General features: G+C 42.3%; 62 protein-coding genes and 1 riboswitch (1 of these 63 only partly in view). Of the genes, 30 read left to right on the plus strand and 32 right to left on the minus strand.

Annotated features, from left to right (window positions below; genetic code table 11):
* The 6 genes from AC0SAP_RS01840 to AC0SAP_RS01865 form a co-directional block, all read left to right on the plus strand.
* Window positions 1–133, plus strand: partial view of a methyltransferase domain-containing protein gene (locus AC0SAP_RS01840; protein ID WP_473382616.1) — the end only. The gene continues 716 nt to the left of window position 1, outside the view; the window shows 133 of its 849 coding nt (coding positions 717–849); its start codon lies beyond the left edge, outside the window; it ends in the stop codon at window positions 131–133.
* 263 nt (window positions 134–396) lie between these two features.
* Complete coding sequence (locus AC0SAP_RS01845) at window positions 397–1473, plus strand: DUF481 domain-containing protein (RefSeq protein ID WP_473382618.1); 1077 nt, start codon at window positions 397–399, stop codon at window positions 1471–1473.
* A 346-nt stretch (window positions 1474–1819) separates the two neighbouring features.
* Window positions 1820–2677: a metal ABC transporter substrate-binding protein gene (locus AC0SAP_RS01850; RefSeq protein ID WP_473382983.1), complete on the plus strand. Its 858-nt coding sequence runs from the start codon at window positions 1820–1822 to the stop codon at window positions 2675–2677.
* Window positions 2674–3570 (plus strand): ATP-binding cassette domain-containing protein, encoded by an 897-nt coding sequence (locus AC0SAP_RS01855; protein ID WP_286479550.1) that lies wholly within the window; start codon window positions 2674–2676, stop codon window positions 3568–3570. Before AC0SAP_RS01850 ends, AC0SAP_RS01855 begins: the two co-directional genes overlap by 4 nt.
* Window positions 3571–3573: 3 nt before the next feature.
* Window positions 3574–4515 (plus strand): metal ABC transporter permease, encoded by a 942-nt coding sequence (locus AC0SAP_RS01860; protein ID WP_109201490.1) that lies wholly within the window; start codon window positions 3574–3576, stop codon window positions 4513–4515.
* The gene (locus tag AC0SAP_RS01865) at window positions 4506–5381 is read left to right on the plus strand and encodes a metal ABC transporter permease (protein WP_473382985.1); all 876 of its coding nucleotides are present in this window, start codon (window positions 4506–4508) and stop codon (window positions 5379–5381) included. The genes AC0SAP_RS01860 and AC0SAP_RS01865 overlap by 10 nt, the downstream gene beginning before the upstream one ends.
* A 93-nt stretch (window positions 5382–5474) precedes the next feature.
* Here AC0SAP_RS01865 and AC0SAP_RS01870 read toward each other — a convergent pair whose 3' ends face one another.
* A complete protein-coding gene (locus tag AC0SAP_RS01870; protein ID WP_473382620.1) occupies window positions 5475–5624 on the minus strand; it encodes a hypothetical protein in 150 nt (49 codons plus the stop codon).
* A 163-nt stretch (window positions 5625–5787) separates the two neighbouring features.
* Here AC0SAP_RS01870 and AC0SAP_RS01875 point away from each other — a divergent pair, with 163 nt between their 5' ends.
* The gene (locus AC0SAP_RS01875; protein WP_473382622.1) at window positions 5788–5991 is read left to right on the plus strand and encodes a hypothetical protein; all 204 of its coding nucleotides are present in this window, start codon (window positions 5788–5790) and stop codon (window positions 5989–5991) included.
* A complete protein-coding gene (locus AC0SAP_RS01880; protein ID WP_473382624.1) occupies window positions 5988–6179 on the plus strand; it encodes a helix-turn-helix domain-containing protein in 192 nt (63 codons plus the stop codon). Before AC0SAP_RS01875 ends, AC0SAP_RS01880 begins: the two co-directional genes overlap by 4 nt.
* 108 nt (window positions 6180–6287) lie before the next feature.
* Here the strand turns inward: AC0SAP_RS01880 and nhaC are convergent, their stop codons facing one another.
* Window positions 6288–7745: a Na+/H+ antiporter NhaC gene (gene nhaC, locus AC0SAP_RS01885; protein WP_473382625.1), complete on the minus strand. Its 1458-nt coding sequence runs from the start codon at window positions 7743–7745 to the stop codon at window positions 6288–6290.
* Between the two features lie 598 nt (window positions 7746–8343).
* On the opposite strand from nhaC, the gene AC0SAP_RS01890 reads away from it, so the two are divergent.
* Together AC0SAP_RS01890 and AC0SAP_RS01895 are read left to right on the plus strand one after the other, a co-directional pair.
* A complete protein-coding gene (locus AC0SAP_RS01890; RefSeq protein ID WP_473382627.1) occupies window positions 8344–9588 on the plus strand; it encodes an aromatic amino acid transporter in 1245 nt (414 codons plus the stop codon).
* A 303-nt stretch (window positions 9589–9891) separates the two neighbouring features.
* Window positions 9892–10014 (plus strand): hypothetical protein, encoded by a 123-nt coding sequence (locus AC0SAP_RS01895; RefSeq protein ID WP_473382628.1) that lies wholly within the window; start codon window positions 9892–9894, stop codon window positions 10012–10014.
* 107 nt (window positions 10015–10121) lie between these two features.
* Here AC0SAP_RS01895 and AC0SAP_RS01900 read toward each other — a convergent pair whose 3' ends face one another.
* From AC0SAP_RS01900 to pssA, 7 genes are all read right to left on the minus strand, one after another.
* Window positions 10122–10580 carry an outer membrane lipoprotein gene (locus AC0SAP_RS01900; protein WP_094567288.1) on the minus strand — a complete coding sequence of 153 codons (459 nt, stop codon included), beginning with the start codon at window positions 10578–10580 and terminating at the stop codon, window positions 10122–10124.
* A 223-nt stretch (window positions 10581–10803) separates the two neighbouring features.
* On the minus strand, window positions 10804–11829 hold the full coding sequence (locus tag AC0SAP_RS01905) for a DNA ligase (RefSeq protein ID WP_473382629.1): 1026 nt from the start codon (window positions 11827–11829) through the stop codon (window positions 10804–10806).
* 215 nt (window positions 11830–12044) lie between these two features.
* Complete coding sequence (gene recJ, locus AC0SAP_RS01910; RefSeq protein WP_473382631.1) at window positions 12045–13772, minus strand: single-stranded-DNA-specific exonuclease RecJ; 1728 nt, start codon at window positions 13770–13772, stop codon at window positions 12045–12047.
* Between the two features lie 111 nt (window positions 13773–13883).
* Window positions 13884–14126 (minus strand): sulfurtransferase TusA family protein, encoded by a 243-nt coding sequence (locus AC0SAP_RS01915; protein WP_109201481.1) that lies wholly within the window; start codon window positions 14124–14126, stop codon window positions 13884–13886.
* A 188-nt stretch (window positions 14127–14314) separates the two neighbouring features.
* Window positions 14315–14836 carry a ribosomal protein S18-alanine N-acetyltransferase gene (gene rimI / locus AC0SAP_RS01920; protein ID WP_473382632.1) on the minus strand — a complete coding sequence of 174 codons (522 nt, stop codon included), beginning with the start codon at window positions 14834–14836 and terminating at the stop codon, window positions 14315–14317.
* A gap of 188 nt (window positions 14837–15024) precedes the next feature.
* Window positions 15025–16134, minus strand: a complete 1110-nt coding sequence (locus tag AC0SAP_RS01925) for a uracil-DNA glycosylase (protein WP_473382634.1) — start codon at window positions 16132–16134, stop codon at window positions 15025–15027.
* A 223-nt stretch (window positions 16135–16357) separates the two neighbouring features.
* The gene (pssA, locus tag AC0SAP_RS01930) at window positions 16358–17194 is read right to left on the minus strand and encodes a CDP-diacylglycerol--serine O-phosphatidyltransferase (protein ID WP_094567282.1); all 837 of its coding nucleotides are present in this window, start codon (window positions 17192–17194) and stop codon (window positions 16358–16360) included.
* A gap of 380 nt (window positions 17195–17574) precedes the next feature.
* Between pssA and dfrI the strand changes: the two genes are divergently transcribed.
* The 4 genes from dfrI (at window position 17575) to AC0SAP_RS01950 (ending at window position 20860) form a co-directional block, all read left to right on the plus strand.
* Window positions 17575–18150 (plus strand): trimethoprim-resistant dihydrofolate reductase DfrI, encoded by a 576-nt coding sequence (gene dfrI, locus AC0SAP_RS01935; RefSeq protein ID WP_286479579.1) that lies wholly within the window; start codon window positions 17575–17577, stop codon window positions 18148–18150.
* Between the two features lie 56 nt (window positions 18151–18206).
* Entirely contained in the window at window positions 18207–18974 is a 768-nt protein-coding gene (gene cysZ / locus AC0SAP_RS01940) for a sulfate transporter CysZ (protein ID WP_473382636.1), read from the plus strand.
* Between the two features lie 43 nt (window positions 18975–19017).
* Window positions 19018–20265 (plus strand): DUF726 domain-containing protein, encoded by a 1248-nt coding sequence (locus AC0SAP_RS01945; protein WP_473382638.1) that lies wholly within the window; start codon window positions 19018–19020, stop codon window positions 20263–20265.
* A gap of 79 nt (window positions 20266–20344) precedes the next feature.
* Window positions 20345–20860 (plus strand): flavin reductase, encoded by a 516-nt coding sequence (locus tag AC0SAP_RS01950; RefSeq protein WP_109201477.1) that lies wholly within the window; start codon window positions 20345–20347, stop codon window positions 20858–20860.
* Window positions 20861–20896: 36 nt separating this feature from the next.
* On the opposite strand, the gene AC0SAP_RS01955 is transcribed toward AC0SAP_RS01950, so the two are convergent.
* Together AC0SAP_RS01955 and uvrD are read right to left on the minus strand one after the other, a co-directional pair.
* Entirely contained in the window at window positions 20897–21877 is a 981-nt protein-coding gene (locus tag AC0SAP_RS01955) for an MDR family oxidoreductase (RefSeq protein WP_286479588.1), read from the minus strand.
* Between the two features lie 531 nt (window positions 21878–22408).
* A complete protein-coding gene (uvrD, locus tag AC0SAP_RS01960; protein ID WP_473382640.1) occupies window positions 22409–24610 on the minus strand; it encodes a DNA helicase II in 2202 nt (733 codons plus the stop codon).
* Window positions 24611–24999: 389 nt separating this feature from the next.
* Between uvrD and AC0SAP_RS01965 the strand changes: the two genes are divergently transcribed.
* The 3 genes from AC0SAP_RS01965 to AC0SAP_RS01975 all read left to right on the plus strand — a co-directional run bounded on the left by AC0SAP_RS01965 (window position 25000) and on the right by AC0SAP_RS01975 (window position 26522).
* Window positions 25000–25491, plus strand: a complete 492-nt coding sequence (locus AC0SAP_RS01965) for an acyl-CoA thioesterase (protein ID WP_109217767.1) — start codon at window positions 25000–25002, stop codon at window positions 25489–25491.
* Between the two features lie 192 nt (window positions 25492–25683).
* Window positions 25684–26031: an IS630 transposase-related protein gene (locus AC0SAP_RS01970; protein ID WP_473382642.1), complete on the plus strand. Its 348-nt coding sequence runs from the start codon at window positions 25684–25686 to the stop codon at window positions 26029–26031.
* Window positions 26032–26072: 41 nt separating this feature from the next.
* Window positions 26073–26522 (plus strand): IS630 family transposase, encoded by a 450-nt coding sequence (locus tag AC0SAP_RS01975; protein WP_473382986.1) that lies wholly within the window; start codon window positions 26073–26075, stop codon window positions 26520–26522.
* A 32-nt stretch (window positions 26523–26554) separates the two neighbouring features.
* Here AC0SAP_RS01975 and AC0SAP_RS01980 read toward each other — a convergent pair whose 3' ends face one another.
* Window positions 26555–27526: a hypothetical protein gene (locus AC0SAP_RS01980; RefSeq protein ID WP_473382644.1), complete on the minus strand. Its 972-nt coding sequence runs from the start codon at window positions 27524–27526 to the stop codon at window positions 26555–26557.
* Between the two features lie 591 nt (window positions 27527–28117).
* Window positions 28118–29086, minus strand: a complete 969-nt coding sequence (epmA, locus tag AC0SAP_RS01985) for an EF-P lysine aminoacylase EpmA (protein ID WP_473382645.1) — start codon at window positions 29084–29086, stop codon at window positions 28118–28120.
* A gap of 499 nt (window positions 29087–29585) precedes the next feature.
* Between epmA and AC0SAP_RS01990 the strand changes: the two genes are divergently transcribed.
* Complete coding sequence (locus tag AC0SAP_RS01990; protein WP_275665404.1) at window positions 29586–29798, plus strand: bacterioferritin-associated ferredoxin; 213 nt, start codon at window positions 29586–29588, stop codon at window positions 29796–29798.
* A gap of 524 nt (window positions 29799–30322) precedes the next feature.
* Here the strand turns inward: AC0SAP_RS01990 and bfr (AC0SAP_RS01995) are convergent.
* Both bfr (AC0SAP_RS01995) and bfr (AC0SAP_RS02000) read right to left on the minus strand, forming a co-directional pair.
* Window positions 30323–30796: a bacterioferritin gene (gene bfr / locus AC0SAP_RS01995; protein ID WP_473382647.1), complete on the minus strand. Its 474-nt coding sequence runs from the start codon at window positions 30794–30796 to the stop codon at window positions 30323–30325.
* An 80-nt stretch (window positions 30797–30876) separates the two neighbouring features.
* Window positions 30877–31344 (minus strand): bacterioferritin, encoded by a 468-nt coding sequence (gene bfr, locus AC0SAP_RS02000; RefSeq protein WP_109201473.1) that lies wholly within the window; start codon window positions 31342–31344, stop codon window positions 30877–30879.
* Between the two features lie 617 nt (window positions 31345–31961).
* Between bfr (AC0SAP_RS02000) and AC0SAP_RS02005 the strand changes: the two genes are divergently transcribed.
* Window positions 31962–33998, plus strand: coding sequence for a YgiQ family radical SAM protein (locus tag AC0SAP_RS02005; protein ID WP_473382988.1), 2037 nt, complete (start codon window positions 31962–31964; stop codon window positions 33996–33998).
* A 208-nt stretch (window positions 33999–34206) separates the two neighbouring features.
* Here AC0SAP_RS02005 and asd read toward each other — a convergent pair whose 3' ends face one another.
* The 5 genes from asd to AC0SAP_RS02030 all read right to left on the minus strand — a co-directional run bounded on the left by asd (window position 34207) and on the right by AC0SAP_RS02030 (window position 39747).
* Window positions 34207–35334 (minus strand): aspartate-semialdehyde dehydrogenase, encoded by a 1128-nt coding sequence (asd, locus tag AC0SAP_RS02010; RefSeq protein WP_473382648.1) that lies wholly within the window; start codon window positions 35332–35334, stop codon window positions 34207–34209.
* Window positions 35335–35526: 192 nt separating this feature from the next.
* Entirely contained in the window at window positions 35527–36597 is a 1071-nt protein-coding gene (gene leuB, locus AC0SAP_RS02015; RefSeq protein WP_286479608.1) for a 3-isopropylmalate dehydrogenase, read from the minus strand.
* Window positions 36598–36883: 286 nt separating this feature from the next.
* A complete protein-coding gene (locus AC0SAP_RS02020; protein WP_473382650.1) occupies window positions 36884–38080 on the minus strand; it encodes an MFS transporter in 1197 nt (398 codons plus the stop codon).
* Window positions 38081–38083: 3 nt separating this feature from the next.
* On the minus strand, window positions 38084–38539 hold the full coding sequence (dut, locus tag AC0SAP_RS02025; protein WP_094567263.1) for a dUTP diphosphatase: 456 nt from the start codon (window positions 38537–38539) through the stop codon (window positions 38084–38086).
* A gap of 248 nt (window positions 38540–38787) precedes the next feature.
* On the minus strand, window positions 38788–39747 hold the full coding sequence (locus AC0SAP_RS02030; RefSeq protein ID WP_473382651.1) for an NAD-dependent epimerase/dehydratase family protein: 960 nt from the start codon (window positions 39745–39747) through the stop codon (window positions 38788–38790).
* Window positions 39748–40002: 255 nt separating this feature from the next.
* On the opposite strand from AC0SAP_RS02030, the gene glmM reads away from it, so the two are divergent.
* The 9 genes from glmM (at window position 40003) to AC0SAP_RS02075 (ending at window position 45591) form a co-directional block, all read left to right on the plus strand.
* Window positions 40003–41316 carry a phosphoglucosamine mutase gene (gene glmM / locus AC0SAP_RS02035; protein WP_473382653.1) on the plus strand — a complete coding sequence of 438 codons (1314 nt, stop codon included), beginning with the start codon at window positions 40003–40005 and terminating at the stop codon, window positions 41314–41316.
* A gap of 182 nt (window positions 41317–41498) precedes the next feature.
* Entirely contained in the window at window positions 41499–41738 is a 240-nt protein-coding gene (locus tag AC0SAP_RS02040) for a hypothetical protein (protein WP_473382654.1), read from the plus strand.
* Window positions 41739–41760: 22 nt separating this feature from the next.
* Window positions 41761–42000 carry a hypothetical protein gene (locus tag AC0SAP_RS02045; protein WP_473382655.1) on the plus strand — a complete coding sequence of 80 codons (240 nt, stop codon included), beginning with the start codon at window positions 41761–41763 and terminating at the stop codon, window positions 41998–42000.
* Window positions 42001–42022: 22 nt separating this feature from the next.
* Window positions 42023–42166 carry a hypothetical protein gene (locus AC0SAP_RS02050; RefSeq protein ID WP_473382657.1) on the plus strand — a complete coding sequence of 48 codons (144 nt, stop codon included), beginning with the start codon at window positions 42023–42025 and terminating at the stop codon, window positions 42164–42166.
* A 22-nt stretch (window positions 42167–42188) separates the two neighbouring features.
* Window positions 42189–42428, plus strand: coding sequence for a hypothetical protein (locus AC0SAP_RS02055; RefSeq protein WP_473382658.1), 240 nt, complete (start codon window positions 42189–42191; stop codon window positions 42426–42428).
* Window positions 42429–42674: 246 nt separating this feature from the next.
* On the plus strand, window positions 42675–43370 hold the full coding sequence (locus tag AC0SAP_RS02060; protein WP_473382659.1) for a response regulator: 696 nt from the start codon (window positions 42675–42677) through the stop codon (window positions 43368–43370).
* A gap of 239 nt (window positions 43371–43609) precedes the next feature.
* Window positions 43610–44926, plus strand: a complete 1317-nt coding sequence (gene phoR, locus AC0SAP_RS02065) for a phosphate regulon sensor histidine kinase PhoR (protein ID WP_473382661.1) — start codon at window positions 43610–43612, stop codon at window positions 44924–44926.
* A 234-nt stretch (window positions 44927–45160) separates the two neighbouring features.
* Entirely contained in the window at window positions 45161–45328 is a 168-nt protein-coding gene (locus tag AC0SAP_RS02070) for a hypothetical protein (RefSeq protein WP_473382663.1), read from the plus strand.
* 107 nt (window positions 45329–45435) lie between these two features.
* Entirely contained in the window at window positions 45436–45591 is a 156-nt protein-coding gene (locus AC0SAP_RS02075) for a hypothetical protein (RefSeq protein WP_473382665.1), read from the plus strand.
* A 124-nt stretch (window positions 45592–45715) separates the two neighbouring features.
* Here AC0SAP_RS02075 and AC0SAP_RS02080 read toward each other — a convergent pair whose 3' ends face one another.
* The 12 genes from AC0SAP_RS02080 to panB all read right to left on the minus strand — a co-directional run bounded on the left by AC0SAP_RS02080 (window position 45716) and on the right by panB (window position 55154).
* On the minus strand, window positions 45716–46369 hold the full coding sequence (locus tag AC0SAP_RS02080) for a 7-cyano-7-deazaguanine/7-aminomethyl-7-deazaguanine transporter (protein ID WP_286479623.1): 654 nt from the start codon (window positions 46367–46369) through the stop codon (window positions 45716–45718).
* 5 nt (window positions 46370–46374) lie between these two features.
* Window positions 46375–46419, minus strand: a riboswitch (PreQ1 riboswitch).
* A 155-nt stretch (window positions 46420–46574) separates the two neighbouring features.
* The gene (locus tag AC0SAP_RS02085; protein ID WP_473382666.1) at window positions 46575–47102 is read right to left on the minus strand and encodes a hypothetical protein; all 528 of its coding nucleotides are present in this window, start codon (window positions 47100–47102) and stop codon (window positions 46575–46577) included.
* A gap of 344 nt (window positions 47103–47446) precedes the next feature.
* Complete coding sequence (phoU, locus tag AC0SAP_RS02090) at window positions 47447–48178, minus strand: phosphate signaling complex protein PhoU (protein ID WP_109235599.1); 732 nt, start codon at window positions 48176–48178, stop codon at window positions 47447–47449.
* 137 nt (window positions 48179–48315) lie between these two features.
* Window positions 48316–49152 carry a phosphate ABC transporter ATP-binding protein PstB gene (gene pstB / locus AC0SAP_RS02095; RefSeq protein WP_286479632.1) on the minus strand — a complete coding sequence of 279 codons (837 nt, stop codon included), beginning with the start codon at window positions 49150–49152 and terminating at the stop codon, window positions 48316–48318.
* 202 nt (window positions 49153–49354) lie between these two features.
* On the minus strand, window positions 49355–50260 hold the full coding sequence (gene pstA / locus AC0SAP_RS02100; protein WP_473382989.1) for a phosphate ABC transporter permease PstA: 906 nt from the start codon (window positions 50258–50260) through the stop codon (window positions 49355–49357).
* A gap of 61 nt (window positions 50261–50321) precedes the next feature.
* On the minus strand, window positions 50322–51257 hold the full coding sequence (gene pstC, locus AC0SAP_RS02105; RefSeq protein ID WP_473382668.1) for a phosphate ABC transporter permease PstC: 936 nt from the start codon (window positions 51255–51257) through the stop codon (window positions 50322–50324).
* Window positions 51258–51463: 206 nt separating this feature from the next.
* Window positions 51464–52504, minus strand: coding sequence for a phosphate ABC transporter substrate-binding protein PstS (gene pstS, locus AC0SAP_RS02110; RefSeq protein ID WP_473382670.1), 1041 nt, complete (start codon window positions 52502–52504; stop codon window positions 51464–51466).
* A gap of 145 nt (window positions 52505–52649) precedes the next feature.
* Entirely contained in the window at window positions 52650–52787 is a 138-nt protein-coding gene (locus tag AC0SAP_RS02115; RefSeq protein WP_473382671.1) for a hypothetical protein, read from the minus strand.
* Between the two features lie 22 nt (window positions 52788–52809).
* A complete protein-coding gene (locus AC0SAP_RS02120) occupies window positions 52810–52968 on the minus strand; it encodes a hypothetical protein (protein WP_473382673.1) in 159 nt (52 codons plus the stop codon).
* A gap of 38 nt (window positions 52969–53006) precedes the next feature.
* Window positions 53007–53171, minus strand: a complete 165-nt coding sequence (locus AC0SAP_RS02125) for a hypothetical protein (protein ID WP_473382674.1) — start codon at window positions 53169–53171, stop codon at window positions 53007–53009.
* Window positions 53172–53440: 269 nt separating this feature from the next.
* On the minus strand, window positions 53441–54289 hold the full coding sequence (gene panC, locus AC0SAP_RS02130) for a pantoate--beta-alanine ligase (protein WP_473382675.1): 849 nt from the start codon (window positions 54287–54289) through the stop codon (window positions 53441–53443).
* A gap of 55 nt (window positions 54290–54344) precedes the next feature.
* The gene (panB, locus tag AC0SAP_RS02135; protein ID WP_473382677.1) at window positions 54345–55154 is read right to left on the minus strand and encodes a 3-methyl-2-oxobutanoate hydroxymethyltransferase; all 810 of its coding nucleotides are present in this window, start codon (window positions 55152–55154) and stop codon (window positions 54345–54347) included.
* Between the two features lie 334 nt (window positions 55155–55488).
* Between panB and mnmM the strand changes: the two genes are divergently transcribed.
* Together mnmM and AC0SAP_RS02145 are read left to right on the plus strand one after the other, a co-directional pair.
* Window positions 55489–56094, plus strand: a complete 606-nt coding sequence (gene mnmM, locus AC0SAP_RS02140; protein WP_473382678.1) for a tRNA 5-(aminomethyl)-2-thiouridylate-methyltransferase MnmM — start codon at window positions 55489–55491, stop codon at window positions 56092–56094.
* Window positions 56095–56105: 11 nt separating this feature from the next.
* Entirely contained in the window at window positions 56106–57317 is a 1212-nt protein-coding gene (locus AC0SAP_RS02145; RefSeq protein WP_473382680.1) for a hypothetical protein, read from the plus strand.
* The last annotated feature ends 88 nt before the right edge of the window (window positions 57318–57405 follow it).

Genomic DNA, 57405 nt, shown 5'->3' on the forward strand with positions numbered 1-57405 from the left:
TGATTTTATGGCGCCACAAGCTCGACAAAGAATCAGCGAAGAGGATCACCTTGCGATGGAATTACGTTACTCTGAAAAGCCCGGATATCAGGCACATGCACGTTATCTCCACTGGCTCTTAGAGAAAGTATAAAGAAAATACTTCAAGATCCAACAGATCAATTTAATTTAAGTGAGTGTTAATTGGCGCTTATTAATGTCTACTAATGTCTATTGATCTCTATTGATGTCTATTAGTGCTTATTAATACTTATTAATGGCAATTAACGTCAATTTATTCTTGATCTTGTCAAAATCGACCTTTATCCTGTTCTCTACCGACTTTTCTAATTCGTTCTACAGAACCTATGCTACAGAATCGGAAAAGTACCTTCTCCGCCAAAAGAGAGCCTGTTGATGCCAAAATTGATGAGACTTTTTTCACACCAATGCTTAATCCAACGTCTGATTCTCCTCACTTCTCTCACACTCTCCCTGCTAAGTACTCCCCTCTTAGCTGATCAAATTCGTCTAAAAAATGGGGATCAGCTCAGTGGTAAAATTTTACTAATAGAGGCGCATAAGGTTGAGATCGAAACCCCTTATGCCGGCAGAGTGAAGGTTGATGCGAAACATATTGCTCAATTTGAGATCAAAGCTCCGGTCGCCGTCAAAGAGAATCAATTTACAAAGAGTTTTACCTCAACAGAGGTGCTCTACGATGCTGAAGATGAGGCATTGAAAGATCGACTCATTATTAAAAATCATGGCATCCCTCAATCCATTCCTTTCGATAAAAATCTTATTATTGCAAAAGTAAATCGTACAACTCTGCAACCTAAAACTTTTCGTCAAGAGTTAGCGCTCAATGCAAGTGCGATCTTTGATAATGATAACTCTCGCCTCTCCCGCTATCGTCTTAAGGGGGAATATACTTTGGAATATGGTCTTTGGCGCCATATCACCTCCACACACTTCTATCGTAAGCGAGATCAGAATAAAACAAAAGATTACTACTATCATCTCAATTATGCCGCGGATCGATTCATCACACCGCGCTTCTTCTGGCAAGGGTCGATCGCCTTTCAGCATGATTGGATTGAAGATATTCGTAATAATCTACTGATCGGTACAGGACCTGGTTTTCAGGTCTGGAATAATGCACGCTCACAGCTCTCTTTGGCAACATTACTCAACTATCAAAGTATTGAATATCGGGATCGAACACATTCAAATAACCCGCAGCTCTCACTCAAGTGGGATTTTCAGCATGATCTCTACAATCAGACCATCTCCTTTGCCACTAAAGGGAGCGTAGGACGTAGCTTTAATCGAGATGTTACTTTAGATCTCAATCTCAATGCTTCTCTCGCCTATCGCTTGACGGATAATCTCTCGATCAATACCGGTTACCAATATGAGAAATTAAAGGCGAAACGGGGAAGCAGCACCAATCGAACGCTCTATCTCGGATTGGGATTGAAATGGAAATAATGGAGGAGAGAGATCGGGCCTAGAGCCTTCTTCTATAGATCCCATAATTAGGTCCAAACTTTAATCCCAAAATTAATTCCAAAAATTAATTTCAAAATTTAATTCCAAAAAATTAACTTCAAAATTTAATTCCAAAAAATTAACTTCAAAAATTAACCCCCAAAACAGCTCTTTTCATTATATTTTTAGGATAAGTTTGACAGTAAACTCTATATGATATAAATTTACAAATGAGAATGGTTCTCAAATAAAAGGCTGAGGGAGGCCAATAATCATGGAATTAAAATCGAAAAAAAGTCTGAAAAAGTGGGCTAGAACTGCCCTAAGAGGTGCGCTGATTAGCGCGATGTTAACTTCCGCGTGGGGAATTGCATATGCGAAAGAACCCTTAAAAGTTATCACAACCTTCACCATAATACAAGATATGGCACAAAATGTTGCCGGCGATGCAGCAATTGTAGAGTCAATTACAAAGCCGGGAGCAGAGATTCATGATTATCAACCGACACCTAGAGATCTCGTCAAAGCGCAAGATGCGGAGCTTATTTTATGGAATGGTCTCAATCTTGAACGTTGGTTTGAGCGCTTCTTCCAAAATATTAAAAATGTCCCATTTGCTGTTGTAACAGAGGGTGTTACCCCTCTTTCGATCTATGAAGGGGAATATGAAGGGCTACCTAATCCGCACGCCTGGATGAGCCCTAATAATGCCTTAATCTATATCGAAAATATTCGTCAAGCTTTTGTAGAAGCTGATCCTGAAAATGCAGCGATCTACAATGAAAATGCTGCTCAATATGCCGAAAAGATCAGAGCGCTCGATAAACCATTACGGGAAAAGCTTGAGCAGATCCCTGAAGATCAGCGCTGGTTAGTCACGAGTGAAGGAGCCTTTGGCTATTTAGCCGCAGATTATAATCTCAAAGAGGCTTATCTCTGGCCCATCAATGCCGATGAACAAGGCTCGCCACAACAGGTTAAACGCTTGATTGATACCATTCGTGCCAACCAAATTCCGGTTCTTTTTAGTGAGAGTACCATCTCTGATAAACCGGCAAAACAGGTTGCTAAAGAGAGTGGCGCTCGTTATGGTGGCGTTCTCTATGTTGATTCTCTCTCAACAGAAGATGGGCCTGTCCCCACCTATATTGATCTGCTCCAAACCACTGTAGAAACGATTGTTAAAGGATTTAACCTAGAATGAGTATCGTTGTTGAAGATGTCGCTGTTGTTTACGGCAATGGCCATAGAGCTATTTTTGATGTCAATTTTCGTCTCGATGCCGGCACTATTTGTGGCTTAGTCGGTGTCAATGGAAGTGGTAAATCGACACTTTTCAAGTCGATCATGGGGTTAGTCAACCCCACTTCCGGCACGATTAAGATCGATAACATGGCTATTAAAGAGGCGCTAAAAGCCAATAAGATCGCTTATGTCCCGCAGACAGAGGAAGTTGATTGGAACTTCCCTGTTCTTGTTGAAGATGTGGTGATGATGGGTCGATATGGCAAGATGGGTTTTTTACGAATTCCTTCTAAAATAGATCATCAAAAGGTCGATGAAGCCTTAGCACGCGTCGATCTTACCGCTTTTCGTAAGCGACAGATCGGTGAGCTCTCCGGCGGGCAGAAAAAAAGGGTCTTTTTAGCAAGAGCATTAGCGCAAGAGAGCCGTATTTTACTACTCGATGAACCCTTTACCGGCGTTGATCTTAAGACCGAAGATAGCATTATTGAACTTCTTATCTCACTAAGAGAAGAGAATTATCTGATGTTAGTCTCCACCCATAACTTAGGATCGATTCCGGAGTTTTGTGATCAGGTTATTCTCTTAAATCAGACAGTTTTAGCCCAAGGTCCCACAGAAACCACCTATACACAGGAGAATCTTACCCATACCTTCGGTGGCGTTCTGCGTGAGATCTCACTTAAAGGCGATCATCTCCATAGTGATGATGATCCGCGCCATTTAACGGTCTTAACTGATGATGAACGCCCTGCTGTCTTCTATGGTTGCACAGAGATTCAAGAGCTCAAAAAAGTACGCAATAATCAAAAAGAGCGTATCCCTCTTAATAGAGAAACATCTCAGGAGTGATCAATGGAACAGTTATTATCGCTCTTAATAGAGCCTTTTCAATATGAGTATATGCTCAAAGCGATTTTGATGAGCCTTCTGGTTGGCGCAGTTTGTGCTTTCCTCTCGGCCTATCTGGTCCTTAAGGGTTGGTCATTGATGGGAGATGCACTCTCCCACTCTGTCGTCCCCGGTGTTGCCGGCGCTTATGCTTTAAGCCTTCCTTACGCTATTGGGGCATTTTTTACCGGGATTTTAGCAGCTCTTGCAATGGGGCTGGTGAAGCATTTCACAAAATTGCGAGAAGATGCCATTATCGGCTTAATCTTTAGTAGCTTCTTTGCCGCGGGGCTCCTTATCATCTCACTCAATCCCACTCCTATTAGCATCAACTCCATTGTTTTTGGCAATATTTTAGGAATCTCCGATGGTGATGCCCTACAAGCAGCGATTATCACTATCATCTCCCTTCTTCTCCTTCTCTGCTATTGGAAAGATCTGATGCTACTCTTCTTCGATGAAGTGCAAGCAAAGACAATCGGTTTACCGGTCATGCGTCTACAGATCCTCTTCTTTGTGCTTTTAAGTGCCTGTATTGTTGCAGCTCTCCAAACGGTAGGAGCAATCTTAGTAATCGCAATGGTAATCACCCCTGGTGCTACCGCCTATCTCTTAACGGATCGTTTTGGTGTGATGCTCACGCTAGCGGTGATTATTGGTGCCGTCAGTAGCTTTATTGGTGCTTATGTTAGCTTCTTTTTACCGGGTGGAACGACAGGGAGTTTGATCGTTGTTCTTCAAACCTCGCTCTTTCTGCTTGCATTTCTCTTCGCACCTAAGCATGGTCATTTTGCAAAACGTCGCTCAGCACGCCGGCATCAAAAGCTTAGTGAAAGTATCGATGAGGTCGAGAAAAATTTAGAGCAAGATAGGCAAAAGTTAGCGCAGAAGGAGGTATCACTATGATCGATTCCTTAATTTTAACACCACTACAATATCCCTTTATGCAGCAAGCGATGTTAGGCGCGCTGATCTCCGGCGTTGTCTGTGCCGTTCTCTCCTGCTACCTTATTTTGAAAGGATGGGCATTGATGGGCGATGCGATCTCTCATGCCGTATTGCCGGGGATTGTTTTAGCCTTTATCTTCAATCTTCCGCTCGTAATAGGCGCCTTTGCCTCTGGGCTCTTCTGTGCTGTTGCAACGGGGTATCTACGCGCTAATAGCCGGATTAAAGAGGATGCCATTTTAGGGATCGTCTTCTCAGGACTCTTTGCATTAGGACTCTTTGCGTTCTCCTTTGTAAAGACCGATCAGCATCTTACTCATGTACTGTTTGGTAATATCTTAGGGATTCTCCCATCAGAGCTGTGGCAAATTATCATTATTGCCGGCATTACGTTACTTGTTATCCTCTTAAAACGAAAAGATTTTATGCTCTACTGCTTCGATCCGGTACAAGCGAGTGTTTTAGGACTGCCAGTTAAATTTCTGCACTATACATTACTGATTCTATTAGCACTAAGTATTGTGGCATCACTACAAGCGGTGGGCGTTATCCTCGTTATCGCGATGTTGGTAGCCCCCGGCATTATTGGCTTTCTCCTCACAAAGCGCTTCCCCATTATGATGATAATTGCTGTAATCTCCTCACTTATCTCCGCTTTTATGGGCGTTCTCTTAAGCTTTCATATCGATGCCGAAACGGGCCCCTGTATCGTTCTCAGTCAAACACTTCTCTTTTTAATCGCATTTATCTATAGCCGTCTACGCCATCGGATAATTCGCCGAAAAGCCTCTAGTCGCTTAAAAGAGAGAATAAAGAGGGTATAAAGAGAATATAAAAAACACCCTAAAGTTGATCATTAATGATTGCTTTAGGGTGTTTTGTTAAGATTCAAAATAGAGACTCTAGATAAGCATCGATTACTGCGAAAATCTCTGCGCGATCATAGCCCCGGTTAGAGAGACGGCACCACCGATATAGTGATAGCTCTCTAGAGATTCATGCAATACAGCATTCATCGCCCAAATTAAGACGGCTAAAAGGGGATAGAACATCGCTGCAAATTGCATAGTGATAACTCCTAGATTGAGTAGGTTATAAGTGAATTAGTTGTAAGAAAATTATTAGAGGGATAGTATAGTCCTGTCTGATATAAGGGATATAATGGAAATAGGACAATCCTCCTCACTATTCAGACAATCTCCCCCAACCTCTCTCTAATAGGAGCCTTTAATGGTGCAGCAACTTCCTCTGCAATCATTTCAACATCACCCTAAGCGCCTTATTATGCTAGCGGATGAACATATCAATGAAGCGACAGAATATTTAAGCCATTCCCACTCTTGGGGCCAGATGATTTTAGTTAATGATGGTGTGATCACCCTAGAGATTGCCCAAGAACGCTCGCACGCTACTTTCAAAAAGAATTGGGAATGAGCTTTAGTGAATGGTCTGCGCGTCTTCGTTTTATCCATGGTTCAGCACTTTTAGAGAAAGGTTATAGTGTTGAGGAGAGTGCATTTAGGCTCGGATATCGCTCTACCTCTAGCTTTATTACCCTCTTTCTTAAAATGACCGATATGACACCTGATCGCTATCGGCAGATCCATCTCCGCTCGGCATAAATAGAAATAATAAAAATAAAAAAAGAGTGATCTCTCGATCACTCTCTCATCTATCTACTCTTATCTACTCTTATCTGCTCTTATCTACTCTAGCGATCTACCTTTTGATTAGATACGCTTAGGCATTCTAAAACGTCTAACTTTCTTCGGCGCTTCCCCATCTTCATAATATTCAATGGTATAACCTGTTAAGGCATAAGCGATTGCAATCACCGGACTTAGGAGGCAGAGAAAGGTATATGGGAGATAATCAAAGGTCGCAACGCCCAATGTTGTCGCCATAAAGGCACCGCAAGTATTCCAAGGGATAAGCGGTGATGTCATCGTTCCGGAATCTTCCAATGTACGAGAGAGAACTTTCCCTTTAATCCCACGCTTATGATACTCCTCAGCATACATTCTGCCCGGCACAATGATCGACATATATTGATCACATCCGACAATATTGCCCGTAATACAGGTTGTCACTGTGGCAATAATCAGACTCTTTGTTGTCTTTGCTAAACGAACAATAGAGGCAACGATAGTCTGGAAGATGCCGGTAAACTCTAAAATCCCCCCAAAACACATTGCGATAATCACAAGCGATACTGTCGAGAAGACCGAGACAATCCCGCCATTATTGAGGAGTTCATTGAGCGTCTCATTATCTGTCGTAATGCTATAGCCATCATAGAGCGCATTCATCACCATGCTAGGATCAGCACCTTGAACAAAGAGTGCGCAGAGCACGCCTAAAATAGAGCCTATCATTAATCCTGGAAATGCCGGTATACGGAAGATCATCACAATAATGATCGATGCCGGCACTAAGAGTAACCAAGGGGAGATCACAAAGAGCTCTTTAAGATCTTCTCGCAGAGTGAAGTTTGTCGCTGCCGTATCAGCTAAATTTGCGGTTGCACTAAAGCCTAAAATCGTAAAAAGAATCAAAGAGATAATCAATGCCGGAATGGTGGTATAGAGCATATAACGAATATGTTCAAAGAGATCTACCCCTACGATTCCCGGTGCTAAGTTAGTCGACTCAGAAAGTGGGGAGATCTTATCACCAAAATAAGCGCCGGAAATTACCGCACCTGCTACCATCTCTGGAGGAATTCCTAAACCAAAGCCGATCCCCATAATCGCAATCCCTATTGTCCCAGCGGCAGTCCAAGCATTTCCCGATGCGATCGAGATAATGCAGCAGATAGCGCATGCTGCAACTAGAAAATAGGCAGGATTAAGAAGATTGAGTCCATAATAGATCAAGGTCGGAACGATGCCGCCGGCAATCCAGGAAGCGATAATTGTTCCGATCACAATAAGAATCACAATCGCTTGTAGCGCAAGACGAACGGCATCTAACATTCCCGTTTCGATCGCTTTCCACTTAAAACCTAAGCGCATTGCGACAATAATCGCTACACAGACGCTCAATAAGAGGGGTATATGTGGACTCACATCCCATAGACCGATCCCGATCACAAGGGAGAACATCATAAATATTATGGGAATAAATGCTTCAATAATCGTGGGTTTTCTTGTTGAAATCGCTTCAACTGGCGATACTTCAATAGTCATTTTTATTATTTCCTCAAAAAGGTGCAAGAGGAGAAGATCTATCCGTCATTCTTAATAGTTGCTGATTGAGACATCAGTATTCAAATATCAGTAAAAGAGTGATTATAAAATCTGAAGGATAGGGCCCAAAGTATTGACGCTGTTGCAACGGTACTTAAATAAAAGGCCTACTTACGCAAATATAGAATAAACGGAATGAAAAGATGGGCTGTGCAGTAAGTGAAGTGATAAACGAATCAAAAAATCATATTATGTTGCGGTCAATGGCGAGAAGTCTATCACATATTATCCCCAAAGATCTATTTTTATCCCGCGATTTCCCCGATTAATCATTACAGTAATAGTAGATCGTGATAATATTAGAGACTTTCAGTAATAAATTTGGAGCATCAATCGATTTGATAGGCTGGATAGATCTGATAAATTCGGTAGATTCTTATCAGCACTTATCAGCACTTATCAATTCATATTAGCCGATTGGCTGATCGATGCTGATCGATGCTGATCAAGACACATGATCAATATATGTGATCATATATAGTAATGAGCAATATCAACTAACAGGTCAAACTGATGTTGTAGACCGATGAGGAAGAAGATGAAAGTAGATAAATCGCCTTCAGTTGTGGGTGGCGCAATGATCGCTGCAGGAACCATGATTGGAGCCGGAATGTTAAGCTTACCGATCGCATCTGCAGGGATGTGGTTTGGTTGGACAGTCATGATAATGCTCTTGACTGTTTTTTTTATGTATATTACTGCGGAGCAGATCTTAGAGGTCAATTTAGGCTATAAGCCTGGCGCGAGTTTTGATACCTTAGTTAAAGATAATTTAGGCGGTCTTTGGCGCTTTGTAAATGGTTTCTCTGTCGCCTTTGTTCTCTATATTCTTCTCTATGCTTATGTCGTCGGTTCTGGTTCTGTGATCAGTAATACCATCGGTCACAATTTCGATATTGCGATTCCGCGCTATCAATCCTCACTGATTTTCGCTCTACTCTTCACCGGTATCGTTTGGTGGAGCACTAAAGCGGTTGATCGTATCTCAACCATCTTAATGATCGGGATGTTTTTGACCCTTTTCGCCGCAGTGACAGGTCTTTTAGGCAAGATCGAGATTCCCTATCTCTTTGAGCCAAGTGGTGAATCTCGTTATGCCATCTATGCTTTTGCCAGCCTACCCTTCTTCTTAACCTCCTTCTGCTTCCATGCCAGCGTTCCTAGCTTTGTAAAATATTATGGAATTGAGGGGAAAAAGATCAAGAAAGCGATTGCGTGGGGAATGTCCATCACCTTTATCTTCTATCTTGCTTGGATGGTCGCTATTATGGGAAGTATTGAGCGTGAAAGCTTCCTCTCTGTGGGAAGTGACCAAGTTGCATGGCTACTCGATGAGGTTAATGCTTCACCTTTTACCGGTTTAGCGCTCCGTTTCTTTGCGTTCTTTGCGGTTGTGACCTCATTTTTAGGCGCAGGATTGGGTCTTTTCGACTATATTGCTGACCTCTTTAAGATTAATGATGGTCATAAAGGTCGCTTTTTAACAGCATTGATCACCTTCTTACCGCCTACAATTTTAGGGATGCTCTTTCCAAATGGATTTGTATTAGCGATCGGGTTTGCAGGCCTCTTTGCTGCGATCTGGTCTGTTATTGTACCGGCTGCAATGGTGATCAATTATCGAAAAAAAGCAGAAAAGAGTGGGCAAAAACCGGCTGTCTCATTTCGTGCTTTTGGTGGTAAAGTGATGCCCTACATCATCATTCTCTACGGTTTAGTGGCAATTGTCTCCCATCTATTGGTGGAAGTCTTCAATGTCTCTGCACTTAACTTTTTCAAATGATACTTTTCAAATAATACAATAACCCAATCGGCGCGCAATGCGCCGATCTTGGGATGAAGTTTTAACCATTTAAATAGTAATTTTCCCCAGCATCAAAGATGCCAATGAGTGACATGCAATGGTAAAAAAAAATTAGTCAGCTCCCGCCGCTCCAATAACTTTCTTAAGAATTGATTATGACAATAATTGATTATTACAGTAAAAAGAAAAAGGCTGAACACTGCCGGATTTAACCACCTCGTTCTTCCTTAAATCACATGCCGGCAGATGCGCTCTGCCAATGATTACGTGTTGGCAAATATTATGAATATTATGCTGTCAATAATCATTATTCCCGGCATTAAAGATGCCAATGGGCGGGCATGCAGTGGCAAAAAGAAAGAATTAGTCAGCTCCCGCCGCTCCAATAACTTTCTTAAGAATTGACTGTTTCAGTAAAAAAAGGATCTAAATAGAGGATTACTCCATTTTAGATCCTTTTTGCTATGCATTTTTTAATGTTTTTATGCACTTACGCTCGATAATCGATGCTATTAAAGAGGAGAAACGTTGATGTTACGACCACTTCCTACCATTCTTACACGCTGACCTGGGCGGAAAAGGCTCTTATCTTGCTTCTGTACCACCGCGATTGTTTGTCCGCTATCGGTTTTAATATCGAGCTCAACACCTTGAACTTTATCCATCTGTTGCTCAACTTTATTTCCTGCGATTCCACCTGCAACGGCACCCACAGCGGTTGTGATATTACGACCACGACCTCCACCCATTGCATTACCAAGAACACCTCCTAAGACTGCACCAGAGACGGTTCCTAGAGATGAACCTTCCGCTTGAATCGTCACAGGACGAACTGCAACAACTGTACCATAGGAGACTGATTGAACTGTTTTCGCCTGGTTTCCTGTATAGACATCACCCGAATATAGACTTGAGTTTGTACAACCAGCAAGCGTCAATACTGCAAGTCCAATCATTGTTAATTTCTTCATTTTAAGCCTCTTATATAATAAAAGTGATAATTAGTAGAAGGTTAAATTCCCTATCGATCTCTCTTGCAACTTCTTACAGCTTATTCTCTATCAGCCACTCTTAAGCAACTTTTCAGGGAATCTCCGAGATGATCGCTCTCTACCATTATCCGATATAGATCCTATAAACCCCATTATTATAATAGATAACCCCATATCTACAAACAGATAATCTCATCTCAAACTAAATTGCCTCTTCTAATGCCCTAAACTCCTGCTCTGATAATTGCTCACAATGCTCACCACTAATATCGATAACGCGAGCAAAGCGAGGAATCTTTCGATCGGTAAATCCATTATGGCGATAACGAATCCACTGCCCAATCTCTGGTGGTGATTGCCGATCGTGATCCTTCAAACCGGAGCCGATTTTGAAATACCTCGTCTCCCCTTCAATAACATTTTTAACGCGCAAAGCCCCTACCATACCCTGATACTTACCCTTCCCTGGAGTGTAACCGATCACCATCGCACAATCCTCCTCCACTTTTTTCATCTTTAGAAGCTGACCATGACGAATATAAGGTTGATAAGAAGCATCTTGATGATGGAGCATCAATCCCTCTCCCCCTAGCGAAACTACCCTATCTAGCTCTCTTTTAAGTGCTCTTTTAGAGTTCACTCGTATTTGAGGAATCATTGCGATATGAGGATTTTTCTCCGCTAAAAGAGGTAGATATTGCGCCATCTTGGCAACGCGATCACGAAAAGGACCTCGCTCTGCCGGCAGATCAAAAATTTGATAAGTCACCCTACTCCAGAGCGGATCCTCCCGATCCGCACGCGCGATCAAGGCAGAGATCTCCTGGAAGGTTTCTCGCCCTAGCCACAATTCCCCATCTAAAGGGGTATCTCCAAGATGCTCTGTAAACCATTTTGGTGCAACGATCTCATACCCTTGCCGGGAGAGAAGCTGCTCCCCATCCCAATAGCCGCGAACACCATCGAGCTTTTCACTTACAAAATACTCCTGCACAATAATCTCATCTAATATAGCAGGGGTTAAACTCTTTCCATGCTGCAGCGGAACGGCATTTGCCGGCACGATGATCAACAATAATAGGAAAAGCAGTAAAATAGGGGACGAAAAGTGCCAAAAAAATCTCTGCCAATAGCGCCGGAATGGTAAGCGCTGATTCAACAAATAATGATTCAATCCTAAATTTAATTCTAATCCGGTGAACTCTAATCTGGTCTCTATCTGTTTCATAAGACACCTCTATACTTCGTTAAACTGAATAAAAAGTATAAAGTTAGTCTATGTCTGCCAAATTGTGTCTTCTGTTGCCTTATCGACTGATCAAAACGGAGATAGCAGAAAAAGAAAAGTGGACGAAAACATAAAAGAAGTCAGAAATGGTGATGGTGGCGCCGTATCATCCGTATCATCCGTATCATCCGTATCATCCGTATTTATTATTGCTATTATGCCACCGGCGTAAAGTAATCGATAATCAACTGTAGATTACGATTCCCTCGCCACTCATTAATGTCGAGCTTAAATGCACAATGAATCTCCCCAACATGATCTACTAATTGATGCGCTTGGAAGAAGGCCATTGCCTCAAAAGTCTCCCCATTTTCCGGCGTTCTTAGCGTAAATTTTAGGTGAGCCCCCTTAAGAATACGATAATCGAGCACTTCAAAGCGATCATCAAAGATCGGTTCGGGAAATTGCTGTCCCCATGGGAATGCTAACTTAATCTCATCGGCAAATTGCAGATTGAAAGCCGTAGTTGGTAGTGGTCCATCACTGTAGATCTTTTGACTCAAAAGCGCCTCTTGATCCTCTCCATTTTGCGCTAAAAAGCGCGCGATCTCCTCTTCCATCGCCTTCTGGAAATGGGGGATATTCTCCTCCATTAAAGAGAGTCCTGCGGCCATTGCATGCCCCCCGAAAGTAACAATCAAGCCAGGATTATCTCGCGCAACATTGCTCATCAGATCTCGAAGATGAATGCCCCGAATAGAGCGCCCTGATCCTTTGACTAAGCCCTCATTATCATAAGCGAAGATAAAGGTAGGACGATAATATTGCTCTTTAATACGAGAAGCCACTATCCCGGTGATTCCTTGATGCCAAGATTGATCATAGAGACAGATCGAAAGTGGCAATGTTTGATCATCTAACGAGATCTCATTGAGGATAAAATCAGCTGTTTCACGCATCTCTTGCTCAATTCGTTTACGCTCCTCATTCATACTAAAGAGCTCATGCGCAATAGCTCGCGCTTCTTCTGGGCTCTCCGTTAAGAGAAGCTCAATTCCTACCTGCATATTATCGAGTCGACCTGCAGCATTGAGAAGAGGAGCAAGGCCAAACCCAATATCACTGGTTGAAAGACGCGCTTGATTGCGATTAGAGACCTCAATCAGTGCAGCAATGCCGGGAATCGTGATTCCCTGACGCATCCTTAAAAGTCCTTGCTGGGCTATTTTGCGGTTATTGGCATCAAGTGGCACTAGGTCTGCAACGGTTCCTAGTGCAACAATATCGAGATATTTCCCCAATTTAGGAGCTGGATTTTGCCCAAAGTATCCCATTTTTTGCAATCTTGCCCGCACACTAGAGAGAAGATAGAAGATCACACCCACCCCGGCTAATGCTTTACTCGGAAAGAGATCCCCTACTAAGTTGGGATTGACGATAGCATTGGCATTAGGAAGCCTCTCCGGTGGCAGATGGTGATCTGTAACAATGACATCAATCCCCTCTTCACGGGCAAGCGCAACGCCATCAATATTGGAGATGCCATTATCCACTGTAATCAGAAGATCGGGCGGATTACGTAAAATCTTACGCACTAGAGGTGTTGAAAGTCCATAACCATCTAAGATGCGATGCGGCACAGTATAACGGACATTATGACAACCAAACTCCCGTAAAATTCTCACAGCTAACGCAATACTTGTCGCACCATCGACATCATAATCCCCTACTATTAAGATCTCTTTCTGCTTCAAAATCGCATCGACAACAATCGCTGTTGCCTCTTCTATATTGCTCAAGCTTTCAAAAGAGTGGAGCCCACGAAGGGAGAGGTCGAGCTCTGCCGGATCCTCAATGGCTCTCTTTTTTAAGATCTCTTGAAGAAAGGGGGAATGTTGCGGTGCAATATGGGCGTGTTGGGGGGTTCTACGAATAATCTTCATGCGTTCTTTGGTCTTTAACCAATCAATACCTTAATTAACTTAATTAATGTTTAACGTTATTACTATTACTGATGCTTCTGATGCTTCTGATGCTTCTGATATTGAGTTCAATTATGCCTTTTCTATCAAGAAGATAAAGAGATCATCCCGCTTCTCAAAAGAGAGAAGTTGATGCTCTGTTCGTGCTAAATAGGCTTTAAAATCGATCTCTGCATGGGGATCTGTGGCATAGACCTCTAATCGATCCCCCTTCTCGGCACGCATCAATGCTTGCTTTGTCTTTAAGATCGGCATAGGACAGTTTAATCCTTTCAGATCGAGCTGGATAACTGCTTTTTCATGACACTCACTCATTATTAATCCTCTACTTTTAACGCGTTTAGTAATTTAACTCACTTAACTCATTTAACTCACTTGTAAACGAGTCTTATAAAGTTCTCTTATAGACTCATTAATGCTACTCATCGGTATTCATTACTGATATTGATCATCGATATTGATCACCGATTGCTAGCGATGCTTCTATCTCTATGCTCCTATCTCTATGCTTCTAAATTGAAATTAAAGATTGCCGTTGGAAAAGTATAAGCCATCACAATCGCATCTTCCCGTCCATTGATATTACAAGGATAGTAACCTTTCCGCAGACCGACTTGATTAAATCCGATCCGATCATAGAGCCGGCGCGCAGGTTCATTCCCGGCACGGACCTCTAAAAAGAGCGTTGCCAACTTCTCTTTCTCCCCTAATTTTAAGATCGCATCGAGGAGATAGTATCCTAATCGCTTTCCATGATATTGCGGATCAACTGTAATGTGGAGCAGATGCCCTTCATCTAATACAATAGAGACAAAGGCATAACCGATTACGATCTCTTCATCAAGAAGAAGTTTTAAGCGAATCACCTTCTGCTGAAAGACGGCAAGTAGCTGCTCTCTACTCCAAGGAACAGGATATGCTCTCTGCTCAATTTCAACAATACACTCTAAATCTTCTACTGTTGCCGGCACAATTGATAGGCGTGCAAATAGTGCGGCAATCTCCTCTTCTCTTCTCTTTTCCATCTCTCCTCCCTAATAAGATACTTCTGATGAGTATCTTGATCTTTACAGCATCTTTAATCGCTCTTAAAAGCTCTTATCAGCTCTTATCAGAGTTATTAAAGATCATCAAAGTTATCAAAAGTGCAGAATAACGTCTCTTAAAACTGCTTGGCTACAGAATCGCTCTGTTGATATTGCTCATTGAATCGTCATAGCATACGATTTGAGCAAAAATATTGCCGGCGTAAAAATTTCACATCTTGCCAAAAGTTCGCTTTTAAACGGGAATTTCGCGCATAAACTTTAGGTGAATGGGAGATCACTGCCGGAATAGTAACCCCGTCAAAGGTCAATTGATGGGGTGTTAAACGGAGTGACTCAAAGGGAAGCTCACTCTGGAGAAGAAATTTAACGCAATTTCGTCCTAGAAGAAAGATCACCTTCGGCTGTAATGCCAAAATTTCCTGCCGTAAGATAGCATAGCAGGCATGCCACTCACTCTCTTCCACATCGCGTAATTCAGGCGGCCGACACTTAATAAAAGGGGTAATATAGAGCTCCTCAACCTTAAAGCCGACACGAGTGAGGGCCTGATAGAAGAAGGACTCATCCGCGCGATCTAAGACTAACCCCTGATACATCTCCTCTTTTAGCGGAATATCCGTAATCACCATGACGGGCGCATCGGGATATTGTCGCGGTAATGTCGCTTGGTGTCGTGATTGTGAAAACTCACACCCCCGGCACTGCTGAATACTCTCGGCAAATTGTGGCGAATAAATAGAGGCATCTGCCGGAAATTGATAGGGAGTTGAGGTAAATGGCCCTCTCACTGCAATCTTCTCTGGCGCTCTTGGTGAAACCTCTACCTGAAAAGATTGTTGTGGTGCAATACGCTCTCTTGAAACATTGAGATCAGCCGGATTTTGCACCGTTTCCTGTAGCGGCATCCCTTCCCTCTGTGAGGCTTGGGGCGATAACGACTCCGATAACGACCCCGATAATGATTCAGTTATTAGAGACTGCTCTGCCCCGCCGGAGTGTGACGCCGGCACCTTATCAACAAGATGCCCCCCTGCCATTCCCACCACAGATCGCTGATCAGGCATTTTTCCAGAAGGCCGTTCATCAAAGAGAGAAGCCATCTGATCTTGTAAGCGTATACGCCCCTCTTTCGGCGCTCTCACTAATGGGGCGCTATTCCCCCTTTGTAGTGCTTTTTCCTGCTGAAGATGCGCTTGAATTATAGGGAGATCCTCCTGCTTACACCAGGCTTGAATCCCCAACAGCTTCAGATATTCAGCTTGTCTGGTATCCATCTCTCCTACTCCCTATCAAAAAAGAGATGAGGCCCTATCGACCTCATCTGACCCATTAAAATTTTAATAACCTATAAAACAACATTAGATAATAACAGCGCTAGATAATCGATAATATATAGACTGAATATAGAGTGATGTCTCATTATCTAAATTACCTAATTAGCTAGTTGCCTAGTTGACCAATCAACCAATCGACTAATTGGTCAATCGGCTAATAATGCTAACGTTGTCTTGCTGCTTTTGGCTGGCTCTTGAGTTGCTTTCTCTTGCGAAAACGGAAGATCCCATAAACAGGACCTGATAATCCATAAAGAAGTAATACAATAAAGATCGACTCCCCTGGGAAGCGTACCACACAGACCGCTAAGATGCCTAAAGCTAAAACAAGTAGGACCCAAAAGAAGAAAGGAACGGGATTTTGAAAACGGAGATCTTTAAAGCTAAAGAACTTAATATTAGTCACCATCATCAAGCCGGCATAGAGCGTCAATACTAAAGCGGCATAATCTTTCCATGGTGTCTCTAAACCCACATTTTCTCCAAACCAGACAAGCCCGACCACGATTGCCGCAGCTGTTGGGCTTGGCATTCCCACAAAGAAACGCTTATCCACCTTACCAATCTGCACATTAAAGCGTGCTAAACGAAGCGCCGCACATGCAAGATAGATATAGGCCACAAACCAAGAGATCCCGCCAATAATATTGAAATGGCTCTCTTTTAATGCCCAAAGATAGATAATCAGTGCTGGGGCAATTCCAAAGGAGATCAGATCTGATAAAGAATCATATTGCTCGCCAAATGCACTAGAGCTATTGGTCATTCGGGCAACGCGACCATCTAAACCATCGAAGATCATCGCAATAAAGACCAAGATAGCTGCTTGCGTAAAGGTTTGGGGCGAATCTCCCGTATGAGCACCATAATAGGCATCTAATGCCATTAAAATTGCAGAGAAACCGCAGAGCATCGAAGCAGTGGTAATCAAGTTAGGTAATACATAGATCGCATTGCTCTTTTTATGAGGCGCTTTGTTACTCTCTTTCTGTTCAATCATTTTTATCAACACCTAAAATAAGTAGGACGATATTATAGCACCCCTCACTATTTAATTAAGCGTAAGTTGCAGGGAAGTTGTCTATTGTCTATTATCTATTTCTTAAAATAACCAAAGAAGTGTAATAGCTAGAGTTGAAGGATGAAACGACTCTCTCTCATTACTCAACTAGGAGCTGATTGAGACTTAATGGGGACAATTTTTTAGAATCGACTTATCTAATCAGAGGATACTTTAAGAGAAATTCCCCTATAATAGGAAGAAAATAAGAGAAAAGAGGTGATAGAAATTGACCTTAACATCAACATTAACATCAGCATTAATTATTAACACCAACATTCATAAATAATGAATGAATGAAATAGTGAAGTGAGTATTCAATGAATCAAAACAGAGACGACCATAATCGTGCAACAGATAGAGAAAAAACAGCAGAGAAAAGAGGAGAAAACCAGTGCATCATCTCCCTTATTTTAGCAATGGCAGATAATGGCACAATTGGTGATAAAAATGCCCTACCATGGCATCTTCCTAATGATCTGCAATTTTTTAAAAAGAGCACTATGGGAAAGCCGATTGTTATGGGCCGAAAAACTTACCAATCAATCGGCCGGCCACTTCCCGGCAGAACCAATGTAGTAATCTCACGCTCTTTAGAGGAAGATGCGCTCCCAGGCTGCCTAATCTACCCTGATCTTTCAGTGGCGATAGAGGCATTAAAGAGAGCGCATCACGCCCAAGAGATTATGATTATGGGGGGTGCGCCGATCTATAAAGCAGCGCTTCCCCTAATGGATCGACTCTATCTCACCCATGTACATGCCAATATCGAAGGGGATACCCAGATGCCTCCCTTTGATTTTAGCCATGCAACCCTCATCTTTGAGGAGAAGCATCATAAAGATGAGAAGAATCGATATGATTACACCTTTGAGATTTGGGACTTCAAAAAATAGTAAGAGTTAAGAGCTGAGTAAGAGCAAGAACAAGGCAACAAAAAGGAGCAATATAGATGAGTCAGAAAGAGATCAATCGAAATAGGAGAGATCGAAGTAGAAAAACAGGCCTTCACTACTTCTTAGAGGGTTTTTCCATCATGATGCAGCCGGGCTTGAAACGTTTTGTCTTTCTCCCGATTGTTGTCAATATCTTTATTCTTGGAGGTGCTTTTATCTGGCTCTACTTCCAGATCGATGGTTGGATCGCCGCAATTTTAGATTATCTCCCTAACTGGCTTCATTGGCTCCACTTTATCCTCTGGCCACTTATCCTCTTCTCGATCGTACTCGTTTTTGGGTATTTTTTTAGTACTATCGCCAACATTATCGCCTCCCCTTTCAATAGCCTACTGGCCGAAAAGGTAGAAGAAGAGCGATCTGGCGTGCCGGCAGCTGATCTCTCACGGGCCGCTTTTGTTAAAGATATACCGAGAATGATCCATCGAGAATTGGTTCGCTTAGGTTACTATCTCCCCCGTGCGCTTCTAATCTTAGTGCTCTCCTTCATTCCCGTTATCAATATCGCCGCGCCAGTACTTTGGTTTGTTTTTGCTTCTTGGATGATGGTGATTCAATATTGTGATTACGCTTTTGATAACCATAAGATCTCTTTTCCTGACATGAAGAATCGCCTTGGGAAGGATCGCCTCTTCAACCTCCCCTTTGGCGCTTTAGTCTCACTCTTAACGATGATTCCTATTATCAATCTCTTTATTATGCCCGCAGCTGTCTGTGGAGCAACAGCAATGTGGGTCGACCGATATCGCGCAGATTATTGTTAATGGATAGATTTAAGGATAAGTAATTGTTAAATGGGGATGAGAAATGAAGCGAGATTCAAGCCGGAAAGATAAACGGAAAATTGATCATAAAACCTATAAGGTGCAGCAGAAAGAGACGATTGAGAAGGAACTTGAAGAGGCGGAAATAACAGAGACGTTAGAGAATCGTTACTGCTCATGGTGCCTCAATAAGAGAGATCATCAACTGATAGAGGCTCATCGCTTACGTAGAAGCATCTATCAATGTGCCGAATGTGGCAATTACACCGTACAGTGCCGATTTTGCGACAATATGGCTAAAGGGGCTGATAAGAAGAGTTTTGGGAAACTCTTTTCTTGGGATAATGAGCGCTGCGCAGAACATGATGGTTCGATTATTCGCTTTGCACCGCTCGATCCCCCACTTAAAGATATTACCGAATATAAACGATTACTCTCCCTTGAGAATAAAAGCTACAGTTTTGGGGCGACGATCGGCAAACACCTTCTTAGTGAATATTTTACCGATGATGAACGCTTTGAAATTATTCGATTGAGTAAATCATCCCCAAAAAGTGGGAAAGAGGAGAGATCAGCATCTCAAAATAGAGCTCACCGCGCAATTGTGATTAATGGGTTTCTAAAAGAGCACGATAAAATTTTTGAAGATTGGCGCCGCTCTTTTGAACTCATTCCCGATAATATTGAGATCTATGGCTTAACATGGGCATCAAAGAATATGGCAGATTTTACCCGCTCACTTCTCTCCCCTAAGTTTGGGAATATTCTCTCTAAAAAACTTTTTTTAGCGCAACTTGCCTATAGCGCTATTACCAACCCGTGGCATGTCTCGATGAAGAAGGCTGCAGATACCGGGGAGATTTTAGGAAATATCCTCTATCAATGTAAAGAGGGGCCTTACACCCTAATTGCACACTCTTTAGGTTGCCGTGTCATCTTCTATGCACTTGAGCTTCTCAAATACCATCCTGAAATTAAGATCAATAATGTGATTCTTTTAGGGGGAGCGGTCGATAATAATGCTCAAGAGTGGGAAGATTTAACCGCCGCTATTAGTGGCAAGATCTACAATTGCCACTCTATTCACGATGCAACGCTCCATACCACTTACGCAATTGCCAATATCAAACTGAGTAGACCGATTGGTTACTACCCTATTGAGAGCGATAGTGAGCGAATTATTAATATTGATTGCAGCGATATTATCAAAGCACACACAGCATGGAAGGATCATTACCCAGAGGTCTATCAACGTATTATTAGCAAGACCGATCTCAATTCCCCCACATAACAGTAAGATCGCTTCTTTACTTTTCAAACCTTGGAGAAAGCGCTAGAATCAATGGTTCACTACAGGAGGGAATAATAGAATGAAAGAGATAGTGATTGATCACCATCAAGATATAAAAAAGAGCTTTAGAGATGCCATGGCACAACTCGGTGCCGGGGTTAATATTATCACGACAAATGGCGCAATGGGACGATGTGGCTTAACGGCAACAGCGGTTGTCTCCATCACTGATACACCTCCGACAATGCTTGTCTCTATCAATCAAAATAGTGCCAGCAACGCCGCCTTTAAAGCTCATAATCGTATGGCAGTCAATATCTTAAGTGCTGAACAACAAGAAGCGGCAGAATATTTTGGTGGTATGCATCCCGTCTCAATGGAAGAGCGTTTTGAGCGCTTTGAGTTTACAGAAGGACCTTCTGATCTGCCGCTGCTTAAGGGAGCTTTAGCTAATTTAGAGGGGCGCGTCACTGCAACTTATGAAGTTGGTACTCACACTCTCTTTATTCTTGAACTCGATTATATGGCAATTAGTGATGACCAGAATGCAGGACTTCTCTATTTCAATCGCCAATTTCGCCAGATTGATAAATAGATCATCCTGCACCTATCATTTTAGATCAATACTACGCTAAATTTTAACAACATACCGCCCCCGAATTTGACCGGCAATCATCTTCTTAGCGGTAGGTATCGCCTCTTGCAAAGTGATCTCTTCAACCTGCGAGCGAATCTCTGCGCTACGAATATTCTCACTCAAGAGCTTCCACGCTTTGAGTCGTGCCGATCGGGGTGCCATTACACTATCAATACCGGCAAGTGTGACACCACGCAGAATAAAAGGTGCCACACTTCCAGGAAGATCCATTCCACGTGCTAAACCGCAAGTGGCAACAACACCACCATATTGAATCTGCGCACAGATATTAACGAGCGGGATCGAGCCTAAAACATCAATCGCACCTTGGTATTGCCCCTTCTGTAGTACGCGCCCTGCCTCATAATAGCTTCGCGCATCTTCAACTCGTTTAGCCCCAATCTGAGTAAAAAACTCCGGTTGATCTATTTTCGAAGTGAGCGCTACCGTCTCAAAACCTAAGCGAGAGAGAAGCATTATTGCAACCATGCCGACACCGCCTGTTGCGCCTGATACAAGAATTTCTCCCCCTTCCGGCGTTAAACCTAACTCTAATAATCGTGCAACTGAAAGCGCCGCAGTATATCCCGCTGTCCCAAATGCCATTACATCAAAAGAGGTATAGTTTTCGGGCAGATGTAAAAGCTGTTCCCCCTTAAGATAAGCTCTCTCACTTAAACCGCCATAATGACTCTCACCTAAACCTAATCCATTGATAAATACCTGATCTCCTACCTTTACTGCATCTGACCGGCTCTCTAAAACACGGCCTGCAAGGTCAATCCCGGGAATCATTGGGAAACGACGAGCAATTTTGCCCTGATGGGTGATTGCTAACGCATCTTTGTAATTTAAAGTTGAATATTCAACCTCAATTAAGGTATCACCCTCTTCTTGATAGAGCTCATCGAGCGAGATTGATGCGAGAGAACAACTAAAGTCAGGGGTGTCTTGTAGATAGAGCGCTTGAAACATCTTTTACTCCTTATTTTATCCTTTGTACTTGGTACCTAGTACTAGGTGACCTAGCATTAGGTGTCTTGTACTTTGTAGCTTGTAGCTTGTAGCTTGTAGCTTGTACTTTATTTCTTAATCATTCTGATTTAGGGTAGACCCATCTTTAACAAAAGTAAATAAAATGCGCTCTATCAACATCACTTTTAAGACAAAAAAAACTGGTTCTAACGTAACGTTAAAACCAGTAAAATATTAGGCATATCCATTCAAATAAACATTTAATAGACGAAATGCATTGATGATTTGAACTTGTTATTGCCTACTACTAGGGAATGAGTAATAGTCTAACTGAGCTTTCGCTTTACACTATTGATATAAAGCAAGTTTCCACCTCTAGTAACATGATCTATATCATATTCCCCCTCTTCTAAAAACAATATACAATAAAAGTATAGAAATAGTTTACATAAATATTACAAATTCATAATAAATAGCTGTAAAACTTTTACAAAGCGCTTACAAAGCATTTACAAAACCTCTATAAATTATTTATAAAATCTTTAAATTAGCAAAGCTTAAAACTAAAACCTTACGCCCTGATTCGGAAAATTCTACGATCACTCGGGTGCTTGCGCCAACGCCCTCAAACCCTTGAATCACACCATCACCAAATTTGGGGTGAGAGACAAATTGACCAATCTTATATCCATCAATATTATCTTCAAACTGCTCTCGCTTCCCAGCCTTACTACTAGGTAATGTTTGTCGAATCGCAATCGCCGGACCGATCATCTCAACAAGATGAGAGGGGATATCTCGGATAAAACGGGAGGGTGGCATCCGGAGCGTCTTACCATAGATCATCCGCTGCTCTGCCCCTAAAAGGTAGAGAACCTTTTCTGCCCGAGTAATACCAACATATGCCAATCGGCGCTCCTCCTCTAAACGATCAGCCTCTTGAATGGAAGCATCACTTGGGAACATGCCATCTTCCATCCCTACTAAAAAGACAATAGGAAACTCCAAACCTTTTGAGGCATGAAGCGTCATCAATTGAATTGAATCCTCTCCAGCTTCCGCCTGCGCATCACTAGAATCGAGTGATGTCTGCCCCATAAAGGCATCGAGTTGCTCTCTTGTCGTTAAGGATTGAATATCCACAGGATCATCACTAAAAGCTAACTCCACCTGGTCACTCATCATAAAGTACTCTGCTGCTGTGATGAGCTCATTGAGGTTATCGATCCGATCTTCTCCTCGATTGAGTGGTTCCTTCTTATATTGTGCTTTTAATCCGCTCTGCTCAATGGCGTAAGCAAAGAATTGATCGAGCTTCATCTCTTCAACTTTCTGCATAAGATCATGAATCTGCTCACTATAGGCAAGAAGAACATTGTGAGCCCTTGTGCTAAGCTGCTGCCCCTCAAGAAGATGCTGCATCGACTCCCAAAGAGAGATTCTCTGCTGTGCTGCATATTCTCGAATCATCTCAATAGTTGCCTGACCAATGCCTTTAGGGGGCGTTGTCATACTACGCTCAAGCGAGACATCATCGTTAGGATTTACCACCATGCGTAGATAAGCCATAATATCTTTGATCTCCGCACGATCGAAGAAGCGTAGACCACCATAGACTCGATAAGGGATCTGTCCACGTAGTAAAAGCTCCTCAAAGAGTCGAGATTGCGCATTTGAGCGGTATAGAATTGCAATATCCGATTTCTGATATCCCTCTTTTAACCGCTCTTTAATCGTCTCTACAACAAAGCGCGCCTCATCATAACCATCGGTTCCGCGATAGAGAATGATCGGTTGTGTCGACTCATTATCGGTCCAGAGACGCTTCTCTAAGCGGGTATCATTCTTCTCAATAACATGGTTTGCCGCCTCTAAGATCGCCTTAGTAGAGCGGTAATTCTGCTCTAATCGAACAGTTGTTACCCCCTCAAAATGCGTATCGAAATGGAGAATATTCTCCACTTTTGCGCCTCGCCAGCCATAAATTGACTGATCATCATCCCCTACAACAAAGAGATTATGATGCTTGCCGGAGAGGAGCTGTAACCAAGCATATTGCACACTATTGGTATCTTGAAACTCATCGACTAAGACAAACTTAAAGCGCTCTTGATAGTGGTTTAAGATTGCTTGATGGGTTCGAAGGAGCTCTACTGTTCTTAAAAGTATCTCTGAAAAATCAACGAGCCCCGACTGTTCACATAGCGTCTGGTAATCGTGATAGAGCTGAACCAGATTTTTTGTAAAAGCATCATTATAGACCTCGATATGTTGCGCTCGACGCCCCTCCTCTTTATGCCCATTAATAAAATTGGCTAGCACGCGTGGCTGATAGAGCTTCTCATCTAAGCCCCTTGCCCGAATAACGCGGCGACAGAGACGCACTTGGTCATCACTATCAAGAATTTGGAAATTTTCAATCAATCCTGCATCGCGATGATGAAGGCGCAAAATACGATGACAGAGGGAGTGAAAGGTCCCTATCCACATCCCCCTTAATGAAAACTTTAGCGTATCCTCTAATCGCGTACGCATCTCAAATGCTGCCTTATTGGTAAAGGTGACAGCTAAAATGCCAAAGGGTTCTGCCTGCTCAGTCTCTAATAGCCAAGCGATTCTAGAGATTAAAACACGCGTCTTACCCGAACCTGCACCTGCCAATACGCGAACAGGCCCAAGTGGTGCAGTCACTGCTTCATATTGACTCTCATTTAATTGTTCTAAATAACTCATTTATCTTGCCGGAATAATTTATCGTGATATAAATAAAGGTAGAGTTGATTAAAGTTAGTTGATATCAATTGATTGGGTCTGATCAAAACCGATCGAGCTAATTCAGCCGATTTAGCTGACTAAGCTGACTATACTGATAAGTCTAATGATCCCTTAATGATAGGTTTTCAATAAGATTATCAATAAAAGCTACAAGTCTGCTTATAGAATAACAAAGAGACTCAAACAATTTTATTAGCAATATTCTCACTAACACTCATTAACTTCTGTAATCACTCTTATAAAAAGAGTAAGTGGGTTTGATACTAATTGATACTGTATGATTTCAGCTGACCCACTATAATAGAGAGCAATTATACCTTTTATTGATTTCAAATGAGATAGGAAAAATGATTGATACAAAAACACCCACACGTGAACTCAGTATGACTGTCTTAATGACACCGGATATGGTTAACTTTTCAGGAAATATTCATGGAGGCAATATTCTTAAGCTCCTCGACCAAGTCGCCTATGCTTGTGCGAGCCAATATGCCGGAACCTATGTTGTTACCCTTTCGGTCGATAAAGTGGTCTTTAAACAACCCATCTATGTTCAAGAGCTTGTTACATTTCATGCAAACGTCAACTATGTTGGGCGCACTTCTATGGAGATCGGTATCCGTGTTGAAGCCAAAAACATTAAGACTCGTGAAGTACGCCACACAAATAGCTGCTATTTCACTATGGTTGCGATCAATGATAATGGCACACCGACCCCCGTACCAAAATTAGAAATTCGTAATCGCACCGATCAACGCCGTTTTGATAATGCGGTGCTTCGCCTCAACTCTCGCTTAGCATTTGATAAAGCGCAGATCAAAGAGGAAGATGAAGAGTAACTTCTAGACTGAGTCTTAGATTCATCAATCTTATCGATTATCTCAGCTAGCACTATTGCAATGCTTTTGAAAACCTAGACAGAGAGATCTGTTTAGGTTTTATTTTATTAAGCCTCTGATTGATTTTATAGTGAAATCGGTTTTAAACCATGACATAATCTGATCAAGAATATTTAAACAAACGAGGAATTTATGGCATACGAAATTTCATTTAGAAAACGTATATTAGAGGCTCTTGATGAGGGTAAAAGTATGGCTGAAGTCTCTCGTTTATTTAACGTATCTCCAGGAAGCATTAAAAAATGGCGACAAAAATTTGCTGAGGGTTCTTTAGAAGATCCCGTTCGGCAACGTAATTTTAAAAAGATCGATCCAGTAAAACTCAAAGCTTATATGAAAGAACATCCTGATGCTTATCTTTATGAAATTGCTGAAGTTTTCCAATGCGCAACATCCTCTGTTCACGAAATGCTTGTTAAACTTGGCTTGAGACGTAAAAAGAAAAGCACAACTTATCGTGAACAAGATCAAAAAAAATAGACCAGTTTTTAAAAGAGTTAGGGAAAATATCAAAAGATAAGATTGTTTATCTTGATAAAACTGGGTTTGATCAATATCTTTACCGGACACATGGGAGAGCTCCAAAAGGCGTTAAAGTCGAAGGTTTTGTAAGCGGTAAACGATTCCGCAGGACAAGTCTTGTAGCGGGTCTTGTTAATCGAAAAACATTAATAGCCCCCTTTCAATATGAGGGAACAATGGATAGTGATTTTTTTGAGTATTGGTTTGCAACTCAGTTACTACCTGAACTTCCTGAAAATAGCGTTATCGTTATGGATAACGCTAGATTTCACCGAAAATCTCAATTAAAAGTAATTTTATCAGGAACAGGTCATCGGCTATTATTCCTCCCACCTTATTCTCCTGATCTGAATCCCATTGAAAAATATTGGGCAACGCTCAAGAAAAAAATGAGAAAAATATTACGTTTTTTCTCAACTTTTGAAGAAGCTTTTTTCAGTCTTTTTTAAACCGATTTCACTATATTATTGATATTCTATTACTAAGCTGACTCATACTCTTCATGAGAAATCTTCGGTGCTAATAACCAATTGAATGGGAAGATCGAGGCAAGACCGACTGCAACAACTATCGTTACAAGCGTCAAAAAGAGCGCTACCGGCAATGTTAAAGCAATTTGAGAGTGTGCTAACGCAGTTAAAACAATCACACAGATAATAGGATGGATCAGATAGACGCCTAACGCCTTAGGTGCAACGCTCTCTAAAAAGGCAAGATAGCGGATACCATAGACAATCACCATGCCAAACATGCCTAAAAGTGACATAAAGAGTAGATAATAGATAATCGCCTCTTGTAGAGGAAGATGGTAGAGCGTTCTAAATGAGAGAGGATGAGGATAATGGATAAAACCAAAATAGGCGGAAGCTAAACCGATCGCTAATAGAAGGAGCGGAAGATAGATAGGTGCAGAGCGCCAGCGATGAATCGCTTCATGAGTGATGCGGCGACCTAGAAAGAAGATGGGAAAATAAGCAACAATAGAGAAGAGCCCTGAATAAGGTAGTCCATAGAAGAAGGCAGTAAATCCGATGATGGAGAAGATAATCATCGTTATGACAGGATGATGGCGTAATTCTGCATGCATCTTGCTAAAACCCTGCCAGAGTGGAACGGCAATAATAAACCAGACGCCATCGAGCGGCTCGATAAAAAACTTCAAAAGCGAAAACTCCCCAGCAATTATTGCCGGGATCGTATTAATCAATTGAAAACCACTGCAGGTGATAATAGCGGGAATCATCGCCTTTTTAATCTCTTTCAATGAGATATCTTGCGTCAAATAGGCTGCAATAAAGACAAACATTGGGATTAAAAATGTATCGAGTGTAAAGACAACGCCATCGAGTATTCTACTCTCTGGTGTGACGCGCACTAAAAAGTAGCTCAACACAATAAGATTACTCAATATAAAGCGCAATGTTTGCCAAAAGGGCTTCGGCGCATCCACCATCCTCTCACCTCTTCTCTCAGTTTCCCAAGTTTTAGATCTGCAACTATTTAAGCGGTTTTCGATCTTCCAACCGCAACCTCTCTTTAAAATAACCTCTCAAGATTATACCCAATTATGATTAAGAATATCTGATCATGATAACTATTGATGATCATTAACTTTCAATCATTAATTCTTAAGAGGATTCGTTGAAAAGCGGGAGCCAACTATCTTGCTCTTTTCACCACTGCATGCCCGCAAGTCAGCATCGATGATGCCCATGCTAGGAAAATTTCTAGTAATCGAGTAATTGCCAACTGCCGGCGCGTAATTTATGGAAGAGCGCGATAGTAAGATCCGGCAGCGTTCAGCCTCTTTTACTTTTGATTCAACCGATCATTCTTAAGAGAATTTGTTGAAAGGCGGGAACCAATCATCTCGCTCTTTTCACCACTGCATGCCCGCAGGTCAGCATCGATGACACCCATGCCGGGAAAATTTCTGCTAATCGAGTAATTGCCAACTGCCGGCGCGCAATTTATGGAAGCGCACGATAGTAAGATCCGGCAGCGTTCAGCCTCTTTATTTCAATAGATAATTACCAAAATAACCTTATGATTGCTCAAAACCGAAGGCTTGCACATCGGCAATATCTTCCTTGCCCCAGATCGCCATCAGTAGACGATCAACCCCTAAAGCAACACCACTACAGAATGGTAGCTGATCTAAACTCTCCAAAAGAAACTGATCGATCGGAACAGTATCGTATCCAATCTGTTGGCGCAGACTATTTTCTGCCTCAAAGCGAGCTCTCTGCTCCTGACTCTCTGTTAATTCCTCATAACCATTTGCCAGTTCTAATCCCTGCCAGTAAGTTTCAAATCGTTTTCCAACGAGATTTCCATTATCATCTGTAACAATCTTCGCTAGTGAAGCTTGAGTTGCCGGATAATGATAGAGAAAAGTGACACTATTTCGATCAAATTGTGGCTCTAAGAGATGAGAGACAATAAGATCAAGCGCTTCATCCCGATCTCTTGGTGTAAAAGTCAAAGAGAGATCTTTAGATTCAATAAATTCTATTAATGCTTCAAGTGTCATTGAGAAGGGATCGATCCCTAAAAATTTCTGAAAAGCCACTTGATAACTATAAGATTCTCGCTCAAGACCCTTCCCACTTAAAATACGAATAAGGCGATAAACCTCCTCCATGAGGGTCTCTAGATCAAATCCTTCTCGATACCACTCTAACATCGTAAATTCTGGATTATGGCGATGACTCAACTCCCCATCTCGAAAAACCTTGCCTAAATAGTAACAAGATCCTGAACCCACAGCTAAAAGGCGCTTCATATGATATTCAGGGGACGTGATTAGATAAGTTTCGCAATGATGAAGCTTTCCAGGCCCGGTATAACAAGACTTAAAATTGAGTAGCGCAGGATCAGGATTGCCAAATTGACTCATAATCGGGGTATCAACCTCAACCACCTCCTCTAAGAAGAAGTAATCGCGAATGGTACGAAACAGCTGCCCCCGCTGCCACAATTTATCTCGTAAACTCTTAATCTCTCTACTCAATGTTTAGCTCCCTTTCTAGCATAAAATCTACTTTAACTTATTGAGATCTTTATCAGCTTTATCGACGCTTGCACTCTTCAAGTTAATAATATTGCATTAATAAATATGACATTAACAATATGACATTAACAACATTATACTTTGTCGACAATAATCGATTGAAACCTCGATAAAATGCTGATTATCACGATCTCATTAAAACCTTCCCTCATAATATAGTGCATATTTTTTCTAACTTTGATCTTTTCACTCATTTTATTCATTTTTCTTTCGAAAAGAATCGATAACAAAAGAAAGCCCCAACATTAGTTTAACGATTTCGATCTCACTACCTCCTGCAACTATCGTGATTTAACGACTCTCCTACCTCACTTACTGCCTTGCGCTCATCACTGCTCCCTCTTCGAATAATTTTATTCTCAAATCGCACTATTTACTACTTGCAAATAAGAATAATTATTATTAGTATGTAGAAAGCGATCATCGATAAGAGGAATTAATGATGTATATTTGTCTTTGCAATGGGATTACTGATAAAGCAATTGTTGAAGCTGTCGAAAATGGCGTAACAACGTTTGAAGCACTCCAAGCGCAGCTAGGTGTTGCAACAGGTTGTGGTTCTTGTGCCGATATTGCTAGAAGTCTATTGCCGGGAGAAGCATCTCCTCAATCGACCCATAACCCCATCCCCCAGGCTTATGAGTTACGATAGTTATCACGAAATTTGTCGATACAATCAACAAACATCTCGCTCTATCAGAACTTACAAAAGAGCGTTTCAAAAATTACAAAAAAAATCTCAGAGAATTGATTAAATCCTCTGAGATTTTTAATTATGACTATCAAACTCATCACTACTCTCAATAACAACTATCAATCATTACTATCAATAATAATTGAGCGTTGCAGATAGTGTATTGATAAATTATAACTGAACGATAATCTTAACCATTTTAACCATTTTTGAAATCATCTTTATTTAGATATTTTCATTTTAGATCGTTGATAGGCTCTTCTATTTATTGAATGGAGAAATGGGGACTAAATAGAGGATCTCTACCAACGATTAACTCTGTCAACGATTAAATTATCGATTACCGCTCAACTTATGTCACATATGATGCCAAACTCAATCCCTCATTGAGTCATCGATAACAATGAGGGATCAAGGCCATGAGATGATGAGATTAGCCGTCTATCAATGATCTCATCAAATCTAGTGCATAAAATTGAGCGCTACTTCTTCTCAATTAACTGCTGAAGATAGATCTCTAAGCCTAATACCTCGATATTCTCTCTCTCAGTCTCAAGCCAATCGATATACTCTTCACTCTCATCGAGAAGTCCCTCTAAAAGCTCACGCGAGACATAATCTTGCACCTCTTCTAAGTGGGCAATCGCCTCAACTAAAACCGCTCGCTTCTGATACTCACGATCGAGATCACACTTTAAGATCTCAGGAACATCCTCTCCGATTAGTAATTTTCCTAACTCTTGTAAATTAGGTAACCCATCAAGCAGAAGAATACGCTCAATAAGATCATCAGATTCTTTCATATCTTGAATCGATTTCTTATAGACAGGATGCCCTAACCCCTCAAAACCCCAATTCTTCAAGATACGCGCATGAAGAAAATATTGGTTGATAGAGATTAGATATTGTCCTAATACCTTATTCAGCTGTAGTAATACTGAACGTTCAACTTTCATATTTTTTACCTCAACTTCCTCAATTAGATTATGGTAGAGATCAATAATGGAGAGCTATGATGGATACTCACCGATCTCTCTTAAGCAATCTCATTTTGAAGATAGAGTGGCAAACCAATAGTCTTAATAAGACGGAGCTGCTTCTCTAACCAGTGAGCATGATCCTCTTCAGTATCTTTCAACTGCTCAACTAACATCTCACGTGTAACATAATCTTGCTTCTCTTCACAGAGGGCAATACCTTTCTTTAATGCTTCACGCACTGACAGTTCAAGATTGAGATCGCTCTGAAGCATCTCTTCAACTGTCGAGCCGATATTGATCGCATCGGGTACCATCTTTGGAGTACCTTCTAACATTAAGATACGCTCAATAATCTTTTTCGCGTGCTCAGTTTCATCATCCATCTCATGGAAGATTCGTTCAAATAACTTCTGATATCCCCATTCGTTGTACATTGTTGCATGGATGAAATATTGATCTCTTGCTGCTAACTCACCGGCAAGAAGAACATTTAGGTAATCGATAACGTCTTTATTCCCTTTCATTTTATATTCCCTCTTTATTATTGAAATGATCGAAATGATTGAATCGGACGATCGCTACAACTCAATGCAACGACTTAACTTACGCTACAGTATAACAACTATTTCTAGCATTACGAATTGAGAGAAACCTCTTTAATCAATAAGTTACAAACAGAAATGATTTACAAATAACGATGAGTGACACTCCAAAATATCGCGACAAAAAATGCTATAAAAACAGATAGATAGCGGCTATTTAAGATAAAAGTAGCTCGTAAATAGTAATCTCTCTTAAAACCAAATAATTCCCCCTCTCTTAAGATGGGTAAATTTTACCCATATTTTCCTCAACTTTTCATTAGCTTTTTATTAGCTTTCCCTCAACTTCTCCTCAAATTTTTAGCACATCACCTCTCTTATGCTATTTTCTTGGATATTGAGCAATAAAAGGTTATTATCGAGCCCATCTATCTACCGATCCTTTCCCAAGTTTGAAGGGGTAAGATCAGTATCAACTCTTGAATTAAACAGGTTTTACTATGCGACAATATGAAGGTGTTAAGCCGCTCTTCTCCTATCGAAAATATTGGGCTCATCGTTTTGGTACGGCGCCCTTTCTCCCAACGACACGAGAAGAGATGGATCTTCTAGGTTGGGATAGTTGCGATATTATCTTTGTCACCGGCGATAGTTATATCGATCACCCTAGCTTTGGAACAGCTATTTTAGGACGCTTACTAGAAGCACAAGGCTTTCGGGTAGGCGTTATCTCTCAACCTGATTGGCGATCGCTTGATGATTTTATGCGCTTAGGGGAACCTAATCTCTATTTTGCTGTCAATTCTGGCAATATGGATTCGATGGTCAATCACTATACTGCAGATCGTAAAGTTCGTCGTAATGATGCCTACACCGCAGGTGATGTGAATGGAAAGCGCCCTGATCGTGCTGTGATTGTCTATAGCCAAAAGGTGCGCGAAGCGTATCGCGATATTCCGATTGTTATCGGCGGTATTGAAGCATCGCTTCGCCGAGTCGCCCACTATGATTACTGGTCAGAGACCATTCGTCGCTCAATTTTAGTCGATAGTGCTGCAGATCTGCTTCTATTTGGAAATGGAGAGCGCTCTATTGTTGAATTGAGCCATCGTCTTGCTGCCGGTGAAAAGATTACGGATATTACCGATATTCGTGGCTCTGCACTTATTCGCCCTCATGGAAAGCACCATTTTGATCGTCACGAACTCGATTCCACCCACTTTGATCATGTGGGGAAGATTGATCCTTATATCAATCCTTACGGCACGATTACCAGCCGTGATTGTGAGACAAATGTCGCACTTGAAGCGCCGACCCAAGATCAAGCAAAATCGACCCTTAAAAGTGAGAATATTAGCCGAACAGATCTCACCATTCGCCTACCAAGTTTTGAAGATGTGACAGAAACTGCCGCACTCTATGCTCATGCCAGTCGAATTTTACATCTCGAGACAAATCCATTTAATGCTCGCCCGATGGTACAGCAACATGGGGATCTTGATGTCTGGATCAATCCGCCGCCCATTCCTCTCTCAACAAAAGAGATGGATACCGTCTACGCTCTTCCCTTCGAGCGCGCGCCTCATCCTAGCTATGGTGATGCCCATATTCCAGCATGGGAGATGATCAAGCATTCCGTTAGCATTATGCGTGGATGTTTTGGCGGTTGTACTTTCTGCTCCATTACAGAGCATGAAGGACGCATTATTCAGAGCCGCTCTGAGGCATCTATCTTGGCAGAAGTGAAAGAGATTCGAGATCGCAGCCCCGACTTTAAAGGCTATATCTCAGACCTGGGTGGTCCTACCGCCAATATGTATTGCTTAGCGTGTAAAGACCCTAATATTGAGAAGCATTGCCGTAAACTCTCCTGTGTCTATCCTGGTATTTGTCAAAATCTCAATACAGATCACAAGCCCCTTATCGATCTCTATAAAAAAGCACGAGAAATTGAGGGTATTAAGCGTATCCATATCGCTTCCGGCGTTCGCTACGATCTTGCCGCGCAATCGCCAGAATATATTAAAGAGCTGGTAACACATCATGTGGGCGGATATCTTAAAATCGCCCCGGAGCATACGGAGGAAGGCCCGCTTTCGAAGATGATGAAACCATCCATGAAAGCGTATGAGGATTTTAAAACACTCTTTAAAAAGTACTCTCGCGAAGCAAGAAAAGAGCAATATCTGATCCCCTACTTTATCGCAGCTCACCCCGGAACTAGTGATGAAGATATGCTCAACCTAGCACTCTGGTTAAAGAAGCATGATCTACGAGCAGATCAAGTCCAAGCTTTTATGCCGACACCGATGTCAGTGGCAACGGCAATGTACTACTCTGAACGTAATCCTCTCAAGCCGATTCGTCGTAATTCTGAACATGTAGGAACGGCAAAGAGCCTCAAACGCCGGCAACTTCATAAAGCTTTCCTGCGCTATCATGATCCCAATAATTGGCCTCAGCTGCGTCAAGCACTACGCTATATGGGAAGAGGTGATCTGATCGGTTCTGGCAAAGAGGCCCTAGTGCCGGCAGAAAGCCATAAAGAACGTCGTCAACGTCAACATCAACGTGGTAAACAATTCACCACCAATTACCAAGGCATTCCGAGAAAATGCGGAAAACGGGAGCGATAGAGACCATATCTTATTTTTGAGAAGTGGAGCTTCCGAAAAATGAAAGCCTAAATATAAAGACCCCACAGTTTGATAGCTGTGGGATTTTTTCTAGTCTACTTTTTACAGTCTATTTTCTTAGCCTATTTTCTGTAGCCTATTTTTTTATACGCTATTAATTCAATAATAGACAATAATAGACTCTACTAGACAATATATAGATAACGCGCTACTGAAGTGACTCTTCTCTCTCTAAGAGAATGTTGAGCATTCTACGAAGTGGTTCTGCAGCCCCCCAGAGGAGCTGATCACCGACAGTGAAAGCATTGAGATATTCCGGGCCTAAATTCATCTTACGAAGACGCCCTACAGGAATTGTCATGGTACCTGAGGTCGCTGCGGGTGTTAACTCCTGCATCGTAATATCGCGATGATTAGGAACGACTTTAACCCAGCGATTACTCTCTTTGATCATCGCTTCGATATCATCGAGAGGAACATCTTTTGTCAACTTCACCGTCAATCCTTGTGAGTGGCAACGCATCGCCCCTACACGAACACAGGTCCCATCAATAGGAACTGAACGCTCTAACTGTAGTAATTTGTTACTCTCTGCCATCGCTTTCCACTCTTCACGACTCTGACCATTTTCTAATTCCGTATCGATCCATGGAATTAAGCTTCCTGCTAATGGCACACCGAAACGATTCTTAGGATATTGATCTGTCGCGAAAGAATCAGTGATCATCTGATCGATCTCTAAAATGCTCTTTGCCGGGTTATAAAGATCACTATTGACAAGAGAATGAATCGCACCCATCTGCTCTAATAGCTCCTTCATATTTTGTGCGCCGGCACCTGAGGCTGATTGATAGGTCATAGAGGTCGCCCACTCAACTAAACCCTCTTTAAAGAGAGAACCGAGCGCCATTAACATTAAGCTCACGGTGCAGTTGCCACCGATAAAGTTTTTAATCCCGCGCTCTAAACTCTGATCGATAATTTCACGATTAACCGGATCGAGAATAATCATCGCATCATCATCCATTCTCAATGTCGATGCAGCATCGATCCAATAGCCTTGCCAGCCCGCTTCACGCAATTTATTAAAAACAGACGAAGTGTAATCGCCTCCCTGACAACTAATGATAATATCTTGTGCTGCTAATGCCTCAATATCGAAAGCATCGACCAACACTGATTCATAACTCCCTGCGACCACCGGCGCATCACCACCGGCATTTGAGGTTGAGAAAAAGGTGGTGTGAATTCCGGCAAAATCATTCTCTTTCTCCATACGCTCCATCAGAACAGAGCCGACCATTCCACGCCAACCAATTAGACCCAACTTTTTCATCTTATCTTGATCCTTTATCTTATTATTTCGTTATTTTGCTATTTCGTTATTTTATTGCTGCATTACTGCATTACTTAATGACTTATTGATTTTATGACTTTATGACTTTATGACTTTATGACTTTATGATCGATTCGATCTTAACAGGCTGATCTGATCTGCTGAAGTCTATTAAGATCGAAACAGTATCAATTATGCTCCGAGCGCTTTTAGAACCGCTTGCCCCATAGCAACACAACCGACAACCTCTTCACCTGGCTGCGCAATATCACGTGTACGATAACCTTCGCTTAAAACCTGCTTCACTGCGCTTTCAATCTCATCGGCAATCTCATTTTTCGCAAATGTGTAACGGAACATCATCGCCACAGAGAGAATTGTCGCGAGAGGATTGGCAATATCTTTTCCGGCAATATCGGGTGCTGATCCATGAATCGGCTCATAGAGCCCTTTATTATTCTCATCGAGAGAGGCTGAAGGAAGCATGCCGATCGAGCCAGTTAACATAGAAGCTTCATCAGAGAGAATATCACCAAAGATATTCCCCGTTAACATCACATCAAATTGCTTTGGTGCTCTCACTAACTGCATCGCAGCATTGTCCACTAAAAGATGGGAGAGCTCAACATCAGGATATTCTGCTGAAACTTCTGTCACCACATCACGCCAAAGTTGAGTCGCTTCTAAAACATTCATCTTATCGATAGAACAGAGGCGCTTATTACGCTTTTGAGCCGCTTGAAAAGCAACATGGGCAATACGGCGAATCTCTGATTCAGAATAGATCATCGTATTAAAACCAACACGCTCCCCATCACGCTCCTCAATACCGCGAGGCTGACCGAAATAGATATCACCTGTTAATTCACGCACAATCATAATATCAAGCCCTGCAACGAGCTCATCTTTAAGGCTAGAAGCGTGCGCTAACTCTTTAAAAACTTGTGCCGGACGAAGATTAGCAAAGAGATTTAATTCCTTACGAATCGCCAATAATCCCTGCTCAGGACGAATATTACGAGGAAGTGAATCATATTTAGGACCTCCCACTGAGCCGAGCAGAATTGCATCTGCCGCTTTGGCTTGCTCTAAGGTCTCAGCAGGAAGAGGGGCGCCTTTCTCATCCACGGCAATTCCACCAATCAGTGCATGTTCAGTAGAGAGCGAGAGTTGATGCTTTTCTGCCACAAAATTGAGGACCTTCTCCGCCTCGCCAACAATCTCCGGACCAATTCCATCTCCTGCTAAAATCAATACTTTCATTTTCCTAACCTTCTCCAAATCTCAAGCATTTTCTATTGATGACAACGATATGGCTCAATCAACCTACCGTCTATTTATTAGATAACGTTTTAATAACATTTTAATAACGTTTTATAAGTGTTTAATCATATTTTATAGCTATCGCTACCTTTGATGACGTTTAATGACGTTTAATGACGTTCAGTAACATCCACAAATCACGTCCACAGATCAATATACGAGATCGCTCTAAAAAATCATAGTGCCTTACACTCTTTTCACCGATTATTTTTATCCAATCACTATTTTATGATGCATCGACACGTTTTTTCCGACTAAAGAAACGATAAAAAACAATCCCCAACAAGGTGGCATTGAGCAGATATCCTAAAAATACCGTATCGTAAGTCCCTGTTAAATCGTAGAGCCATCCGAGAAGTGTAGGAATAAAAGCCGCAAAGCAGTAACCGCCAAAGAGCATCATCGCCGTCCAACTTGCTACCGAATTCCCATCATCGACTTCATTGAAGGGAAGCAGCATCGTTAAAGCAAATAATCCAGAACTTACTAAAACACCTAAAATACCAACAGTGATATAGAGAAGAAGCAGATTGTTACCGCCCCATAAAAGAATCATCACGGCAACAATAGTCACAGCGATTGCGCCGAGACTTGTTGCTCTTAATCCTAAACGAATCACAATAATCGGAATGAGAAACCCACCAATAATTCCATTGAGAATCGAGAGATTAAGTAGCGTATTGGCATGAAATTGATCGATTCCCTTCTCCAATAAGAAAGGAAGAAGCCAAGCAACATTGGTATAGAAAAGCCCTGATTGTAGACCAAAACAGGCCACTAACATCCAAGCTCGCGGTTGATTCCAAGGCATTTTAGCTTTCGGCGCTTGCTGATTGGCCGGCGCACCTCCTCTAAAGAGATAAAAGGCAGCCCAAATTGCAGAGACTAGCAGAACAGGTAACGCCCAAAACTGCAGTGTCGAGGCCCACTCCCAATGGAGATAGTGATTTAAGATAGAGCTACTCATCGTTCCTAAAACACCACTGATACTAATGCCTAATGTGTAAAAGATCATCCCCACATTACTGCGCTGCTTAAAATGATGCTTAACATAGCCGGAGAGGAGAGGACCGGCAATAGCGATCCCGATCCCCATTAGAAAAGAGGAGAGAAAGAGCCAAGTGGTACTCTGAAAATAACTACGGGTAATCGTTGATATCCCAATTAAGAAGAGACTAAAGGTGATCACATGTTCCAAACCAAACCGATGACTTAAAGGGGAGGCGAAGAGCGCAAAGATCCCCATACAGATCACCGGAATTGTCACTAAGAAGCTAACCACCGCACTAGAGAGTGATAAACTTGCAGAAATATCACTCATCACCGGACCTAACGATGTCAAGGTTACCCGTAACGATGCTGCTGCTAAAAAGACTAGCCAAAAACAGGCTAATGGGACCCGATAGCCCTTCTCTCTTACCATCTTCTATTTTCGTCCTGTATGTCCAAATCCACCTTCACCGCGCTCTGATGCTTCAAACTCCTCAACTTGCTCAAAGTTTGCCTGCATAACAGGAACAATCACCATCTGCGCCATACGTTCGCCCACTGTTAAGGTAAAATCTTTATCGCTACGATTCCAGAGCGAAACCATCAACTCCCCTTGATAGTCGGCATCAATTAAGCCTACTAAATTCCCCAAAACAATGCCATGTTTTACCCCTAAACCTGAACGAGGAAGAATCATCGCTGCATAGCGAGGATCTTTGAGATAGATGGCTATTCCAGTCTTTACAAACGATGTCTCGCCGGCTTTGATAACAAGATCCTCATCGATCATTGCACGAAGATCTAACCCGGCAGAACCTTCTGTTGCATAATTAGGCAGTGGAAAATCTCTTCCGAGACGTTGATCTAAAACTTTAAATTCAACATTTAACATCTTTTATAATCCTTTTTAACGAACTAATGAGCCATGAACCAATGAATCAATAAATCAATGAACTAGTTCATTCAACTAGCGCTGATTCAATAACTGACTGATGAATAAAAGATAGACAAATAAAGAAGCTCTCTTATATCTAATGGATCTCTTAAAAGGAATCCCTCACATATAAGGAGCTTACTTTGATAATGTCTTCTAATAATTTGTAATAAACGTTAGAGTAACAAACGTTAGAGTAATGCGCGTTAGAGCTTTACAGGACGACGCGCATTGAGGCGATCATAATAATATTTATCTAAGATCGTTGTCGGCATCTCTGCTTGACGAACAGACTCATAACTCGCTGGCGTTAAACCGAGCTTCTCAAAATCATTTCGTGTTGTAACAGAACCTGTTTTTGCGCTCTTTAACTGATTACGATTATAGGGGAAACGTGGCATAAAGCCGATAAAGAACGCTAAAATGCCGGCGATAAAATTGGGCATGCCAATAATCATACGACGTTTTGGTGTAATCTCTTTTGATATCTTTTGCGCAATCTCTTTGATGCGATACTGCTCTTTGCCGGCAAGCTCAAACTCCACCTGCTCATGATCCTGCGCTAAAAGCGCAAAAACAGCTTGAATCAGATCATCGATAAAAACAGGTTGTACTTTCGCTTCTGCCATCGGTAACCATAAAAGCGGTGAGTGACGAATCCAGCGCGCTAAGTTATAGCTAAAACGATCTTCATATCCGACAACTAATGAGGGCGCAACAATCGCGACTTTCATCTCATTTTTAGCCGCAAGATCGAGAAGCGCCTTATCTCCGGCAGCTTTTGTTGTAAAGAAGGTGCTCTGCCCCTCTTTTGCGCCTAAGGCACTAAAATGAATCATCTTCTTCACACCTAAAGAATTAGCAATCTCATAGATGCGAGTAGGATAAGTGACATGTGCTTTCGTCGCTCTACGACGATTATTATCCCATGTGCCAACAAGATTGATGACATAATCAGATCCTGCCATATGTTGACGAATCACCGCTTCATCTTCCAACTTGCAACCATCGACAAATTCAACATAAGAGAGGCATGAAGCATCATTTTGCACATTACGATCACGAGAGAAGACCGTTACGCGATAACCATTTTTTGCTAATGCCGCAACAAGTGGAGAGCCGACAAAGCCTGTTCCCCCAAAGATACTCACTTTCTTTCGATTCATTTCTGCTCCTGAAATAGATTGTAAACTCTAATTCCCTCAGTATAGCAAAATAAATAGAGAACTTGAGAGTTAAATTCCCCCTATAATTGCCCTCTATCATCATCCCAAAAATTGATCCTACTGAGGTTTATCACTGCAAAAAGGACCACACACTTAAAAATCTGCTATGATTTCCCCCATATTTTTGATTTTATCTTTACATTCCATAGTTCAACTTACCCAACTTTAAGTGGGTATTAAAAAGGAGTCAGCGCAATGAGAAAATATTTTGGAACTGATGGCGTCCGCGGAAAGGTTGGAGAATTTCCACTGACCCCCGACTTTGCCCTCAAACTTGGATTTGCAGCAGGTAAAGCGCTCTCTCAAGGGGAGAAGTGTAGCGTTGTGATTGGTAAAGATACACGTATCTCCTGCGATCTCTTTGTTGCTGCACTCGCCTCAGGATTAACCTATGCCGGTGTCAATGTTCTTCTCGCCGGCACGATTCCCACGCCGGGAGTTGCTTATCTCACAATGAAGCATCAAGCTGTAGCGGGTATTGTTGTCTCGGCATCACATAACCCCTTCTTCGATAATGGTATTAAATTTTTCAATGAGAAGGGTGAAAAGCTCGATGATAGTGTCGAACTCTCTATCGAAGCGGGAATTGATACCCCCTTCTCTGCTCCAGAAGAGGGAGCGACCGGCACTATTGAGACACTCTCTGATGCCTTAACAGACTATCGTGACTTTTGCCTTGCAAGTGCGCCAGAGCTTTCACTTAAAGGGGATAAAATCGTTGTCGACTGTGCCAATGGTGCAACATATCAAGTCGTTCCGGAGCTCTTTCGTCAATTAGGCGCAACCGTTATTGAGGTCGGAACAACCCCAAATGGGACCAATATTAATGATGCTGTCGGCTCAACTGCTCCTGAAAAAATCATTGCAACTGTGAAGACAGAAAAGGCAGACTACGGTATTGCATTTGATGGTGATGGCGATCGCCTACTGATTATCGACGAGAGAGGTCGTCCATTTGATGGGGATGATATCCTCTATCTCTTAGCGACAGAACGTCAAGAAAAAGCAGTTGTCGGCACCATTATGAGTAATTTAGGTTTTGAGTTAGCGCTTGAAGAGCGTGGCATTACGCTCCATCGCTCTAATGTGGGAGATCGTTATGTCTTAGAGCTTCTCAATCAATTATCGCTCAATGTGGGGGGAGAGAATTCAGGTCATATTCTCTGCTTAGATCAACACTCAACCGGTGATGGAATTATTGCGGCACTGCAAGCGATTCAATTGATGAAACAGAGTGGTGCAACTTTTGCAGAAATTCGTGATCGTATCCCCAAAACGGTTCAAGTGATGCATAACGTTAAAATCGAACGGGGTGCCGCCTGGGAGAGTGAAGCGCTCAAAGTGGCGATGGCAGAGGTTGAGAAGGCTTTAGCGGGTCGAGGTCGAATTCTTATTCGTCCTTCGGGAACTGAACCTGTTGTCCGTGTCATGGTTGAGAGTGATGCTTGGGAAACTAGCGAGAAGCATACTCAATACTTAGCGGATATTATCTGTAATAGTCATCATTAAATAGGACAAAAAAGATCTGGAGGTGCCGGATTTCACTATCGCGCACTTCCAATAACTACGCACCGGCAATCGGCATTGAAATGCCAACCTGCGGGCATGCAGGAGTAATAAGAGCGAAATGGTCGGTTCCCGCGGCTCAACAGATTCTCTTATGGATTGAATCAACTAAACAACAGAAGCTGATGAGTTGCCAGATCTCACTCCTGCACACTTCCAAAAATCTCGCGCCGGCAAATAATGATCTTCTATCATTAGCCATTTTTGGAAATGAAAAAGCTGAACGATGCCGGTCCTCACTGTCGCGTTCTTCCAGAGATTATGCGCCGGCAATGGGTATTGAAAATGCCAGCCTACGGGCATGCAGGAGTTATAAGAGCGAAATAGTCGACTCCCGCGGCTCAACAGATTCTCTTATGGATTGAATCAACTAAACAACAAAAGCTGATGAGTTGCCAGATCTCACTCCTGCACACTTCCAAAAATCTCGCGCCGGCAAATAATGATCTTCTTTCATTAGCCATTTTTGGAAATGAAAAAGTTGAACGATGCCGGTCCTCACTGTCGCGTTCTTCCAGAGATTATGCGCCGGCAATCGGCATTGAAAATGCCGGCCTGCGGGCATGCAGGAGTTATAAGAGCGAAATGGTCGGCTCCCGCGGCTCAACAGATTCTCTTATGGATTAAATCAACTAAACAACAGAAGCTGTTGAGTTGCCGGATCTCACTCCTGCACACTTCCAAAAATCTCGCGCCGGCAATGGGCATTGAAAATGCCGGCCTGCGGGCAAGCAGGAGTTATAAGAGCGAAATAGTCGACTCCCGCGGCTCAACAGATTCTCTTATGGATTAAATCAACTAAACAACAAAAGCTGATGAGTTGCCAGATCTCACTCCTGCACACTTCCAAAAATCTCGCGCCGGCAAATAATGATCTTCTTTCATTAGCCATTTTTGGAAATGAAAAAGTTGAACGATGCCGGTCCTCACTGTCGCGTTCTTCCAGAGATTATGCGCCGGCAATCGGCATTGAAAATGCCGGCCTGCGGGCATGCAGGAGTTATAAGAGCGAAATGGTCGGCTCCCGCGGCTCAAAGAATCTTCTTACTACTTAAAATCAACTGAAACTGAATGATTTCGAGACCTCCCCTCTACCTTTTACCCTATTAAGATGACATAAAGATGACAAATCATTGCGCAATCGATCGCTTTGTTACATAGTTGTCATAATCGCTCCTTAAAATAGAAATCTGCTAATAAAAGAGGCAACATACCAATCGCCCTTGACCTTAATATCAAGCGTCGATGGGATCGATAACTCATTTCAATAGTGTAAAAAATAGTGGTAGATATTGGTCAATATGAAAAAGATTCTTATCGTTGAAGACGAAATTCCTATATCAGAGATGATCGAACACTTTCTCTCAAGTCAAGGATTTGAGGTTATTCAAGCATTTGATGGCAATGAGGCGAAAGAGATTTTAGCGCAAAACCCTAAAATTGATCTGATTTTGCTCGATTGGATGATGCCACAAAAATCGGGAATCGATCTGCTTAAGGAGCTCAAAGCGAGCCGTAAAAATCGTCATATTCCTGTCATTATGTTAAGCGCACGAGCAGAATTAGAGGATCGTGTTGTTGGACTCGATTCGGGCGCTGATGATTATCTGCCTAAACCCTTTGCGATGAAGGAGCTACTCTCCCGCATCAACTCCCTCCTTCGCCGAATTGATGAGTATGTGGAGGAGGAGAATGAAATTCGCGAGGTAGCCGGTATTGAGCTCGATCTCGATGCACAACGAATTACCATTAATAGCGAATTGATCAATCTTAGTGCTATTGAGTTTCGTCTCTTAGCCTTCTTTATTACCCATATTGATCGTGTCTATAGTCGCGATCAGCTTCTCGATCATGTCTGGGGGATCGATAGCTATGTGGATGAGCGTACCGTTGATGTCACTATTGGGCGCCTTCGTAAAATATTAGAGCCTACAGGCCATAATAAATTACTCCAAACGGTTCGTGGTGAAGGTTATCGCTTCTCGCCTCACGCTTAGTGCCGCTTTAAATGGAAGCGAGTGCGATAAAGCAAGAATTGATAATGCGAGGATGTGAACGATCGAGTCCAAGATCATGCTGATAAATTTTAGTAGTAGAAGTCTCTACCCATCCGTTATGATGATCTTATCGATCTCTCTTATCGGCCTCTCTTCGGACTTGAGATTGACCGATGATACTCTCAATCTTTTATCATACTCACCGATATTTAGTTAAGTTGATTTAGGAGCCTTAAATAATGTTAGGTCACCTCTCCCCTAAGCAGTTTCTCTTAGAGTTATTTTTACTCTATCTCCCGGCGATCATGCTCTCTTTCTTCTTTGGCTCTCTCTTTCTCTGGCTCTTTATCGCAACACTTCTGCTCCTGCTTTGGCACTATCGGCAACTCTACCGGCTCTCCCGTTGGATCTGGATCGATCACAACTTCTACCCTCCTGAAGGCAAAAGTAGTTGGCTCCCGATCTTCCACGGCCTTCATCGTATGCGCATTGAGCAGCGAAAAGAGCGAAACCGACTCCTCGATTTTATTCGTTACTTTCGAAAAGGGGCGGAGGCGATGCCGGATGCCACAATCTTATGTGATAAAGAGGGTCGTTTAAATTGGTGTAATCCTCAAGCAGAAGCGATGCTCAAATTACGCTGGCCACAAGATGAGCGTCAATCGATCTTCAATCTGATTCGAACGCCTGAAATTGTGGAGTATTTCAAAGCGGGAAATTATGAAGAGCCCTTTCTTCTACAGCTCGATCAACGTGAACTCGAATGTCGCTTCTATTATCCCTATATTGAGAACAACCTGCTGATTATTGCTCGAGATGTGACCGATCGAGAGGTTGCTGAACGAACACGTCAAACCTTCTTTGCAAATGTTAATCATGAATTACGAGTCCCCTTGACGGTGATTAAAGGGTATGTCGAAATGTTGCAGAGTAATTTACCTGAGTCAGAGCATGAAAGCTTCGAAGCTAAGGCGCTTGATCGTATTGAGGAGCAAGCTGAAAGACTTCATGCTTTAGTGATTCAACTGATGGCATTAACACGCCTTGAGACTGGTGCAAAATGGGATCGTGTCGAAATTGTTCCCCTCTCTCAATTAGCAGAGGAGATGCTCGATGATTACTATCAGCAACATCCGCAATCTCGAGATTATATTACCGCCGAAATCACCCCAAACTTAACTGTTCTCGGCAGTCAGGATCAACTTAAGCAGGTGGTTCTCAATCTCTTTTACAATGCCATTGAACATAATCCTCCCCAAACGCCGATCCATCTTCTACTAACAAAGGTAGATAATGGTAGTGAACAAGGCGAGATTCTCTTTCAGCTCTCTGATCAAGGAAAAGGAATTCCCCCGACACATCTTCATAAATTGACAGAGCGCTTCTATCGGGTCGATTCTTCTCGCAACCGCGAACAATCAGGTGGCAGTGGTTTAGGTTTAGCAATTGTGAAACACGCCCTCAATAATCATGAGAGTCAGCTAGAGATTAGCAGTGAAGTTGGGAAAGGAAGTCGTTTCTCTTTTCGCCTTAAAGCTCACGTATCAGAAATGTAAGAGGCGATTCTCAGCAATGTTAGTCTTACAACAATAAAGGCTGATGAGATGCCGGATTTCACTCTTGCATACTTCCAGAAATTACGCGCCGGCACGGGGCATCGAAGATACCAACCTGCGGGCATGAAGTGGTGAAAAGAGCGAGATGGTAAACTCCCGCCGCTCAACAGATTTTCTTATGGATTGAATTAATTAAACAACAGAAACTGATGAGCTGCCGGAGATCACCACTGCATGCTTCCAAAAGCCACGTGCCGGCAGATCGCAACCTTATTACTCACAAGAAACATCAACTTTAAAGATATTATTCCCGGCATCGAAGATGCCGACCTGCGGGCATGCAGTGGTAATAAGAGCGAGATGGTAAACTCCCGCCGCTCAACAGATTTTCTTATGGATTGAATCAATTAAACAACAGAAGCTAATGAGTTGCCGAAGATCACTATCGCGTATTTCCATCAATTCCGCGCCGGCAAATAATGATCTCCTATCATCAGCTATTTTTCGAAATGAAAAAAGCTAAACGGTGCCGGTCCTCACTATCACGTTCTTCCAGAGATTACACGCCGGCAATGGGCATCGAAGATGCCGACCTGCGGGCATGCAGTGGTGAAAAGAGCGAGATGGTTCTCTCCCGCCGCTCAACAGATTTTCTTGTGGATTAAATCAATTAAACAACAGAAGCTGATGAGTTGCCGGAGGTCACTTCTGCATACCTCCAAAAACCACGTGCCGGCATGAATCGTAATCTGATCGATTCATCACCGGCACACTATTACCCTGCTCTATCTATTTACTCTTAAGAGAAGCTAATTTTCTTAAAAGATAGTTGAGTAATATTCCATAGAGCGGGAGGAAGAAGATTGCTGAGATAACGATCTTAAAAAAGTAATCCACCATAGCGATTTCTGGCCAATTTTCTGCCATGAAATCATCATCACTCTGATAAAACGCAATACTAAAGAAGACTAGGGTATCGATTAAATTCCCCACAACAGCCGCGGCACTCGGTGCAACCCACCAACGCTGATTTTGACGTAGATAGTTAAAAACAGTGATATCGATCAACTGCCCAACGAGATATGCTGAGAAACTCGCAAGTGCAATACGCGCAACAAAGAGATTGAAGGTTGCTAACGATTCCCAACCGACCCATAAACCTTTAAAGAAGAGAACAGAGAGAAGATAAGAGATCATCAATGCCGGAATCATCACAACAAAGATAATCCTCCGCGCTAATGATGCCCCAAAAATCCGTATCGTCAAATCGGTGGTCAAAAAGATAAAGGGAAATGTAAATGCTCCCCAAGTGGTATGAAAGCCGAAGATCGTAAAGGGTAACTGCACAAGGTAGTTACTTGAGGCAATAATCAGAATATGAAAAAAGGAGAGTATATAGAGCGCCCGCTGCCGCTGCTCTGGCGTAAAGTTGTATTGAATCATCGATTAATTCCTTAGTTTTTTTATGTGGGAGGATTGCGAACCACGAATGAAAGGCGATCATTCTAACGGATTTACGCCGAACAGCAACTATTAATTGCAAGTGTGGGGAGAGATCTAATCTCTAATCACCCACCATTAATAGTATCTTCTAACAACGCCATAGCGCTTTAATGAAGACTTAATGAAGACTAAGTCGATCAGCCAATCAATTATCGATCTCAAAAAGATCGGCAAATTTCTCAACATCGAGATATTTAGCATACTCTTCAATACTCTCAAGCACACTCTCATCCTCTAATAGAGAGAGCATTGCGATCTCTCCTAATGCACTAAAACCGACTTCCATCCCCTCTTCAACTTGATCTGTCACCACTAACATTGCTAAAGCAATTTTACAATCTTGAGTAACAAGACGCTCATAAAGACGTGCAACGCGCTGATTCATCAAGCGTCGATCTGCCGGAGTAATCGCCGAATAGGCCACTAAATAAGGATGGGAAGAGATCGCCGAATAGACCCATTGAGCCAACTCTACCCGATCAACATCAGAAGTACGCTCTATAAGGCAATTTTTAAAGTTATCAATGGGGACTGATTGAGCAGAAGCGATCGGAGAAAAGAGTGAAAGCCCTGCTACTAAGAGTAAAGCACCTGTACAGAAAAGAGATTTTTTAAATGATGTAATAGTTTGAAAAGAGAGAGACATCGATACTCCTAAATGATTTGCCGGCATCAGATCTCATGATCAAAGCTGAAGCGATATGATCAATTGACAAGAGATAGCAAGAATATAAAAGATAAATATAAGAAAAATATAAGGGTAAATATAAAGGTTTGAATAGTAGATTAATAATAGATATCAATGCCCTATTATTTGCTAACCGCTTCCCTTTGTCACTGAAATAGTGACATAAAAATGATCTCGATAGTGATCGAACAATATTCAAACAGAGATTCTATAACGATATAGGTAAACGGTAAAAGAAGGCGGTAAAAGCGAACAATAAAAAAGGATCAGTTCATATTTTAAACTGATCCTCCATCGAGTTCTTAATCACAAAGCCCTTATAGCAAGGGTTAAAGTGCTTTGCGATCTCGCTGATCAAGAAGCTCCTGTAATCGCTCATTCTTCTGTACACGAATATCTACCCCTTTGACGAAGTAGATAATAAATTCGCAGATATTTTGGCATCGATCCCCTATTCGCTCTAAAGAACGCGCACAATTCATCGCCTTTAAGATAGAAGGGATAGAGCGAGGATCTTCCATCATATAGGTCATCAACTGACGAATAATATTCTCATATTCACTATCGATCTTATCATCCTCTGGATAGATCGATAAGACTGCCTCAAGATCCATACGTGCAAAGGCATCTAATACCTTTTCAAAGAAGTTAAGGCTCCGAATCGCTAGAGATTCTAAAGAGACCGTAATTGCATCAAGATGCTCCGGTGCCGGCGTAATATAGGCCATTTTAGCAATGTTTCGGGCAGTATCGGCGATGCGCTCAAGCTCGGCGATTGTCTTAATAATCACAATTAGAAGACGAAGATCGCTCGCTGTCGGTTGTCGCTTTGCAATAATCATAATACAGAGCTCATTGATCTCAACTTCTAGCTCATTGATCACCTCATCTCGCTCAATAATGGCATGTGCTAATGCCTCATCACGTTGACTCATCGCTTTAATCGAATCACGAATCTGACGCTCTGTTAAACCGCCCATCTCCAATACTTTACTCATCGAGCGCTCAAGCTCAGCATTAAATTGTGCTGAGATATGGCTCGTAAAATCTAACTTCTTCATGCGTCCGCTTCCCTTCTCAAATTAAGTTCCTACTCAAATCCCGTATATAAATCCCATACATAAATCTCGTTCTCAACGCTCATCATTAGCGCTCTACGATTGATGCTGATATTCATGCTGATATTCATGCTTTACCATTAACCGTAGCGACCCGTAATATAATCTTCTGTCTGTTTATGATTCGGTTTTGTAAAGATCGTATCCGTATCATCAAATTCGATCAGATCGCCGAGATACATAAATGCCGTCTTATCGGAACAGCGCGCCGCCTGTTGCATATTGTGGGTCACCATCACGATGGTGTAATCCTCTTTTAGCTCAAAGATCAACTCTTCAATCTTCCCTGTTGAGATGGGGTCAAGTGCAGAACAGGGCTCATCCATTAGAAGAATCTCCGGGCGAATAGCAATTGCACGCGCGATACTCAATCGTTGCTGCTGCCCGCCGGAGAGATTAGTGCCATGTTCATGCAGCTTATCCTTAGTCTCCGACCAGAGTGCCGCTTTTGTTAAGGCCCACTCTACCCGAGCATCCATATCTGCTCTTGAGAGATTTTCAAAGAGTTTAACGCCAAAGGCGATATTGTCATAGATCGACATTGGAAAAGGAGTGGGCTTTTGAAACACCATGCCAACATTGGCACGAAGGAGAGCGACATCTTGCTTGGAGGTTAAGATATTCTCGCCATTGATTAAGATCTCCCCTTCAGCGCGCTGCTCGGGATAGAGTTCAAACATCTTATTAAAGGTTCGAAGCAGTGTTGATTTACCACAACCAGATGGGCCGATAAAAGCCGTTACCTGATTTTCGGGAATATCGAGTGTAATATCGTGAAGTGCGTGAAATTTATGATAATAAAAGTTTAAATTTCTAACACTAATTTTTGCCGGGCGCTCCTCTTTAACGGGAGGTTTAACCGCCGCTGCCGCAAATGCATCATGAGAATCGACATTCTGTTTAGCTTCTAAATTCATTCTATCTTCCTACATCTATTAAGAGATTCGCTCACCTTAAGCATGATTAGATGCCCTATTTGGCGCTTATTTTCAAACCTCATGAGTTCTCTACTAAAGGTCGAGCGATTATATCGAGCGATTATACCGAGTATAAGTTCGCTATTATAAATTCATTATGTAACAGGAGTGTAACAATGCACTCAATCTACTTTCTGCCCCACTAATCACGATTATTAGATTTAAAGAAGATCCGCACAATGATATTGAGTGCTAAGATCGCCATCGTGATAAAGAAGACCCCTGCCCATGCTAATGCTTGAAGATTACTATCTGGCGTCATCGCAAAGTTATAGATCGTAACCGGTAAACTCGCCATCGGCTCCATAAGGTCGGTACTCCAGAACTGATTCGAAAGCGTCGTAAAGAGGAGCGGCGCTGTCTCACCCGAGATACGCGCAACCGCTAAAAGAATCCCCGTCATAATGCCTGAAAGTGATGATTTTAGGGTAATTCGCAGAATAATCTTCCACTTAGGTGTTCCTAAAGCATAAGCCGCTTCTCGCAAAGTATGAGGTATCAGGAGTAGCATATTCTCTGTTGTCCGAATCACAATCGGGATCTGAATCAATGCTAAAGCGATAATCCCGGCAATCGCAGAGTAATGCCCCATCCGCACAACGACAACAGTATAGACAAAGAGTCCGATCACAATAGAGGGTGCCGAGAGGAGAATATCATTGATAAAGCGAATAACAGAAGCGAGCTTGCCATTACTATTATATTCAGCCAGATAGATCCCCGCTAAAATCCCCAATGGTGTACCGATCACCGTTGCCCAGAGAATTAGAATGCCACTTCCTACAATCGCATTGAGTAATCCGCCCCCTTCACTATTGGGCGGTGGCGTCATCTCGGTGAAAAATTGTAATGAGATTCCCCCCATTCCTTTCGTTGCTGTTGTCCATAAGATCCAGATTAACCAGAAAAGCCCAAAAGCCATTGCAACTAAAGAGAGTCCAATCGCAAATTGATTGATCACTTTTCGGCGTTGCTGCTTCTTCACACGTGAAAGATGGGTCATTTGGCGCCCATGGTGTTGATCTTGCGATACCCTATTCTTTTCCATATCTCCGCTATTTCCACTATTCTCTCTGCTATTCTCTCTACTACTATTTATAACGTTCATCTTATGCACGCTCCTGCTTCATAAATATTTTTGAGATCGCCAATACGATAAAGGTAATAATAAAGAGGAGAAGCCCTAACTCCATTAACGCTGCCGTATGAAGCTCACTCGATGCTTCGGCAAACTCATTAGCTAACGATGAGGTGATACTATTGCCGGGAGCAAAGAGGGAGAAGCTATCAAATTGATAGGTATTACCGATCACAAAGGTCACCGCCATTGTCTCTCCTAGTGCGCGCCCTAACCCTAACATGACACCCCCAAAAACCCCTTTTTTCGTATAGGGAAGAATCACTTTCCAGATCACCTCCCATGTCGTTGCTCCTAAGCCATAAGCGGACTCCTTCATAATACGAGGCGTTCGCTCAAAGACATCGCGCATCACTGAAGCGATATACGGGATAATCATAATGGCAAGAATAATGCCGGCTGTTAAAATACCGATTCCAAAAGCGGGGCCTTTAAAGATCTCATCGAGAAAAGGAATCCCTTTACTAAAAGATTCGAGTGGTTTTTGGAAATATTTTGCAAAAAGGGGTGCAAAAACAAAGAGTCCCCACATCCCATAGACAATACTGGGAATAGCCGCGAGAAGCTCTACAGCAACCCCGACTGGGCGACGCAACCAAGGGGGCGCTAGCTCTGTTAAAAATATTGCAATCCCAAAGCTGACCGGTACGGCAATCACTAGCGCAATAATGGAGGTAATGATTGTACCGTAGATCGGGACTAAGGCACCAAATTGATCCATCGGCGCATCCCACTCCTTCGTCCAAAGGAACTTGAGCCCAAACTCCTTAATACTTGGCATAGATGCAATAATAAGGGAGAGCATAATCCCGGTTAAAAGGATCAGAACAAAGATCGCTGCAGCACGAACGCTGAAAGCAAAAAGCTGATCTGGCAGAGCCGATTGTGGTTTTTTAATACTTTTCATTCAATCTCTTCTTTCACTATCTCGATGACTCGATTTTTAGATTTTTTAAGCTTTTAAATTTTTTGGATATGGAAAACCCAACCGAAGTCTCTTCTCATCGATTGGGTATTCTATTATCGCTTAAGATCAATACTTTTTAATATTCTCACCATTCTTATCTCATTCTTATCATCTATATAGAGATATGGTAACTTCTATCTGCTGATCTATTTGATGATAAGCTCATTTTTTAAAGTCGTATCGATAATTTTCACTACATTTTCAGGAAGTGGCGCATAGTCTAATCCGATAACGATCTCTTGACCTTGCTTGCCATAACCCCAGTTGAAGAAATTAACGATCTCTTTTGCAACTTCAGGCTTATTCTGCTCTTTATGGAGAAGGATAAAGGTCGTTGCTGCTAAAGGCCATGCATTTTTACCTGGCTTATCAGTGAGATCTTGTACAAAGGATTCATTCCACTTCACCTCTTTTGCCGCAGCACTGAAGGAGTCGATACCTGGACTAACAATTTCACCATCTTTTGAGATCAACTTGGTATAGCTTAAGTTATTCTGCTTTGCATAAGCATACTCAACATAGCCAATTGAACCTTCGATACGCTGAACAAATGCGGTAACACCATCATTCCCTTTACCACCAATTCCCACAGGCCAGTTCACTGTTGAACCACTTCCTACCTGATCTTTCCAAGCATCATTCACCTTTGCAAGATAGCCGGTGAAGATAAAGGAGGTTCCTGAACCATCTGCACGACGGACAACAGAGATATCTTGATTAGGAAGTTTAAGATTAGGGTTTAACTTTGCAATCGCTTCATCATTCCACTTAGTGATTTTACCAAGATAGATATCCCCTAATGTCTCACCATCTAATACGAGTTCATTCGTTTTGATTCCATCAACATTGATTGCAAGAACAACACCACCGATCACGGTTGGGAATTGGATTAAACCTTTCTCAGCTAACTGCTCTTCTGATAGAGGTGCATCCGTTGCCCCAAAATCCACGGTGCCAGCATCGATCTGTTTAACACCAGCGGAAGAACCGATCGATTGATAGTTGATTCGATTGCCCGTCTCTTTCGCATACTCAGCGGCCCATTTCGCATAGACAGGTGCCGGGAAAGAAGCGCCTGCGCCTGTTACAGTGATGGGATCTTTTGCCATAGCACCTGTAGTAGTGATAGCAACACCCAATGCAACTGCTGCGGTCAATTTAGCGATACTGCTCTTTACTGTTTTCATTATAAAAACTCTCCTAAGTGTACAAAATTAAAAGTTTATGATTTAAGGAGACGGGGGTCTGTCTGATTGATACATTCTCCCGCGACTGAAAACAGTATACAAAGCGTATGTGACAACAATGTAACAAAGAAAAAATGTCGTAATCTCAACAATTGAAATCATCTTGCCAGCACCCTCTGCCGGCACGCGATTTATGGAAGCATGCAGTATCGGCAATAGGAGATTGCCAATTTGCCGGCGCGTGGTTTTTGGAAGCATGCAGTGGTAATCTCCGGCAACTCATCAGCTTCTGTAGTTTAATCGATTCAATCCATAAGAGAATCTGTTGAGCCGCGGGAGTTTACCATCTCGCTCTTTTTGCCTCTGCATGCCCGCAGGTTGGCACCTTTGATGCCCATTGCCGGCGTGTAATCTTTGGAAGAGCGCGACAATGAGGACCGGCAGCGTTCAGCCTCTTTTTTCAATCAATGATTCTTAAGATGATTCGTTGAAAAGCGGGAGCTTACCATCTCGCTCTTTTTCCCACCGCATGCCCGCAGGTTGGCATCTTTGATGCCTTAATGCCGGGAATAATATCTTTAAAGTGATGTTTCTTATGAGTAATGAGGTTGCTATCTGCCGGCATACGATTTATGGAAGCATGCAGTGGTGATCTCCGGCAACTCATCAGCTTCTGTTGTTTAATCGATTCAATCTATAAGAAAATCTGTTGAACGGCGGGAGTTTACCATCTCGCTCTTTTTCCCTCTGCATGCCCGCAAATCGGCATCTTCAATGCCGATTGCCGGCGTGTAATCTTTGGAAGAGCGCGACAGTGAGGACCGGCAGCGTTCAGCCTCTTTTTTACCTCTTTTCTAATATAGTCATTAGTAATAATCGACAAAAAAGGAGATGGATCACATCTCCTTTCTCAACTTAAACGTGAATTAATCAAATTTAATAGTTGATCTCGATATTATCTAAAAGCCTTGTTTTACCACATTTTGCAGCTACTAAGACTACAAGATGTTGGTCTTTCTGAGTGGCTAACTGTAGCGTCTTTTGCTCCCGAATCGAGAGATAATCCACAACAAAGCCTTCCCGCTCTAAAATAGTGCGTGCTTCATCTTCGTATGAATGGTAATTTTCAGGACGCGATGCCGGATCAAGTGCTAATAGATTCTCCTTCAATACCTTTAGTACTTCAGAAATTTTTGTCGCTTGCTGACGCTCTTCATCACTTAAATAGCCATTACGACTTGAAAGCGCTAAACCACTCTCTTCTCGTTCAATATCCACCGGAATAATCTTAATATCAAAATTGAGTGCCGCCACAAGCGCTTCGATCACTTTAAGCTGTTGGTAATCTTTCTTACCAAAACAAGCATAAGTGGGAGTAACAATATTGAAAAACTTTGTCACTACCGTTGCAACTCCTTCAAAGTGGCCGGGACGATCACGCCCACAAAGCTCACCGATAAGCGATTTAGGTGGCACCACTAAAAATGGCGCATCTTCCCCATACAATATCTCTTCTGTTGGAAGAAAGAGCGCCGAAACACCAGCAGCTTCCAACTTTTCCATATCCGCTTCTATCGTTCGCGGATAACTATCGAGATCTTCTCCCTCACCAAATTGCAGTGGATTGACAAAGATCGAGACAATCACATTCTCACAACGTCGTTTCGCCTCTGCTACTAAAGAGAGGTGCCCGGCATGCAAGTTACCCATTGTTGGTACAAATGCAACCTCATCATGCGCTTTTCGCCATTGACGTACTTCTGCCACACTTTTTAAAACTTTCACTATCTATCTCCCCCAATTTATTGAAGACTTTTATCATAATAAAAAATTCAAACCGTTAGAAAAGATGCTCTTTTCCTGGGAATACTCCCGTTTTTACCTCAGTCACATAATTCTTAAAAGCACCCTCAATCGATGGATCTCCTTTCTCGGCACTACTCGCTAAGAAGTTTTTGACAAAACGAGGCGCAACCTCTCCTCTGACACCGAGCATATCGTGCATCACTAAGACCTGCCCATCCGTTAAAGCGCCGGCACCAATACCGATCACAGGAATATCGAGTGCGATAGAGAGAGCTTCTCCCACCTCTTCAGGAACACACTCGACAACCATCAATTGTGCCCCGGCACTTTGATGCGCTCTAGCATCTTCAATCAACTGCGCCGCCACTTGCAAATCTCGCCCTTGAACACGATAACCGCCGGTTAAATGTACCGATTGCGGTAAAAGCCCTACATGACCACAGACAGGGATTCCTCTAGCAGTTAAGAAGGCCGTCATCTTTGCCATGCCCGCACCTCCTTCGAGCTTAACCATCTCTGCCCCTGCTTTCATCAATGCTGAAGCTGCACGAAATGCCTCCTCACAACTGCCTTCATACGATCCAAAAGGGAGATCAACCACGATAAATGCATCAGGATGACTCCGCACAATATTTTCCGTATGGTAGATCATCTCTTCCAATGTAACCGGCAGTGTCGAACCATGTCCCTGCACTACCATTCCTAATGAATCTCCAACGAGGATGGCATCAACACCCGCATCCTTCATCTCTTTAGCAAAACCCGCTTCATAACAGGTTAACATTGCAATTTTTTCTGATGCTGCTTTCATCCGCAACAGATCGGTTATTCTTCTCTTCGCCATTACTTATCGCTCCTCTTTTTAATTCTCCAAGCGTCCATCAATTAACTCAGATACAAACTTATCATATCAACCTCGATCTAGATCTATATCTAGATCAAGGTCGTCCAAATAGATATATACAAATAGATATATACAATAGATCAATAAACAATAGATCTATAAATCCTCTATAAGAGTAATCTTTTTAGCTTGCTTTATCTGCTCAATAACAGCCCATAAACATGGTATGATACTCCTATTTGTTAGCGATTTTAATTAACATTGTCTGACTCTTATAAAGGTCATCCATATTTATCAATCTTCATCAACAGCCGTGTAGGCAGATTATATCTCTATGAAGCGTTATCAATTTTTAACTTCTATCCATCCCATTATCGACCGTTATATTGAGCGTTTTATAATGCCGGAGAGTACTGTCATTGACGCAACATTAGGCAATGGGCAAGATACCCTCAAAATATCTGAACGATTAGGGCCCAAAGGTCGTCTCTACAGTTTCGATATTCAAAAAGAAGCGATTGAGCGAAGCCGGCAATTACTCGAAAAAGCAGATATTAATCTCCCCAAAATAACGTTAATCCACGATAGCCATATTCACTTTGAGCGCTATCTTGAACCCCAAGAGAGAGTCGATTTTATTATCTACAATCTCGGCTATCTTCCTCGAGGTGATAAATCGATCACAACCGTGGCAGATTCAACCCTGCAAAGTGTTAAAATTGGGCTCTCACTCCTCAAACCTTATGGCGTGATGGTGATCGCCGTCTATCATGGACATGAGGCAGGAAAAGAGGAGCGAGATCAATTAGCACAATATCTTTCAACTTTGGATCAACGACAATATCATGTCTTTTGCCAGCAATTTATCAATCAGAAAAATAATCCTCCCTTTCTCTATCTAATAGAGAGAGCCTACAACTCTGCTGACGCAATGGAATAATTGAAGATTCTATGAATGATCGCACCCTCTTTATCATCGCCCTACTCATCGCCCTATTTTTACATACCGGCATCGGCTATCTGATGCTCCATGATGAGCAAAATCGTATTGAACTCTATCAACAAGAGGGGCTACTTGCGGTGACACTGATTCCAACAAATGAGGTTGAAGCACCGGCAGATCAAACCAGCGATAAAGAGATCAATGAAGAGATCGATGAAGAGCAGATAGCACCAAAAACAGTAGAAGCCACCACAATCGAGGAAAGTAGTGATGAGATGGCGTTAGAAGAAGAGAGTGAGGATACTCAAAAAGAGGATGAACCTTCAGAGGCAGATTTAGAGGAGAACTTAGAAGAGGACTTAGAGGAAGAAGCTACTGACGAACCGCTGCCCTATCAACGTAATACATCTGAGGATGACGAATATCTGCAAGATGATATTTTACCCCCAAGAGAAAAGGGAGATTATCGCCGTATCATTACAACAGAGGAGAATCCTTACCAAAAGTTAGTAGATGATGCAATTGCCCTTTTAGAAGAGACACCATTTCTCGATAAAAACTGGGAAGAGAGTGAAGATGATAGCGATCAACCGAACTACTATTCACCTCAATTTATCGATCTTCTTAAACAATATAACCCACAAAACTTTAAGGAGAACGATATAGCGGTAGATGATGCCGTTAATGACTCACGCGATGAAATAGAAGATGAAATAAAAGATGATATTCTTAATGAGATGCTTGATGAGAGCAATGATGAAGTTGTAGAGATTGATGAAGTTCTTGAAGAGATGCAAAAAGCAGAATCGACACCCCTTATCGTCCACTACCTCGATTCTCCCGATAGTGAACCGATACCGATCGAAGAGGAGAAGCAGACAGATGAAGAGAAGATAGAAAAAGCAGAAGTGAGAGCTTATCGCAATATCTATAATGCTGCTGAGAGCCACATTCGTAGATTGGAGTACAATGTCTCTCTCAAGTCGACCCAATGTTATGACCGCTATATCAAAGGGCAAAATCGCCAATATCGTGTAGCGCTTATTATCTATGAAAACCCTTTACGAACAGGCATCTATAAGAGTAGCGGCAATGATCAGCTCGATCGCTGTATTGTGGAGATGACCAATCAATTTATTCAGATCCCGGCAGAGATGGAGCGCATTCGTAAACATGCGCCAAGAAGAGGGGATGCCTATCTACTCAATGCAAGTTTCTAGCAGAGCTTAGCATGGAGTTTCGACAAAAAACCCAACGGCTTACTATCTTAGCGATAGAGAAACCGTTGGGTTTACTATTTTTAGCGAA

Source organism: Ignatzschineria sp. PL_is040 (assembly GCF_055813795.1).

Coding starts and splice junctions, on each gene's coding strand:
- AC0SAP_RS02145 (WP_473382680.1), top strand. CDS start 56,106: ATGAATGATCGCACCCTCTTTATCATCGCCCTACTCATCGCCCTATTT.
- AC0SAP_RS01860 (WP_109201490.1), top strand. CDS start 3,574: ATGGAACAGTTATTATCGCTCTTAATAGAGCCTTTTCAATATGAGTAT.
- mnmM (WP_473382678.1), top strand. CDS start 55,489: ATGAAGCGTTATCAATTTTTAACTTCTATCCATCCCATTATCGACCGT.
- AC0SAP_RS01980 (WP_473382644.1), bottom strand. CDS start 27,526: ATGGTGGATGCGCCGAAGCCCTTTTGGCAAACATTGCGCTTTATATTG.
- panB (WP_473382677.1), bottom strand. CDS start 55,154: ATGGCGAAGAGAAGAATAACCGATCTGTTGCGGATGAAAGCAGCATCA.
- AC0SAP_RS02075 (WP_473382665.1), top strand. CDS start 45,436: ATGAAAAAAGCTAAACGGTGCCGGTCCTCACTATCACGTTCTTCCAGA.
- AC0SAP_RS02115 (WP_473382671.1), bottom strand. CDS start 52,787: ATGAGTTGCCGGAGATTACCACTGCATGCTTCCAAAAACCACGCGCCG.
- AC0SAP_RS01855 (WP_286479550.1), top strand. CDS start 2,674: ATGAGTATCGTTGTTGAAGATGTCGCTGTTGTTTACGGCAATGGCCAT.
- pstA (WP_473382989.1), bottom strand. CDS start 50,260: ATGGAAAAGAATAGGGTATCGCAAGATCAACACCATGGGCGCCAAATG.
- nhaC (WP_473382625.1), bottom strand. CDS start 7,745: ATGACTATTGAAGTATCGCCAGTTGAAGCGATTTCAACAAGAAAACCC.
- AC0SAP_RS01870 (WP_473382620.1), bottom strand. CDS start 5,624: ATGCAATTTGCAGCGATGTTCTATCCCCTTTTAGCCGTCTTAATTTGG.
- dut (WP_094567263.1), bottom strand. CDS start 38,539: ATGTTAAATGTTGAATTTAAAGTTTTAGATCAACGTCTCGGAAGAGAT.
- AC0SAP_RS01890 (WP_473382627.1), top strand. CDS start 8,344: ATGAAAGTAGATAAATCGCCTTCAGTTGTGGGTGGCGCAATGATCGCT.
- bfr (WP_473382647.1), bottom strand. CDS start 30,796: ATGAAAGTTGAACGTTCAGTATTACTACAGCTGAATAAGGTATTAGGA.
- AC0SAP_RS01845 (WP_473382618.1), top strand. CDS start 397: ATGCCAAAATTGATGAGACTTTTTTCACACCAATGCTTAATCCAACGT.
- uvrD (WP_473382640.1), bottom strand. CDS start 24,610: ATGAGTTATTTAGAACAATTAAATGAGAGTCAATATGAAGCAGTGACT.
- AC0SAP_RS01990 (WP_275665404.1), top strand. CDS start 29,586: ATGATGTATATTTGTCTTTGCAATGGGATTACTGATAAAGCAATTGTT.
- bfr (WP_109201473.1), bottom strand. CDS start 31,344: ATGAAAGGGAATAAAGACGTTATCGATTACCTAAATGTTCTTCTTGCC.
- leuB (WP_286479608.1), bottom strand. CDS start 36,597: ATGAAAGTATTGATTTTAGCAGGAGATGGAATTGGTCCGGAGATTGTT.
- AC0SAP_RS02125 (WP_473382674.1), bottom strand. CDS start 53,171: ATGAGTTGCCGGAGATCACCACTGCATGCTTCCATAAATCGTATGCCG.
- AC0SAP_RS02080 (WP_286479623.1), bottom strand. CDS start 46,369: ATGATTCAATACAACTTTACGCCAGAGCAGCGGCAGCGGGCGCTCTAT.
- rimI (WP_473382632.1), bottom strand. CDS start 14,836: ATGGAAAAGAGAAGAGAAGAGGAGATTGCCGCACTATTTGCACGCCTA.
- glmM (WP_473382653.1), top strand. CDS start 40,003: ATGAGAAAATATTTTGGAACTGATGGCGTCCGCGGAAAGGTTGGAGAA.
- AC0SAP_RS01965 (WP_109217767.1), top strand. CDS start 25,000: ATGATTGATACAAAAACACCCACACGTGAACTCAGTATGACTGTCTTA.
- phoU (WP_109235599.1), bottom strand. CDS start 48,178: ATGAAGAAGTTAGATTTTACGAGCCATATCTCAGCACAATTTAATGCT.
- pstC (WP_473382668.1), bottom strand. CDS start 51,257: ATGAAAAGTATTAAAAAACCACAATCGGCTCTGCCAGATCAGCTTTTT.
- AC0SAP_RS01945 (WP_473382638.1), top strand. CDS start 19,018: ATGAAGCGAGATTCAAGCCGGAAAGATAAACGGAAAATTGATCATAAA.
- asd (WP_473382648.1), bottom strand. CDS start 35,334: ATGAAAAAGTTGGGTCTAATTGGTTGGCGTGGAATGGTCGGCTCTGTT.
- AC0SAP_RS01950 (WP_109201477.1), top strand. CDS start 20,345: ATGAAAGAGATAGTGATTGATCACCATCAAGATATAAAAAAGAGCTTT.
- pstS (WP_473382670.1), bottom strand. CDS start 52,504: ATGAAAACAGTAAAGAGCAGTATCGCTAAATTGACCGCAGCAGTTGCA.
- pssA (WP_094567282.1), bottom strand. CDS start 17,194: ATGATTGAACAGAAAGAGAGTAACAAAGCGCCTCATAAAAAGAGCAAT.
- pstB (WP_286479632.1), bottom strand. CDS start 49,152: ATGAATTTAGAAGCTAAACAGAATGTCGATTCTCATGATGCATTTGCG.
- AC0SAP_RS01970 (WP_473382642.1), top strand. CDS start 25,684: ATGGCATACGAAATTTCATTTAGAAAACGTATATTAGAGGCTCTTGAT.
- AC0SAP_RS02070 (WP_473382663.1), top strand. CDS start 45,161: ATGCTTCCAAAAGCCACGTGCCGGCAGATCGCAACCTTATTACTCACA.
- AC0SAP_RS02020 (WP_473382650.1), bottom strand. CDS start 38,080: ATGGTAAGAGAGAAGGGCTATCGGGTCCCATTAGCCTGTTTTTGGCTA.
- AC0SAP_RS02085 (WP_473382666.1), bottom strand. CDS start 47,102: ATGCCGGCAAATCATTTAGGAGTATCGATGTCTCTCTCTTTTCAAACT.
- AC0SAP_RS01915 (WP_109201481.1), bottom strand. CDS start 14,126: ATGAGTGAGTGTCATGAAAAAGCAGTTATCCAGCTCGATCTGAAAGGA.
- phoR (WP_473382661.1), top strand. CDS start 43,610: ATGTTAGGTCACCTCTCCCCTAAGCAGTTTCTCTTAGAGTTATTTTTA.
- AC0SAP_RS01850 (WP_473382983.1), top strand. CDS start 1,820: ATGTTAACTTCCGCGTGGGGAATTGCATATGCGAAAGAACCCTTAAAA.
- AC0SAP_RS01925 (WP_473382634.1), bottom strand. CDS start 16,134: ATGGATACCAGACAAGCTGAATATCTGAAGCTGTTGGGGATTCAAGCC.
- AC0SAP_RS01905 (WP_473382629.1), bottom strand. CDS start 11,829: ATGAAACAGATAGAGACCAGATTAGAGTTCACCGGATTAGAATTAAAT.
- AC0SAP_RS01875 (WP_473382622.1), top strand. CDS start 5,788: ATGGTGCAGCAACTTCCTCTGCAATCATTTCAACATCACCCTAAGCGC.
- AC0SAP_RS02060 (WP_473382659.1), top strand. CDS start 42,675: ATGAAAAAGATTCTTATCGTTGAAGACGAAATTCCTATATCAGAGATG.
- AC0SAP_RS01895 (WP_473382628.1), top strand. CDS start 9,892: ATGAATATTATGCTGTCAATAATCATTATTCCCGGCATTAAAGATGCC.
- AC0SAP_RS02055 (WP_473382658.1), top strand. CDS start 42,189: ATGAGTTGCCAGATCTCACTCCTGCACACTTCCAAAAATCTCGCGCCG.
- AC0SAP_RS01955 (WP_286479588.1), bottom strand. CDS start 21,877: ATGTTTCAAGCGCTCTATCTACAAGACACCCCTGACTTTAGTTGTTCT.
- AC0SAP_RS01900 (WP_094567288.1), bottom strand. CDS start 10,580: ATGAAGAAATTAACAATGATTGGACTTGCAGTATTGACGCTTGCTGGT.
- AC0SAP_RS02005 (WP_473382988.1), top strand. CDS start 31,962: ATGGATCTTCTAGGTTGGGATAGTTGCGATATTATCTTTGTCACCGGC.
- AC0SAP_RS02040 (WP_473382654.1), top strand. CDS start 41,499: ATGAGTTGCCAGATCTCACTCCTGCACACTTCCAAAAATCTCGCGCCG.
- cysZ (WP_473382636.1), top strand. CDS start 18,207: ATGAGTCAGAAAGAGATCAATCGAAATAGGAGAGATCGAAGTAGAAAA.
- AC0SAP_RS02045 (WP_473382655.1), top strand. CDS start 41,761: ATGAGTTGCCAGATCTCACTCCTGCACACTTCCAAAAATCTCGCGCCG.
- dfrI (WP_286479579.1), top strand. CDS start 17,575: ATGAATCAAAACAGAGACGACCATAATCGTGCAACAGATAGAGAAAAA.
- AC0SAP_RS02030 (WP_473382651.1), bottom strand. CDS start 39,747: ATGAATCGAAAGAAAGTGAGTATCTTTGGGGGAACAGGCTTTGTCGGC.
- recJ (WP_473382631.1), bottom strand. CDS start 13,772: ATGAAGATTATTCGTAGAACCCCCCAACACGCCCATATTGCACCGCAA.
- AC0SAP_RS01880 (WP_473382624.1), top strand. CDS start 5,988: ATGAGCTTTAGTGAATGGTCTGCGCGTCTTCGTTTTATCCATGGTTCA.